Origin of the sequence: Nocardiopsis synnemataformans (assembly GCF_965343085.1) — a bacterium.
In the GTDB taxonomy this organism is placed as follows: Bacteria; Actinomycetota; Actinomycetes; order Streptosporangiales; family Streptosporangiaceae; genus Nocardiopsis; species Nocardiopsis alborubida.
Map to the genome: position 1 here is coordinate 56,137 of NZ_CBDRFA010000010.1, position 57,671 is coordinate 113,807.

Consider the following 57,671-nt stretch of genomic DNA (forward strand, 5'->3'; position numbering starts at 1 on the left):
CGGAGACAAGGGCTGGGTTGGAGGCTGCGGCATCCACTTCGTGGTCACACTCGCATTCATCTCGTGAACGGGCGTAAATAGCGGGGAGTGCCATTGCTCAGTGCGTTGGACGTCCGAGTGTAGGCACGTGTTGTCCACGCTTACGGGTTCTGGCCTGGTTCGGTCATTTCTCGAATCCGAACCCGATACGCCTGGTTGTAGCGGTATGCGGCCTCGGCCCAGGTGCGGTCAGCGCCGACGAGGCTGCGACCTGCACTGCCGTAGGAGATCCGCTTTTCACGACTGTAAGCGAGTTTTGTCAGCACATCGGCTAGAGTCGCCGATTCGCCCGCCGGAATTAACTCTCCGGTCACTCCCGGTTCCACGATCTCTCGCAACGCGGGAAGATCACTGGCCACCACCGGAAGTCCGCCCGCCATGGCCTCCACGGGTTTGAGCGGGGTGACCAGACGGCACACCCGCTCGTCGCGCCGCGGCACCGCGAACACGTCCAGGGCGGCGTGGTGGTCGCGCACCCGCGCGGCCGGGACCCGGCCGGTGAAGTGCGCGGCCCCCTCCAGGCCCAGCGAGTCGGCCACGGAGCGCAGCGCGGGCAGCTCGGGCCCGTCCCCCACCACCAGGGCGTGCGCCGCCTCCCCGCGTTCGCGCATCAGGGCCACCGCCTCCAGCAGCGTGTCCAGGCCCTCGTAGCCGAAACAGCTGGTGGTGGTGCCCACCACGAAGTCCTCGCCGCCGATCCCCAGTTCCGCGCGCACCCCGGCGCCCGAGGGCAGCGGGGCCAGGAAGGAGGTGTCCACCGCGTTGGGCACCACCAGCAGGCGCTCGCGCGGCACGCCGCGCGCCTCGATGTCGGCGCGCATCGCCTCGCCCAGGGTCACCACCAGGTCGGCGGCCAGCATGCACTCGGTCTCGCTCGCGCGCTCGGCCCGGTAGAAGGCGTCGTCCACGCTGCGCGAGGGGTCGCGTGAGAGCCACGACTCCTCCAGGAAGCCCCGCACCTCGTACACCACCGGCAGGCCGAACCTGCGGCCCAGCTCCAGGGCCAGGCGGGCGTTGTGGTGGTTGCTCGCGGCGTGCAGCACGTCGGGCCGCAGCGCCTCCACCAGCTCCGACCCCAGCCGCACCCCCGCGGCCAGCTCCCGCTCGGCGTCGGCGGGCGCCGTCCAGGGGAGCAGCCGGTGGTAGGGGACGCCGTCCACCCGCACCAGCGTGCGGGGGTCGGGCACCCCCTTGACCAGCGGGTACCCCGCCCTGGTGACCACGTGCACGTCCATCCCGGCCTCGCGCTGGGCGACCGCGATCTTGTGGGTGCGCTGGGTGTAGCCCGCGTTGGTGTGCGGCAGCGCGTTGGTCACCAGATGCAGCACCCGCAGACCCGCCCCGGGTGACGCCGGATCCCCGGCCACACGCCACCGTTCACCCTCCGACGCCTCCGGTCGCCGAGCGTTCACCGTGGCGTCGGACGGCGTTCGTGGATCGCGGGTTAACGTGATGGCGTGACGGTCAGGCGACGTGGACGGGGGCGTGGCGACAGCGCGTCCCGTGGCCAGGGCCGTCCGGTACTCCGCGGCCTCCCGGAGAGCGCCTTCCGGAAGCTGTTCGACCAGCTCCCGGGCGGTGGCCGCGTCTCCCGCCGCCAGGCAGGCCGCCACCAGGCGGCCCACCCGGCGGGGGGAGGCACCGCTCGCCGCGGCGAGCACCGCCTCGCGGGCGTCCGCGCGCCGGCCCTGGTCCCACAGGGCGTAGGCGCGGGCCCGGCCGCCCGCCCGGGAGGCCAGGGCGCGCACCGCGCGCCTCGGCGGACCGGGCGTCAGCCGCAGCGCCAGCAGCGGCAGCCGGGCCGGTTCGGCCCGCAGGTGTCGCCAGGCCAACGAGAGGGTGAACGTCGCCGCCCGCGGCCAGCGGGTGCGCGGACGCGGAACCTGGGATTCGGAAGCTTGGGTGTCATGCACGGTCAGTCACACAACCACGCGGACGTGACCGTACGGTGACACCACGGCGACACGGACGGGACGGCTCGGGCAAGGAACGCCGCCGAACCACACCAGCCCCGCCGGTCACGGCGGGAACACCACCCCAACAGAAGGAAACGTGAGAGCCGTGGCAACGAGTGCCCCCCTGGGGAGCCAGGACACCGGGATCGTGCACGTCGTCGGCGCGCGCCCCAACTTCGTCAAGGCAGCGCCCGTCGTCTCCGCCCTGCGCGGACGCGGCGCCCACCAGGCGGTCGTGCACACCGGCCAGCACTACGACGACCGCATGTCCGCCGTGTTCTTCCGCGACCTGGGCCTGCCCACCCCCGACGTCGACCTCGGCGTCGGCTCGGGCTCCCACGCCGCCCAGACCGCCGCGCTCATGGTGGGCCTGGAACAGGAGTTCACCGAGCGCCGGCCCGGCATGGTGGTCGTCTACGGCGACGTCAACTCCACCGTGGCCGCGGCCCTGGTCGCCGCCAAGCTGCACGTCCCCGTCGCCCACGTGGAGGCGGGACTGCGCTCCTTCGACAACACCATGCCCGAGGAGATCAACCGCCGGGTCACCGACCAGCTCAGCGACGTGTGCTTCGCCACCAGCCCGGAGGCCGTCGGCCACCTGGCCGCCGAGGGCGTCCCGCCCTCCCGCGTCCACCTGGTCGGCAACCCCATGATCGACACCCTCCTGGGCAACCTCGGCCGCTTCGACGCCGACGCCCTGCGCGAGCGCCTCGACCTGCCCGAGCGCTACGTCGCCGCCACCCTGCACCGGCCCGCGAACGTGGACGACCCCGACACCGTCGCCCGCCTCGCCGCGCGCCTGCACGAGATCGCCGACCTCGCCGACGTGGTCATGCCCGTGCACCCGCGCGGCAAGGCCGCCTTCGACCGGGCAGGGCTCGGCGACCACCCGCGCGTGCGGCTCCTCGAACCCCTGGGCTACCTCGACTTCGTCGCGCTCACCCGCGGGGCCGCCGCCGTGGTCACCGACTCCGGAGGCGTCCAGGAGGAGACCACGATCCTCGGCGTCCCCTGCCTGACCCTGCGCCCCAACACCGAGCGCCCCGTCACCATCACCCACGGCACCAACCAGCTCGTCACGGAGGCCGACCTCCTCCAGGCCGTCACCAAGGTCCTGCACGGGCAGAACCCGGAGCGGATCGGCGACACCCCGCCCCTGTGGGACGGCCGCGCCGGGGAGCGCATCGCCTCCGTGCTCACCCAGTGGTCGAGGTGAACCCGATGACACACGAACACCGCGCACCCGTTCCCGCACCCAGGAACGCCAGCGCACGGGAACGCGCCGTACGGGGCGCGGTCCCGGTCCAGGCACGCGGGGTCCGCCGGAGAGCGACCCCGATTCCCCCGCAGCGGTCCAGGTGATCCACCATGGCACACGTCCCTCCATCCGTCCCGCACCCCAGAGGCCCCGCCGGGCCCGCGACACGCCTGGCCAAGGGCATCCGCACCCGGCCGGGCGCGCGCAGGGTGCACCGCACGTCGCAGTCGGACCCGACGCACGGCGCGGTGGTTTCGCCGAACCGAACCGAACACAAGGTGGCAGACCGTGAAACGGCGTGAACAGAGCCAGACCGAACAGCTCCGGCAGGCGCTGGCCGAGCGCGAGGCCCAGCTCCAGGAGGCGCGCACCCGGCTCGCCGCGCTGGAGGGCTCCACCTCGCTCCAGGTGGGCAAGGCGCTCACGGCCGCCGCGAAGCGCCCCGGCCGGTCCCTGGTCAAACTTCCCCGTGACCTCTACCGCCTCTGGCGCAGCAGCGGCACCACCCGGCACACCGAGCGCCGCCGCGGCGGCGCCGAGCCGGTCCGCTCCTTCGACGCCGAGCGCCAGGAGTCGCGCCTGCTCACCGGCCTGACCGGCGGCAGGGAGGACCTGCTGGTCGCCGCCACGGTCGTCGGCCCCTCCATCGCGGAGGCGATCGACCCCTACGTGCGCTCGGTGCCCCTGCGCCCGCACGACGCCCAGATCGTCATGGACGGCGTCGACGTGGACCTGGTCCTGGTCTCGGCCTCGGCCGCCGCCCCCGGGTCGCCGTGGGCGCACGTGGGCGACCCCGCGGCCGCCGACCGCACCCGCGCCCTGCACTGGGTGCTGGAGTCCGCCGCCTCCCGAGGCATCCCCACGGTGCTGCTCGACGACGTCCCCTCGCCGCCCGCCCTGCGCGAACTGGGCTTCGACAGGGTCCACCGGGGCGACGCCGGGGTCCCCCTGCACCTGTTCAACCCCGTTGCCGCCGATCTGACGCCCGGTCCCGAGGCGGTGTTCGTGCGCGTCCACCGCGAGGAGCCCGTCCCCGACGTCCTCGCCGAGCTGGGCGCGGGCGTGGTGGAGGCCGACTCCCGTGGCCTGGCCGACGCCCTGCGCGCCGCCAACGTCGCCGTCGTCGCGCCCCTGACCGCCGAGGAGGCCCGGCTGCACCGCCGCGCCTGGGCCTGCGGCACCCGCGCGGTCACCGCGGGGGAGGGCCTGGCCGTCACGGTGCCGCGCATGCGCGCCGAGGAGCCCACCGCGGCCGAGCAGCGGGGCATGCTCCGCCAGGTCTTCCTGCGCGAGGCCACCCCGGTGCGCCTCGCCCAGATCCTGGACGGCCTGGACTTCCCGCCCGGCACCCCCGGCCCGGAACTGCCGCTGCGCGGCCGCTCCGTGGCCGTCCTGGCCGACCCGGGGGGGGAGGCCGACGCCGACCGGCTCGCCGACGACCTGCTGGCCGCCGCGCTCAGGCCGGCCGAGGTGGTCGTGCCCGGCGCGGCCTCCCGCCTGCCCGGGGTCCAGCGGCTGCGCGCCGAGGGCGTCACCGTGCGCACGGTGCGCTTCAGCGCCCCGGACACCCCCGAGGAACTCACCCGCGACGAGCCCGGCGCCCGCGCCGGGGAGCCCTGGGCCGCCCTGGCCGAGCGCGCCACCGCGCCGTGGTCGCACCTGTGGACCGCTCCGGTCGGCCGCAGACGCCTGGCCGACCTGGTGTGCGCCGTGGAGTGCACGGACGCCGACGCGGTCGGTACCGTCGACGCGGCGGTCCCCGAACCGGGCGAGCACGGTTTCTTCGACCGTCCGGACACCGCGGACCGTCAGTACGTCTTCGTCAGCGCGGTCGTGCCGGAACTGGTCCGCACCACGCTGCTGAGGCGCGGCTGGGACCCGGCGGAGTGGAACCGCCGCGGCACCCGGCTCCTGGCCCTGGGCCCCGACCACGGGACGGGCGACGACGCGGAGGACCCCGTGTCCGACGCGGCGGATGCCTCGACCGGCGCCGTCGGATGAGCCGTACGGGCAACGAGAAAGCATCCGAAGGGAAGAACGTGAGCACACCGCCTCCGCGCGCACTCCTGTACGGGGACGTGGACCTCAACATCATCGACGGTTCCGCGGTCTGGGCGCAGTCGATGGCGCAGGCCCTGGCCGCCGCCGGATGCGAGGTGACCCTGCTGCTGAAGGCGCCCGTGCGCACCGACCGGCTCACCGAGCCCCTCACCAGGGTGCCCGGGGTCCGGCTGCTGCGGCCCTACGAGGACAAGGCGCTGCCCGACCTGGGGCCGAGGGGGCTCACCCCGGAGCAGGCCGTCACCCTGATGACCAGGCACCACGAGCGCAAGCCCTTCGACCTCGTGGTCGTGCGCGGGCGCCGCCTGGCCGGGCTGGCCGCGCAGGAGGAGGCGCTGGCGGGCCGCCTGTGGACCTACCTGACCGACTTCCCGCACAGCGTGGGGGAGCTGTCCGCGACCGCCACCGCCGAGCTCACCGAGATCGCGCTGGCCTCGCGGTTCCTGCTCTGCCAGACCGAGGAGCTGCGCGCCTTCCTGGAGTCGACGGTGCCCGCCGCCTGCGGCCGGTCGGTCCTGTTCCCGCCCGTGGTGGTCGTCCCCGAGGACGTGCGCGCCGACGGCGGGACCCAGGCCCGCGCCCGCCTGGCCTACACCGGCAAGTTCGCGCCGCGCTGGAACACCCTGGAGATGACCGAGCTGCCCGCCGAGCTGGCGCGGCGCGGGGTGGACGCCGAACTGGTGATGATCGGCGACAAGATCCACGCCGAACCCGCCGACTGGGCCAAGAACATGCGCAGGGCCCTGGAGGACACCCCGAACGTGGACTGGCGCGGCGGGATGTCGCGCGCCGAGGCGCTCCGCCAGGCCGCCGAGTGCGGCTTCGGGCTGTCCTGGCGCGACCCGTCCATGGACGCCAGCCTGGAGCTGTCCACCAAGGTGCTGGAGCTGGGCGCGCTCGGCCTGCCGGTGGTGCTCAACCGCACGCCCATGCACGAGGCCATGCTGGGCGCCGACTACCCGTTGTTCGCCGGGACCGACGTCGCCTCGGTCGCCGACGCGGTGGCCCGCGCCCACGGCGACCGCGCTGTCTACGCGGACGCCGCCGCGCGCTGCCGCGACGCCGCGGCCGACCACACCCTGGAGCGGGCCGCCGAGCGGCTGCGCGGCTACCTCGCCGACGCCCTGCCCCCCGTCCCCGAGGGCGCCGACCCCGAGCGGCCGCTCAAGGTGGTCATCGCCGGGCACGACATGAAGTTCTTCACGCGTCTGGCCGAGTACCTGGACTCGCTGCCCGGCCTCGACGTGCGCATGGACGAGTGGGAGGGGCTGGGCACCCACGACCAGTACCGTTCCCGGGAGCTGGCCGCCTGGGCCGACGTGGTGATCTGCGAGTGGTGCGGGCCCAACGCGCTGTTCTACTCCAAGTGGAAGCGCCCCGACCAGCGGCTCATCGTGCGGCTGCACCGCTTCGAGCTCTACGCGGAGTGGCCCCGCAAGCTGGACATCGACAAGGTCGACGCGGTGGTGTGCGTGAGCCCCCACTACGCCGACCTGACCCGCGAGCTCACCGGATGGCCCGCCGGGAAGGTGGTCGTGGTCCCCAACTGGGTGGACGACGAGCAGCTGGGCCGCCCCAAGCTCCCCGGGGCCGAGTACTCCCTGGGCATGGTCGGCATCGCGCCCTCGCGCAAGCGGCTGGACCGGGGCCTGGACGTCCTCGCCGAGCTGCGGCGCATGGACCCGCGGTACACGCTGTCGGTCAAGACCAAGCAGCCGTGGGAGTACTGGTGGATCTGGAACCGGCCGGAGGAGCGCGCCTACTTCGAGCGCGTCTACCGGCGGATCCAGCGCGACGAGCGCCTCGCCGCCGGGGTGGTGTTCGACCCCTTCGGGCCGGACGTGGCCACCTGGCTGCGGCGGGTGGGGTTCATGCTCTCCACCAGTGACGACGAGTCCTTCCACCTGGCGCCCGCCGAGTGCGCCGCCTCGGGCGGGGTGCCCGCCCTGCTGCCGTGGCCGGGCGCGGACACCATCTACGACCCGCACTGGATCCACGACGACGCCGTGGTGATGGCCGAGGCCATCCACGCGACCGTCAGCGAGGGGCGGTTCTCCGCCGAGGCCGCGCGCGCCCACGAGGAGGTCACCACCGCCTACGGCCTGTCCCGGGTGCGGTCGCTGTGGAGCGACCTGGTGGTCCGCGGCAGGGCGCCCCAGGCGCAACACTCCGCCGCCGCCGCGGGCGCCTGAGGACGGTCGGGAACCGGGGCGCGGGTCCGGGCCCGGTCCGAGGCGTCGGCCGGAGCCCGGGCCCCTATCCGGGGCCTCGGCGCCTACACGGGTCCGGTCATCTTGGACAGGCCCCCCGCGCCCGCGGGCAGGAACAGCGCGAAGGTCGTCGGCTTGGTCTGCACCAGCTCGATCCGGGCCCCCTCGGACTCGGCGATGTGCCGGGCCAGGGCCAGGCCCAGCCCCGTCCCGCCCCCTCCGCTCACCTCGCGGTCGAAGATCCGGCCCGACAGGTGCTCGGGCACGCCCTCGCCCTCGTCGCTCACCTCGATGCGCACCGACTGCCCGGTGTCCAGCCGCCGGATGGTGACCGTTCCCGCGCCGTGCTTGTAGGCGTTCTCCACCAGCGTCGCCACGATCTGGGCCAGGTCGGTGGAGACGGTCATCGCGGTCAGCCCGGCGTCGCCGGTGACGAGCAGTCTGCGCTGCGCGGACTGGAAGACCGGCTGCCACTCCTCCTGGAGGTGGTGCAGGACGGGATCGAGCTCCACCGCCTCCACCTCGGGGTTCTGGCTCTTGCGGGCCCGTCCCAGCAGGCTCTCCACGGTCTCCACCAGGCGTTCGGTCTGGGCCAGGGCGGCCTCGCCCTCCTCGCGGACCACCTCGGGGTTGTCCGCCTCGGCGAGGATCTCCTCCAGGCGCATCGTCAGCGCGGTCAGCGGCGTGCGCAGCTGGTGCGAGGCGTCGGTCGCGAAGTGGCGTTCGGTGGCGATCAGCCCGGCGATGCGCTCGGCGCTGCGGTCCAGGACCTCCGCCACCCGGTCGGCCTCCGGTATCCCGTAGCGGTGGCCCCACGGCGTGGTCACGCCCGAGCCCAGGCGCTCGGCGGTGGCAGCCAGGTCGAGCAGGGGCAGGGTCAGCCTGCGGGCCTGGAACATCGACAGCCCGACGGCGACGCCGATGGCCAGCAGGGACAGCGACGCGATCCCCATCCAGGCGCGGACCACGCTCTGCTGCACGCTCTCGGCGCTCATCCACACCTCGACGCGCGTGTCCCGGCCGGTGGTCGCGGTCGCCTTGAGCATGCTCGGGGAGTCGGGCGCCTCGGGGTTGAGCGCGGGATCGCCCGCGGTCACCGAGGTGGGCTCCTCCGCCGGGGTGATCCGGATGAAGCGGTGGGGATGGTCGCGGTCGAACTCGCCCAGGTCGAGTTCGCCGTGCAGCTCCAGCATGGTGTCGCTCTCGGCGCCGATCAGCTCCGCCTCGCCCTGGAGCTGGCGGGTGCTCTCGTCGTACACCAGCTTGTACGTGAGCGCGCCCAGGGGCAGCCCGAGCAGCATGACGGCGATGACGGTCACCACCAGGGTGGAGAAAACCATCCGCCTGCGCATGTCACCTCATGTCCGTCCGACCCGGAGGCGACCGACCGGCGCGGTGCGCCTCGAAAGGTCGTGTCAGTCTCGCTCGAACCGGAAGCCCACACCCCGGACGGTCGTGATGTACGACGGCTGGTTGGCGTCGTCCCCCAGCTTGCGGCGCAGCCAGGAGATGTGCATGTCCAGGGTCTTGGTCGAACCCCACCAGTTGGTGTCCCACACCTCGCGCATGATCTGCTCGCGGGTGACCACCTTGCCCGCGTCGCGGACGAGCACGCGCAGCAGGTCGAACTCCTTGGTGGTGAGCTGGAGTTCGCGTTCGCCCAGCCAGGCCCGTCGGGAGTCGTTGTCGATGCGCACGCCGTGCACGACGGGCACCTCGGCGCCGCCCCGGCGCAGCAGGGCGCGCACGCGCGCCAGGAGTTCGGCGAGCCGGAAGGGCTTGGTGACGTAGTCGTCGGCGCCCGCGTCGAGGCCGACGACGGTGTCGACCTCGTCGGCGCGGGCGGTCAGGATGAGGATGGGCGTTCCGTGACCCTCGGCCCGGAGCCGACGTGCCACCTCAAGCCCGTCCATTTCGGGCAGCCCGAGATCCAGGACCATGAGGTCTATGTCTCCCGCACGGGCACGGTCGAGTGTCTCAACGCCGTTGACGGTCACGTCCACCGTGTAGCCCTCGCGCCGGAGCGCGCGCGCGAGAGGCTCGGAGATCGAGACATCGTCTTCGGCCAGCAAAACGCAGGTCATGTTGTCGATCGTAGGTCCGGGGACGCGCATTTCCCTATTATGCGCGCCGGATGTCCCAAGGTTGGTCGAAAATACGCTAATCACATACCGGGCAAAAGGTTCAATTCGCCATCCCAGTACTTTTCTTTACACTTACATGGTGATACTGGGAAACTCGTGTCGGGTTCCGTGCCATCCGGACCGTGCCCCCCGGTGAACAGCGTGGCTGGGAAAATGGGACGATTCATTGCAAAACGTTTGGTAAGTCGGCACCAGGACAACGAAGCGTGGAGCCGACGCACCCGTCACCAGCCCCGACAGCGAGGAGAACGTACGTGAGTCCCGACAGTTCGCCACCGCCCTGGAGACCGCCGGGGGCGTACACGCCCCAGGGAGGGCAGCCTCTCCACGGGGCCCAGAACCCGCAGGGCGCACAGGGCCCTCAGAGCCAACCGATGCCTCCGAACCCGCAGAGGCCCCAGAACCCCCAGGGGCCGCAGGGCCCACCGGGAGCCCCGAGCCCACAGACAGCACAGGGGAGCCAGGGGCCACACACCTCCCAGGCTCCTCAGGGACCTCCACACCCTCAGGGGCTCCAGGCACCTCAGGGTCCTCCTACTCCTCAAGGCTCGCGGGGTCCTTACGGGCCGCAGGTTCCCCAAGGACCTCAGGGACCTCAGGGACCGCAGGGGCCTCAAGGTCCGCAGGGGCCTTACGGGCAGCCGCCCCAGCCGCCCCGCCCGCCCCAACCGGGCCGCTACGGCACCGGTCTGCTCGCCGTGCTCGCCGTGATCGCGGTGCTGGCGGGTGCGTCCTTTCTCGGCGGAGGACTCGCCCTCGGCGGCAGGGTGACCGGCCTCGTCGCCGCGGACAGCGGCTCCGAGCCCTCGGCGGAGCCCAGCGGCGAGCCGACACAGGAGGCGCCGACCGAGGACCCGGCTCCCACCGAGGCCCCCGAGCCCACCCGGGAGCCCCTTCCCACCGACGAGCCCTCCGCGGAGCCGACGGACGAACCGACCTCCGAGGCGGAGAACCTCATCAGCTCGGAGGAGCTGATCGACGAGCTGCGCCGCGACTTCGAGATCGACGCCCGCCAGGACATCACCGACGAGGTCTGCGGTTCTGACCCCGGCGCCGAGGAGACCACCCTCTTCCAGTGCACCTCATCGATGGACACCAACCTGGTGCGGGTGGCCGCCTTCGAGAACTCCGGAATCGCGATGATCGCCGCGATGGCCATGCTGGAGAGCGAGGAGAACTCCGCGGCGGACATCCAGGACGCCTGCCACTTCGTGCTGGTGTGGTTCGAGGAGAACGGCCTGGACCAGCAGGAGCGCGACGACATGGCCGAGGCCACGCGCGAGATCGTGGGCTGCCCCTGACCGGACCCGGCGGGCTCCGGGGTCCGGCCGAGGGACCGGACCGCCGGGAGGACGGCCGGTACGGAGCCCAAGGCCCGCAGACCCGTGAAGCGCGACGGCCGGACGGCCGCCCGACTCCGCACGCGCGGTGTCAGCAGGCCGTCCGGCCGCCCTGGAAACCAGCACTGTGGGGCCAGCACCGTGAAACCAGCACTGTGGGACCGACCCGGTGGGGTCGGCCCCGGTGTCAGGAGTCCGCGCCCGTGGCCTCCCCGCGCCTGCGGCCCAGGTAGAGCGCGGCCCCACCGGCCGTGACGGCGACCGCGGCCGCCGCCAGCAGGCCGAGCAGCGCGCCGCCCGTCCGCGGCAGTGAGCCGTCCGCGTTCCCGCCGGGCTTGCCGGGACCGTCGTCCGGGCCGTCCGTGGCGGGCGGGTCCGTCGGGTCCGGGCCCGGCCCGCCGTCCGGGTCGGTGGGTTCGCCGGTGGGTTCGCCGGTCGGCGGGTCGGTGGGCGTTCCGCCGCCGTCACCGTCGGGGACGGTGGCCCGCTCTCCCACCACGATGCGGCCGGAACCGCCCTCGGGGTAGGCGGCCTCGGTCACCCGGCCCTCCAGCGTTCCGGTGAGCAGCCCCTCCAGCGCGGCCTGGTAGGTCGCGCCCACCACGGTGAAGTCCGCTCCGCGGAACGGGTACATGTCGCCGCTCCGGGCGGAGAAGTCGTTGGTCACGATCGTGATCGGGTCGCCGTCCACGACCTCGCCGTCCTCGACGAGCACCGTTCCGTCGTGCAGGATCGCGCTGCGGACCCGCTCGCCGGGGGTGGTCACGGTGCCCTCCTCGTCCACCACCTGCGCCGCGCGCTCCGGGTTGTAGGCGAAGTTGACCCCGGCGACCTGCATGAACGCGCCGCTGGCCGCGGGAGCCGCGGCCACACCCTGCTCCAGCAGCTCCTTGACCTGCGAGCGCGGGAGGTCGGGGACCACCGCCACCTGGTTGGCGAACGGGGCGATCGAGTAGGTGTCCAGCGCGGTCAGCGGACCGGCCGGGACCACCGAGGCGTTGCGGATGCCGCCGCCGTTCTGGATGCCGATCCGCGGAGCGGGCACGCCGTACTCCTGCGCGTTGCGCACGCCGGTGTCCAGCAGCGCGTCGGCCACCAGGTTGCCCAGGTTGGTCTCCTGGGTGCGCACGCCGGGGTTCTGGACGCCGTTGAGGTCGACCTCGCTGGTGGCCACCTCCGTCTCCGCCAGCCCCGCGACGTACTCGGACACGGGGGCGGTGACCTGCGACTCCACCGCGGGGTGGGGCTCGACCGCGTCCTCGTCGACGCCGGAGACCCGGACCGGCCCCGAACGGTCGGAGACCGACACCAGGTCACCGCCGTCGAAGTTCACGACCAGGCGGCCCACGTACTTGTAGTTGGACCCGGCGGTGACGATGGGCACCTCGACGCCCTCGGGGTTGGTGGCCATGAGCGGGTAGGTCAGGGGCTCGCCGGTCTCCGGGTGCGCCGTGACCTCGTCGCCGGGCACCAGAGCGGCGTCGGCGTCGGCCATCACCTCGTGTCCGCCGCCCGCGACGATGACGTCGACGCCGGTCAGCTCCCGGGCCACGCGCTCCTCGTAGGCGATCCCCTGGAGGTGCGACAGGAGGATGATCTTGTCCACGCCCTCGGCGGTCAGCCGGTCGACCTCGGCCTGCACGGGGGCGACGAGGTCCTCCACCACCACGCCGCGCGGGCTGGTGATGGTGTCCAGCGGCGGGTACAGCGCGCCGACGACGCCGACCTCGTGGCCGGAGGCCTCCACCACGGTGCTGGGCGCGATCCGGCCCCCGTCCGCCAGGGCGGCCAGGCGCGGTTCGGCGGACACGTCCACGTTGGCGGCGACCACCGTGGTGTCCCCGCCCAGCCGTTCGAGGAAGTCCGCGTACACGTCCGGGCCGAAGTCGAACTCGTGGTTGCCCATGGAGACCGCGTCGTAGTCCGCGTGGCCGGCGGCGAGGGCGTCGTGGAAGGGGGCGCCCTCCTCCCGGGAGGCGGCGAACTCCGGCCCCGGCAGGTACATGTCCCCCGCGTTGACCGTGACGACGCCGCGCTCGCCGGCCTCGTCCTCCCCGGCCGCGGCGCCGCCCTCGGCCTCGCGCAGCCGGTCGAGCAGCGTCGTGAAGCGGGCGGCGCCGCCGAAGTCCTCCTGCCCGGAGGCGGACAGCAGTTGGGACTCGGGGTCGTTGGCGTGCAGGATCGTCAGGGTGAAGTCGGCGCCGTCCCCGGGGTTCATGGGGACGGCCGCGCCGGCCGCGGGGGCGGACGGCACCACCAGGGCGCCGGTCAGCACCAGAGCGGCCGAGGCGCGCACGAGTCTGGACATCGTTGCGGGGCTCCTTCGCAGGCGGGGGACGGGGGATCCGTCGGGGCGGACGGGGGCGGGGGACAGGGCCGGAGGGGTTGTGAACTGTTGGTGTGAGAGGTGACTCAAGCGCGCACGAGCACGCAGGAGTGATCCTTCAGCGTTGCCACCTGGGTGGTGCGCCGGGTGTGCCATTGTTCCTTGCATGACCTGCGGAAGAAAACCGAGCAGAGAAGTTTGCCGATTCTTGGGACAGGCGTCCCGGTTCTGGCTACTGTCGTGTCGAACACGGTAACGAAACGCGCACGGTGAGGAGGTGAGGACGGATGTCCCAGGCCAGCACACGGCAGCAGTTACGGTCGATCCAGGACCCTTACCTTGCTCCCACACCGACCGGGGTCGCTACCCGTGACCGACTCAGGGGCCTCAGCGCCCAGGACGAGATGGTGCTACGGGCCCTCGGCGCACACCTGGGATCCCTGGCATCGGCGGATCTGGCCACCCGGTGCGCGGACGGCACCGGCCACGACAAGGACACCTGGGCCACCCGGAAACGGGAGTTGACTCCTGTCTCGTCCTCACGGTGGGCTGGAGCGATCACCAAGGTCTCCAATGAACAGTGGGCGCTGGCCCGACGCAGCCATCTCGCCCACCTGCACCGCCTCCAGGCGGGCATCGACACCCTGCGACACCGGCTGTCTCAGCCGATCGGAGCGAAAGGCACCAAGCTTGCTCCGGGCGGGTACCGCACACGGCAGGAGTGGCACGCCAAGTCCCGGCGCCTGACCGCGCTCCAGGAACAACATGCGAAGGCGGTAACTGACTGGGAGGACGGTCGGGTCCATGTGGTGCGTGGTGGCAAGCGGCTGTTGAACGCCCGGCATCATCTGGACGAGGTTGGACTCACCGAAGCCGCGTGGCGGGACCAGTGGGAGGCTGCGCGTTCCTTCCTCCAGGCCGATGGGGAGTCCGGGAAGCGGTACGGCAACGAAACCGTCCGCATCACCCCTGAGGGCCAGGTGTCGATCAAACTCCCCGTCCTGCTGGTCGAGTACGCCAACGCGCCGCATGGCCGTTATGTGTTCTCCTGCCGGGTGGTCTTCGCTCACCAGGGCGTCGAGTGGGCTGAGCGGGTGGAGGCTGATCGTGCGGTGGCCTACCGCGTCCACCACGACCCCGAGCGGGGCCGGTGGTATGTGACCGCGTCCTGGACCCACAAGGCCGCCCCCGCCCTTCCTTGGGGAACGATGCTGGCCCAGGGGGTGGTCGGTGTGGATGTGAACGCTGATCATCTGGCCGCGTGGCGGTTGGACACGCACGGCAACCCGGTCGGTGACCCGCGCCGTTTCGCCTTCGACCTGTCGGGAACCTCCAGTCATCGTGACGTGCAGGTGCGCCATGCCCTGTCCCGGCTGTTGCGCTGGGCCACCGGGTACGGAGTGCGGGCGATCGCGGTGGAGGATCTGGACTTCGCCGCTGAGAAAACCCGGGAGAAGCACGGGCGCCGCAAGAGGTTCCGCCAGTTGATCTCCGGCATGCCCACCGCCCGGCTGCGGTCCCGGCTGGTGTCGATGGCTGATGCGCTGGGGGTGGCGGTCGTTGTCGTCGATCCGGCATATACGTCGAAGTGGGGTGCCCAGCACTGGCAGCGCCCCATGACCAGTAGTAAGAGGAAGGTCTCCCGGCACGATGCGGCCAGCATCGCGGTCGGGCGGCGCGCCCAGGGGTATCGAGTTCGGCGACGGACGGCACCGCCCCCACACCACCGGAGTGATGGTGTGGGGCATCGGACCGCCCAGGCCGCACCGGGTGGTCCTGGGTGTGAGGAACTCCGCCTCCCCATCACGGAGCGTGCACATGATGTACGTCGCCGGACGGGGACCGTGAGAACGCGGAGAACCAGCGCGTCCAACACCGTTGGGGACGTGTCAGTGACAAGGGTGTGGGTCCAAGACTCGCTCCTGGACACTGCTTAGGAACGGTTCACACTAGAGCCGCCGGGGCCGGGGGCGCATGGTTCCCACGGTTACGATTTGCAGAACCCGCGGTCCCGATACCGGTTTTCGGCCTGCCCGTATCGCGTTGCGTGACCGGACGGCTCCCACGGTCCGCCCGGAGCCGCGCCTCCCGCGCCCCGGACCCCTACCATGGGTGGGACAAGCCGTCTCGACATCCCTCGGAGGACGTCCGTGTTTTCCTCTGGCCAGGACCCGTACGACCCCAACGGGACACAGGGCGCGGGCGGCGTCCCGCCGTACGGGGCGCCCGGCTCCGGGGCCGGTTTCGACGCGCTCCGCCCCGACGCACCCCTCCCCAGGAAGGTGGCGGTCGTCCGCGCCCTGATGTTCGTGGGCGGGGCCTGCGGGCTGGCCCTGTCCGGCCTCTTCCTCATGGGGCTCGGCGTCTCGGCCGACGCGATGGACGAGGCACTGCGCCAGCAGGCCGAGCTCGCCGCCGAGGAGGGCCTGGAACTCGCCGTCAGTGCCGAGGCGATGCGCGCCATGATGGTCGTCATGGCGGCGGTCACGGGCGTGTACGGGCTGCTGTCCACGCTCCTGGCGGGCAGGATCCGGCGCCGTACGGTCGGTGTGTTCTGGGGCGTCGTGCTCTTCCAGGGCGCGGCGGGCGCGCTCCTGCTGTGGACCGTGCTGGCCGGGGACGTCCTCGCGCTCGTCCCGCTGGGCTTCGCGGTCATGATGTTGGCGTACATGCTCTCCCGTGAGGGCCGCGCCCACTACGGGCTCCTCTGACCGGGGGCCGCCAGCGACCCCTCCCTCAGCCCTGCCCGCGGCCGAACAGCCCCGTCCGCGGGGGCTGCGGCGGGCGCACCGCCACCTCCGTCCACCGCCGCTCCAGCAACCCACGCACGGCCGCCGGCCCGGTGACGGCCCCTGCCTCCCCGGAGCCACCGGAGGCGCGCACCCCGCCCTCGGCGTTCTCCAGGGACAGGGCGGCGCGCAGCAGTCCGGCGGAGTCGGGACGCTCCCCGGGGTCCTTGGACATCGCGGCCAGCACCAGCCGCTCCAGACCGGGCGGCAGGTACTCCAGGTCCGGCTCCTCGAACATCACGCGCCGGGCCATCTCCTTGGCCCCGGCCCGGCCGAACGGGTCGTGCCCGGCCGCCGCGAAGGCCACCGTCGCGCCCCACAGGAACACGTCCGCGCTCTGCGCGGTGGGCTGGCGCCGGTACTGCTCGGGGCTGATCCACCCCGGGGTGCCCAGCCGGTCGACCCGCTCGCTGACCCGCCCGTCGGCCAGCCCCTCCGGCGAGGGCAGCCGCAGGTCCCGGTAGGCGCGGCGCATCCGCCGCAGACGCATCCACTTGGTGGGGTCGGGGTCCTCCACCGGGTGCGCGATCCCGAAGTCCAGCAGTTTGGGCCCCTTGTCCGAGAGCACGACGTTGCTGGGCTTGAGGTCGCGGTGGACCACCCCGGCGGCGTGGACGGCCCGCAGCGCCTCGGCGGCGCCCACGGCCAGTCCCAGGAGCATCCCCCCGCGCAGACGGCCGTACCGCTCCACGTGGTGGCGCAGGGTGGGCCCCGGCACGTACTCGGTGATCATCCACGGTCGCGGCGCCTCCACGTCGGCGCGCACGAACCGCGCCACCGAGGGGCTGTTCACCCTCGCCAGGAGGCGGGCCTCGTGCGCGAAGCGCTCCCGGAAGCGCCGGTCCGCCGCCTGTTCGGCGTGGACGACCTTGACCGCCAGGTAGCCGTGCACGCCGGGGGAGTCGGCCGCGTAGACCGTGCCCATCCCCCCGGAGCCGATCCGCCCCCGCACCCGGTGCCCGCCGATCTCGCGGGGGTCGTCCGGCTCCAGGGGGTCGAGTCTGCGCACGCCTCGCGCCTTCATGGGGACTCCCGTTTCACTGGGGATCACGTCTCACTGGGGACACAGGTCACTGGAGACACAGGGGACGCTGCTGCGCCGGATCCTATCCGCGCGGGCGCGGCGGTCGGAGGTTCACGCGGCCGAAAACCCCTACACGGCAGGAGGTTTCGGTATAAAGATGTCGTAAAGCTCATGCGTGGCCACGCGCCCGAACCGGGAAGGACACGATGGAGCTCACCCTCTCCGGCGGGTACAACGTCATCCTCACCTCCGACATGCGCCGGTCGATCCGCCTCGCCGCACCCCTGGGCGACCGGCGGGACGCGTGGTGCCCCGACGTCCGCAAACCGGGGGAGGGCGCGTCCCTCATCGCCCAGGGCCTGGCCGAACGCGACGCCCACGGGGTGCTCGTCCTCACCGAGCGCGGGATCCAGGCCCGGTCCATGCTCCTGCCCCTGGCCGGTCTGGTCGGCGAGCCCGGACGGGAGGGCAGGCCTACGCTCGACCCCTCCCTGCCAGAGGAGCGCGCCCGGAGGCTGCGCCTGGCCCTGGACACGGTGCGCGACGGACGAGCCCGGCGCGGCACCGGCGTGAGCGGACGCGACAAGGCGTTCGCGCGCGTGGCCTACGCGCTCCTCTGGGCCCTCATCACGTGCTGGATGGTCCTGGACCTGTCGTTCGGCGTCGAACTCGCCCTCGTCGCGGCCTCCGCCCTCGCGGTGGCGGGCGCGACCCTGGCCCGCACGCGCCACCAGCGCGCGGAGAGGGAACGCGACCCCGTGCGGATCGTGGTGTCCGCGGAGGGGGAGTTCGTGTCCCCCGGAGCGCTCGACGAGGAGTCCCGCGCCCTCCTGGAACGCGCGCAGAGGGCCGTCGACGTGGTCCTGGGCTCCTCGCTGCACGAACGCGGGCTCCTGCTGGACACCGTCCGCAACCGCGTGGTGCTGGCCGACGTGGAGTGGTCCGTCGCCCGCAGCCTCCTCCACCAGACCCGGGTCAGGGAGCGGATCGCCCGGACGCCCACGCCCGGCCAGCGCAGCCGTGAGGCCGCCGCCCGTGCCGGTGCCGTCCTGGAGGCCGAGACGGCCGAGGTGACGGCGCGGATCGGGGTGCTGGAGGACTACGCCGGACGCGTGCGCGCCGCCGAGCTGGACGAGCAGGACCGCCGGTCGGCCCGGGAACTCGACGCGATCGCCGCCGAGGCGGCCGAGGCCGGTGCCGTGCACGAGCAGAGCGCCGAGATGCTCGACTCCCTCGTCCGGGCCCAGGAACTGGCCCTGCGGGTGGCCGCGCTGGCCGAGGACCAGGACTGAACCGCTCCCGCGCGGGGTTGTCCACAGACCGAAGCCGGGTCTGCCGAACGTCGGCGGTCTCTGGCACTGTCGTAGGGGAGGAAGGGAGCTCCGCCATGACCCCCGGACAGTTCATCGACGCCGCCCTGTGGTTCCCCGAGGCCGAGGAGACCGAGCCCTTCGGGCCCGGCTACCTGGTCTACAAGGTGGCCGGGCAGAAGATGTTCGCTCTGCTCATGGGGGGAGGCGACGGGGGCGCTCCCGCCACGGTCAACCTCAAGTGCGATCCGGGGCTGGCCCTGGAGCTGCGCGACCAGTTCCCCGCGGTCACCCCCGGGTACCACATGAACAAGAAGCACTGGAACTCCGTGCTCCTGGACGGCACGGTGCCCGAGGACGAGATCCTGGAGATGCTCAGACACTCCTACGTCCTGGTGGCGGGGAGCCTGCGCCGGGCCGACCGCGACCGCGTGCTCGCGGTGCTGGGCGACGGCGCGCCGGAGACCGGCGGACCGGCCCCGCGGGCCCCGGAGAGGGTGTGAACGAGGAGAGGACGGCCACGTGCCCGACGCGACCTTCCGACCAGCCGTCGTCCAGGGCGTCCTGGAGCGGGTCACCTACGCCAACGAGGAGAACGGGTACACCGTCGCCAAGGTCGACACGGGCCGGGGCGCGCACGACCTCCTCACCGTCGTGGGTTCCCTCATGGGCGTCCAGCCCGGCGAGGCGCTGCGCATGCGCGGCCGCTGGGGCTCCCACCCGCAGTACGGCCGCCAGTTCCACGTGGACGACTACACGACCGTCCTGCCCGCCACGGTCCAGGGCATCCGCCGCTACCTCGGCTCCGGCCTGATCAAGGGCATCGGCCCCAAGATGGCCGAGCGGATCGTCGGCCACTTCGGCACCGACGCCCTGGAGGTCATCGAGGAGCACCCCGAACGGCTCATCGAGGTCCCGGGCCTGGGACCCAAGCGCACCCGGCTCATCGCCGACGCCTGGGAGGAGCAGAAGGCCATCAAGGAGGTGATGGTCTTCCTCCAGGGCGTGGAGGTCACCACCTCCCTGGCCGTGCGCATCTACAAGAAGTACGGCGACGCCTCCATCCAGATCGTGCAGAAGGAGCCCTACCGCCTGGCCACCGACGTGTGGGGGATCGGCTTCAAGACCGCCGACACCATCGCCCGCGCGGTCGGCATCCCGCACGACAGCCCGCAGCGGGTCATGGCGGGCATCCAGTTCACCCTCTCGGAGTCCACCGGTGACGGGCACGTCTACCTGCCCGAGGAGAAGCTCATCTCGGCGGCCGTGAAGATCCTCCAGGTGGAGGCCGGGCTGGTGATCGAGTGCGTGGCCGAACTCGTGGCCACCGAGGGCGTGGTCCGCGAGACGGTGCCCGGGCCCGAGGGCGAGCCCGTGCGCGCCGTCTACCTGCTGCCCATGCACCGCGCCGAGATCGGCCTCGCCTCCGGCCTGCGCGGCCTGCTCCACGCCCCGGCGGACCGCATGCCCGCGTTCGCCGGGGTGGACTGGGACGTGGCCCTGGACTGGCTGCGCTCGCGCACGCGTGCCGACCTCGCCGAGGCCCAGAGCGAGGCCGTGCGGCTGGCCCTGTCGGAGAAGGTGTGCGTGCTCACCGGCGGGCCCGGCTGCGGCAAGTCCTTCACGGTCGCCTCCATCGTCACCCTGGCCATGGCCAAGCACGCCACGATCGTCCTGGCCGCGCCCACCGGACGCGCCGCCAAGCGCCTCACCGAGATGACCGGCATCGAGGCGCGTACGGTGCACCGGCTCCTCGAACTCCGCCCGGGAGGCGACGCCGCCTACGACCGCGACAACCCCCTCGACTGCGACCTTCTGGTGGTGGACGAGGCCTCCATGCTGGACGTGATCCTGGCCAACAAGCTGGTCAAGGCGGTCCCGCCCGGGGCGCACCTGCTGTTCGTCGGCGACGTGGACCAACTGCCCTCCGTGGGCGCGGGCCAGGTGCTGCGCGACCTGTTGGACGGGGACTCCCCCGTGCCGAGCGTGCGCCTGACCCACGTCTTCCGCCAGGCCCAGCACTCCGGGGTGATCACCAACGCCCACCGGATCAACGGCGGCGAGCCGCCGGAGTTCCAGGGGATGTCCGACTTCTTCCTCTTCCCGTGCGAGGAGTCCGAGGACGCGGCCGAGATGACCGTGGACGTGGTCGCCCGCCGTATCCCGCGCCGGTTCGGCCTCGACCCGCGCCGGGACGTGCAGGTCCTCACCCCCATGAAGGGCGGCCCTGCTGGTGCGGCCAACCTCAACACGGCCCTCCAGGGCGCCGTGACGCCCTCCGGCGAGCACGTCCCCGAACGCCGGTTCGGCGGACGCGTCTTCCGCGTCGGCGACAAGGTCACCCAGGTCCGCAACAACTACGACAAGGGCGAGAACGGGGTGTTCAACGGAACGCTCGGCGTGGTCACGGGGCTCGACGAGGTGGCCCAGGAGGTCCTGGTCCGCACCGACGAGGACGAGGAGATCGCCTACGACTTCGCCGAGCTCGACGAGCTCGCCCACGCCTACGCCATCACCGTGCACCGCTCCCAGGGCAGCGAGTACCCCGCGGTGGTCGTGCCCGTCACCACCAGCGCCTGGATGATGCTCCAACGCAACCTGCTCTACACGGCCGTCACCAGGGCCAAGAAGCTGGTCGTCCTCGTCGGCTCCCGCCGCGCCCTGGCCCAGGCGGTGCGCAACGCCACCTCCGGGCGCAGGCACACGGCCCTGGCGTACCGGCTGCGGTCGGCCGGTCGTCCGCTGGAGGAGCCCCCGGCCGCGGACGCCCCCTGACCGCACACCACGAGAAAAGACGGTGAACGTTTGCCGATATCCATCACGCGCGTCCACCGGGCGAAATAGGATCTGCCCCGAATCTGCCGGCTCCGGGCGCCGCGTCCCGACCCGGTCGGACGACCAGCCACATCGGAGGCCGACGCTCTTTCCACTCCCCCCGGAGAGCGGCGGCACCCCCGGGCGCCGGCCTCCCAGCGCCGGCGCCCGGGGTCCACGCCCGCCGCCCCGAAGGTCACGGGCCCTGGCTAGGGTGGAGCACTGTGGAACAACAAACCCTGATCGTGGTGGGCGCCGTCATCGTCCGTGACGGCCGCGTCCTGGCCGCACAGCGCGCCGAACCCGAGGCCCTGCGCGGCCGGTGGGAGTTCCCCGGCGGCAAGGTCGACCCGGGGGAGACCCCGGAGCTGGCCCTGGTCCGCGAGTGCCGCGAGGAACTCGGCGTCACCGTCCGCCCCCTGCACCAGCTCGGCGCGGACGCGCCCTTCCCCGCGCCCACCAGGAGGCACACGCGCCCCGCGGTGCTGCGGCTCTGGCGCGCGGAACTGGTCGCGGGGGAGCCCCTCCCCCTGGAACACCTGTCCCTGCGCTGGCTCGCCGCCGACGAGCTGCGCGGACCGGACTGGCTGCCCGCCGACGTGCCCTTCCTCGACCTCGTCGAACCCCTGCTCACCCCGGGCGCCGTCCCCCGTTCCTGACCCACGCGGGTGCGCGGGCGCCGCCGTGCGCGCGGGAGCGGACGGACGGTCCCTGGCGCCGCCGCGCACCGGACAGGGACGACCGGGCTCTGCGAGGCCGTGACGGCGGCGGCCTGCACGTTTCCCCACCAGACCACCATGACCGCATAAACTGGCGGTGGGCCGTGGCACTCCGCGGTTCTTCCCAGTACCAGGAGAACGAGACTTTCCCATGTCCAGCGCTACGCCCGTCGAGGGCTCCGCACGCCGCAGCGACCTCCGTAACGTCGCGATCGTGGCCCATGTGGACCACGGCAAGACGACCCTCGTTGACGCCATGCTCTGGCAGTCCGGTGTGTTCCGGGAGAACCAGGACGTCGACGACCGGGTGATGGACTCCAACGACCTGGAGCGCGAGAAGGGCATCACCATTCTCGCCAAGAACACGGCCGTCCACTACACCACGCCCGAGGGGGAGGACGTGGTCATCAACATCATCGACACCCCCGGACACGCCGACTTCGGCGGCGAGGTCGAGCGCGGCCTGTCGATGGTCGACGGCGTGGTCCTGCTCGTGGACGCCAGCGAGGGCCCCCTCCCGCAGACCCGCTTCGTGCTGCGCAAGGCCCTCCAGGCCAAGCTCCCCGTCATCCTCGTGATCAACAAGGTCGACCGGCCCGACAGCCGGATCGCCGAGGTCGTGGACGACACCTACGAGCTGTTCATGGACCTGGACGCCGACGAGTCGCAGATCGAGTTCCCGATCGTCTACGCCTGCGCCCGCGACGGCAAGGCCTCCCTGGAGCGCCCCGCCAACGGCACGGTGCCCGACAACGACAACCTCGTGCCGCTGTTCAGCACCATCCTGGACACCATCCCGGCACCCGAGTACGTCCCCGGGGCCTCGCTCCAGGCGCACGTGACCAACCTGGACGCCTCCCCGTTCCTGGGCCGCCTGGCGCTGTGCCGCGTCCAGCACGGCGAGCTGCGCAAGGGCCAGCAGGTCGCGTGGATCCGCACCGACGGCACCGTTCAGCAGGTCAAGCTCACCGAGCTGCTCATGACCGACGGCCTGGAGCGCAAGCCCGCCGAGAAGGCCGGGCCCGGCGACATCGTCGCCATCGCCGGTATCGAGGAGATCATGATCGGCGAGACCCTCGCCGACCTGGAGAACCCGGTCCCGCTGCCGCTGATCCGGGTGGACGAGCCCGCCATCTCCATGACCATCGGCACCAACACCTCGCCGCTGGTCGGCAAGGTCAAGGGCGCCAAGGTCACCGCGCGCCTGGTCAAGGACCGCCTCGACAAGGAACTCGTCGGCAACGTCTCTCTGAGGGTCCTGCCCACCGAGCGCCCCGACACCTGGGAGGTGCAGGGCCGCGGCGAGCTGGCGCTGGCCATCCTGGTCGAGCAGATGCGCCGCGAGGGCTACGAGCTGACCGTCGGCAAGCCGCAGGTGGTCACCCGGGTCGTGGACGGCAAGGTGCACGAGCCCGTCGAGCGCCTCACCGTGGACGCCCCCGAGGAGTACATGGGCGCCATCACCCAGCTGCTCAGCATCCGCAAGGGCCGCATGGAGAACATGGTCAACCACGGCACCGGCTGGGTGCGCATGGACTGGCTGGTGCCCTCCCGCGGCCTCATCGGCTTCCGCACCGAGTTCCTCACCGAGACCCGCGGCACCGGTATCGCCCACCACGTCTTCGAGAAGTTCGAGCCGTGGTTCGGCGAGCTGCGCACCCGCCCCAACGGGTCCCTGGTGGCCGACCGCGCCGGTGCCGCCGTCGCGTTCGCGATGTTCAACCTCCAGGAGCGCGGCACGCTCTTCGTCGAGCCGGGCACCGAGGTCTACGAGGGCATGATCGTGGGCGAGAACTCGCGCTCCGACGACATGGACGTGAACATCACCAAGGAGAAGAAGCTCACCAACATGCGCTCGGCCACCGGCGACGAGCTGGTGCGCCTGGTGCCGCCGCGCAAGCTGTCCCTGGAGCAGGCCCTGGAGTTCTGCCGCGAGGACGAGTGCGTGGAGGTCACCCCCGAGCACGTGCGTATCCGCAAGGTCGTCCTGGACCAGAAGGAGCGCGGCCGGATGACGGCCAACAAGAAGCGCCAGCAGCAGTAGGACCGCTGCCCCGTCCGTGGGCGGGCCGCTTCGGCGGTCCGCCCACGACGCGTTTTCTGGCCGGTCCCCTCGGGTAGACCCGTGAGCAGCTTGACTTCTCTCCCAGCCGAAGTGGGGAGACTCTTCCCTCGCGGGTTGAGCTTTCTGCTTCGTAGCCGGTTGCCGACCCGAACCAACGGCGGGGGACGGGGGGCCGCCCATCGGTCTTACATCAGCTCCACAGACATCTTCCGCCAGCCCGGCGGTAGGCCGACCCGGACGTGGTTCTCGTCCGAGCCGACGCGGGTCAGGCTAGTACCGGTTCGAGCGTTGGTTCGCGGGTTTGGCGATTCTGGTGGGCGGTTATCCGCCCGGGGCGGATAACCGTCTCCCGTCCCGTTCCGTGGGAGCCGATTCCTCGCTTGCCTGAGAGCCAGAGTTTCCTCGGAAGGACCCAGATGAAGTCCGAGCCCACGTGTCCCCGTTGCGGGCGCGCGGTCCAGCCTCCGGGACTGTGGACCAGCGCCTGGCAGTGCGACGCCCACGGGCCGGTGGCGCCCCTCCAGGAGGTGCGCGCCCCCGGGCCGGCCGCGCTGGAGGCACTCCTGCCCCAGGCGCACGTCCCGGTCTGGATTCCCTGGCCGCTGCCCGCCAACTGGGTGGTCACCGGCTTCGCCGAGGCCGGTGACGACCGCAGCGGCGCCCTCGCCACGGCCGTCGCCCTCTCCGGGCCCGACCTGGTCGGCGGTGTCGGAGAGGTGGTCATCGTCGCCGAGGACCCGGGAGTCGGGCTCGGCGCCCGCCTCGCCGGGCTGGAGGGCCCCGACCCCGGCGACGGCTTCGACACCTCCGCCGCCGACGCCAAGGTGCGCTTCGACGGCCACGAGATCGCCCTGTGGAATCTGGCCCTGGGCCCCGACCGCGCCGTCTACACCGGCGAGGCGCTCGCCCAGTGGCTGTGGCTCGTCTTCGCCTCCGCCGACACCGGCGTGCTCATGTGCGAGATCAGCGCCCTGCGGGACCTGCGCGACATCCGCGACGGCGGGCTCTCCCTGGAGCCGCCCTTCGGCGCCCCCAGTCCCTTCCTCACCCGGGTCCTGGCGCCCCGGCGGGACGCGGGCTGAGCGGGAGGCCCTCGCCCCGGCGGACCGCGCCGGACCACGGCCTACGTACAATCGCCCGGTGACACGTATCGACCTGCACGCACACAGCTCGGTCTCCGACGGAACCGACACCCCCGCCGAAGTCGTCGAGCACGCGGTCGCCGCGGGTCTCGACGTGCTCGCCCTCACCGACCACGACACGGTCGGCGGAATCGGAGAGGCGGCCGAGCACCTGCCCCCCGGATTCACCCTGGTCCCCGGGATGGAGCTCTCCTGCGCCCACGCCGGGTCCAGTGTCCACCTGGTGTGCTACCTGTTCGATCCCGACGACCCCGCGCTCACCGGTGAACTGCGCCGGGTCCGCTCCGACCGGGCCTCCCGCGCCGAGGAGATGGTCCGCAAGCTCCGCGAGCACGAGGTCGACGTCACCTGGGAGCGGGTGCTGGAGATCGCGGGCGCGGGCCACGACGAGTACGCCGACGCCAACACGATCGGCCGCCCGCACCTGGCCCGCGCGATCGTGGAGGCGGGCGCGGCCAGGGACGTGCAGGACGCCTTCGACCGCTGGATCGGCTCCGGCGGCCCGGCCTACGCCTCGCGGTACGCGATCGACCCGGTCCGCGCGGTGGAGCTGGTCCGGGCGGCGGGCGGGGTCTGCTCGCTGGCGCACCCGGGGCGGGCGGAGGGCGCCCTCAACGGCGCGGTCCCCCTCGAACTCGTGGAGCGCATGGCCGGGGCCGGCCTGGGCGCGATCGAGGCCGACCACCCCTCGCACAACCGGCAGCAGGCCCGCCACTGGCGGGGCGTGGCCGGGGAGCTGGGCGTGCTGGTCACCGGCTCCAGCGACGACCACGGAAGCCTCACCGGTCACCGCCTGGGGTGCAGGACCACCGCCCCGGAGGCGTTCGAACGGCTCGTGGCGCCCGCGACGGGGGTGCCCCTTCTGCGCGGGTGAACCGCGTGTCGTTCTTCCGGCGTCCGGTACGGTACCGACCACTGTGCGGGAGCGCGACAATGGTCGCAGCGCAAACACCCATACCCGGACGAAGTCGAGAGGTCTGAGCCGTGTTCTGGAATCGGAAGTCGAAGAAGCAGGAGGGCCAGGAGGCCACCGATTCCGCTGCGGAGGCCGCGGCGGAGCACGAGGAGACCGCCTCCGCCAGCGGGGACGGGGTCGCGGACGACGGGGCGAAGGACTCGGCCGGGACCGCTGAGGCCGCATCGGAGGCCGCCGACGACGGCGCCGCGGAGCCCACCGCCGACGCCGGGGAGACCGCGAAGGCGGAGAAGGCGAAGGACGGGGGCGCCGACGGCACGTCCGACGAGGACACCACCGCGGACAGCGTCGAGGACGAGGCGGACGACGTCGAGGACTCCGCGGTCGGTGACGGGAAGACGGAGGAGGACGGGGCTTCGGACGAGTCCGAGGACTCCGCCGAGTCCGCGGAGGCCGACGAGGCCGAGGAGCCGGTGAACGCCGACGTCTTCGCCGACGAGGGCGAGGAGGTCGGGGTGACCGGCCCCGACGGCGACGGCATCACCCGCGTGCGCACCGCCGGGACCTTCGAGTTCGACGACGAGGAGTACCCGGTCGTCAGCAACACCTGGATCATCGACGCCGACGACGAGGGCGTCGTCGTCATCGACCCCGGCCATGACGCCGAGGCGATCCTGGCCGCCGTCGGTGAGCGCGAGGTCTACCTGGTGGCCTGTACCAACGCCTACAGCCCCCACATCGAGGCGGCCATCAAGGTCGCCGAGGAGTCCGAGGCCCCCATCGCGCTGCACCCCCGCGAGATGCGCGCCTGGCGCCGCCACCACGGCGCCGAGCACCGCCCCGAGATCGAGGTGGAGGGCCAGGGCGCCCTCGACATCGGCAAGCTGCACATCGACGTCCTGGCCCTGCCCGGCACCTCCCCCGGCACCGTCGGCTACTACCTCAGCGAGCGCGGCGTCGTCTTCGGCGGTGACACCCTGCGCAAGGGCGAGCCCGGGATGGTCGGCAACACCTACATCGACTACACCACGCAGCTCGCCTCCATCGGCGAGGCGCTGCTGTCCCTGCCCCCGGACACGCGCATCCTGCCCGACCGCGGCCCCGCCACCACCGCGGCGGCCGAGGGCAAGAACTTCGACTCCTGGGTCTGAGCACGGACTCTCCGGGGCCCCGCCCCCGCTCGGCCGCCGCTGACCCGCCACGCTGACGGGTCAGCGGCGGCCGTCGTCGTGGTGACCGCGATCAGCGGCGGCCCACCGACTCCGCCTCGTTCCAGAACGCGGTCAGCGCGCTCGCGACGGTCTCGGGCGCCTCCACGTTGGGGGAGTGCCCGGCGCCGGGCACCACGAGGCGCTTGGCGCCCAACCGCTCGGCCATCCGGTCCTGCTCCTCCAGCGGCCAGGCGTCGTCGTTCTCGCCGTACAGGACCAGCTTGGGGGCGTCCACCCGGGCCAGTTCGTCCACACGGTCGGGCGCGGACACCAGCTCCTCGGCCATGTGCATCAGGCCCACGGCGCTGCTCCTCAGCAGCCGGTCGCGCAGGAAGTCGCGGATCTCGGACCGGGGGCTGCGGGCCCGCGCCACGGAGTCGAACTGCTCCTCCCACAGTTCGCGGAGCCGCTCGGTGGTGGGGTTGATGGACACGGCGGCGATGAGACCGCTCGCCGTGCCCGCGCCCGGACCGCTCAGGGCGCCGGGGCCCGAGCACAGGAGGGTGAGCGAGGCCAGCGGCGCCATCTCCACCAGCGCGGCCTCGCGTGAGACCAGTCCGCCGAAGGAGTGGCCCAACAGGTGGACGGGGCCGCCGTCACCGACCTGGTCCATGACCTCGGCGACCACCGCGCCCAGGGAGGGCAGGCCGTAGTCCGGCCTGCGCACGCCCGGGGGAGGGGAGAGGGATTCGGGGCCCGGCGACTCGTAGGTGCCGGGAAGGTCGATCGCGACCACCTCCCGCCCGGCCTGGGCCAGGCTCTGGAGGAGGGCGATGAAGTCCTCCTTGCTGCCGGTGAAACCGTGCACCAGGACAGCGGGGGCGAGTTCGGGGCCGCCGGAGGTGGGCAGCGCCCGCAGGGCGGCCACCGGACCGTACGACAGGGTCAGATCGGCGCGTCGCACGCCCGGTGGCAGGTCGATGAACTGAGGTGTACTCACGTCGGGTCACCCTAGACGATCGTCGGCCCGGGCAGACATAACCCGGGCCGTGGCCGACGGCCGGGACCGGTGTGGACGTCGGCCCTGGGGCCCCGCGACCGGGCCGCGGGGCGCACGGCCGCGACGCCCGCCACGGGCGGGCGCCGGGAGGGGTCAGGTGTTCTCGGGGTCCCTGCGGACCGCACCGCGGGTACGGCGGCGGCGCCGTACCTTGCGCGCGCCCTCGTCGGAGGGTGCCGCGCCCTCGCGCGGCGCCTCCTGGGCCACCGGGGCGCTCTCGGCCTTCCTGCCCGCCGCGGCCTCGGTCCCGGCCGCGCTCTGGCCGCCTCGGGTGCGCCGACGCGAACGGCTGCTGCGGCTCCGGCCGCGTCCGCCCTCGTCACGGCCGCTCTCACCGCGTGCGTTCTCACCGCGTCCGCCCTCGGCGCGCGCGCCCTCGCCGCGGCCCCGGCCCCGCCGGCCGCCGCGCTCGCCGCGCGCCACGCCGGTGTCGCCGATGTCCTCGATCTCCTCGGCCTCCAGACCCGCGTGCTCGCCACGCCGGTCCGCGGCCAGCTTGCCCTTGGTCCCGGCCGGGATCCGCAGCGCCTCGAAGAAGTGCGGCGAGTTGGAGTAGGTCTCCTCCGGCTCGTGGAAGGGCAGGTTGAGGGCGCCGTTGATCAGCTTCCAGCGCGGCATCTCCTGCCAGTCCACGAAGGTGACGGCGGTGCCGCTGCGCCCGGCCCGGCCGGTGCGGCCGATGCGGTGCGTGTAGGTCTTCTCGTCCTCGGGGGTCTCGTAGTTGACCACGTGCGTGACGTCGTCCACGTCGAGTCCCCGGGCGGCCACGTCGGTGGCGACCAGGATGTTGATCTTGCCGTTGCGGAAGGCCCGCAGGGCCCGCTCGCGCTGGCTCTGCCCCAGGTCGCCGTGGACGGCCGCGACGGCGAACCCGCGCGTCTCCAGGTCGCCCGCCACCCGGTCGCAGGCGCGCTTGGTCTGGCAGAACACCATGCTCTGGCCGTGGTCCTGCGCCTGGAGCAGGCGGGCGAGCATCTCGATCTTGTCCATCTGGTGGGTGCGGAACGCGTGCTGCGTGATCTGCCCCGTGATGGCCGAGCCGTCGATCTCGTCGTCGTCGCTCGCGCGCACGTGCGTGGGGCGGTGCAGGTACTTGCGCGACAGGGAGACGATCTCGCTCGGCATGGTGGCCGAGAAGAGCATCGTCTGACGCTCGCTCGGGATCCTGGTGAGGATGCGCTCGATGTCGGGCAGGAAGCCCAGGTCGAGCATCTTGTCGGCCTCGTCCAGCACCACCGCGGACACGCCGCCCAGGCTCAGGTGCTTCTGCTTCTCCAGGTCCAGCAGGCGGCCCGGGGTGCCGACGACGACGTCGGTGCCCTCCTTGAGGCCGTTGACCTGGGGCTCGTAGGAGCGGCCGCCGTAGACGGTCAGGATGCGGGTCCCGCTGCGCTTGCTGGCGGTGGTCAGGTCCGCGGCGACCTGGATGGCCAGCTCGCGGGTGGGGACCACGACCAGGGCGCGCGGCCGCTTGGGTGTTCCGGGGTCCTTCTGCGCCCGCTGGAGCAGGGGCAGGCCGAAGGCCAGGGTCTTACCGGTGCCGGTACGGGCCTGGCCGATGATGTCGCTGCCGCCCAGCGCGATCGGCAGGGCGAGCTCCTGGATGAGGAAGGGCTCGACGATCCCCTCGGCCTCCAGGGCGTCCGCGAGTTCGGTGCTCACACCGAGGTCGCGAAAGGTCGTCTTCGGTTTGGTTGTGACTTCTGTGCTGCTCAGGGCTCAAGCCTCCATCTTGGCGGGCCGCAACGTTGGCGTGGCCGCGGCGGGATGCGGTCGCGGACGGCTCCTTGGCCGCCGCGGGGGGCGCGGCTCACCGGTCGTTCCTCTCGCGGAACGGTGCGGTGGCGCTGCCGTGAGGACCCGTGCGGCGCAGGGGTTTGGTCCGGCCGCGGATCGGGACCTTCCCCGCTCGGGACGGGGAGCATCCGTGGTTCGTCGTTTTCCTCGCGCGGTCCGGTCCACCGTCGGTGGGGCCCGCGCCTGTGCGGGCGCCGCCTCCGCGGCGCCGGTACGTGGGAGATCCCGCGTGTGTGAGGGAGATGTTCGCGTCGGACGCACACACCGGTCATCACGCAGAGTCTAGCTGCTGACTCGCCAGGTGGACATACCAGTTCACCGGGCTGTGGACGGCGTGGACCGTACCCGCTCCCGGCGTGTACAACCGTGCCTTCGGTCCGTTTAGTCCCCGGTTCGGTGCCCGGGAGGCCTGGCGATACCCTGGCGGGCATGACCCACGGCCCCTCTGCCGAGCCCGGCGTGATCGACCTGCTCGGCCTGCTCGCCTACGCGGAGCTCGGCTCCTTCTTCCGCCTCGCCGACGACGCGGGCCTGGCCCCGTCGCTGCGCTCCAAGGGTCAGCTGGCCGCCCTGGCCGCCACCGAGCAGGCGCACTACCAGTCGCTCCGCGACCGGCTGGAGGAGCTGGGCGTCGTGCCCGAGGAGGCCATGGGGCCCTTCGTGGAGCCGCTGGACGCCTGGCACGACAGGACCGAGCCGCAGAGCTGGCTGGAGAGCCTGGTCAAGACCTACGTCGGCGAGGGCATCGCGGGGGACTTCTACCGCAAGGTCGCCGAGCTGGCCGACGAGGGGACGCGGACCCTGGTCGAGGGCGTGCTGGCCGAGACCGGCCGGGCCGAGTTCGTCTCCGCGACGGTGCGCGCCGCCGTGGAGGAGGACCCCAAGCTGGTCGGACGCCTGTCCCTGTGGGCCCGCCGCCTGGTCGGCGAGGCGCTCAGCCAGGCGCAGGCTGTGGCGGTCTCGCGCCCCCAGCTCGCCGCGCTCCTGGCCGGGGTCCCCGGACGTGTCCCGGACGGCACGGGGCTCGGCGACCTCGCCGCGGTCAGCCGGATGTTCGCCTCGCTCACCGACCGCCACTCCGACCGCCTCAAGGCCATGGGGCTGACCACCTGACACGCGGTCGCGGCGGACGGTTTCCTTGCCCGTCCTTGACCGGGCCCTGTGGGATCTTGGTCAAGCGCGGGTAATATCCAACACTTTCGTGACGATTGGTTGGGCACTGGCCGTAAAATCGATGAAGTTTCCGTCTCCTGACCACGCGAGTAGGTACTTCCATGCCCAGTGGGACCTCCGTGCGCCATCCGCTGGCCGGACTCACCCGTGACTTCCACCGGATCGGCCCCCTCGGCGCCCCGATCGAACCCTGGATGTGCGCTGAGCTGGACCAGCACGCCGCACAGGTGTGCGAAGGCATCACCTCCTCCGGCGGCGAGCTCAACGCCCGCACCCTGGGCACCTACCTGCACGGATTCCTCGACGGCTGCCTCGAACGGGGCTGGGACTCCGAGGCGGTCGAGTACGACTGGGAGACACTGCGCATCCTCGCGATCTGCCGACTGGCCAAGGAGCGCGGTTTCGTCCGCTAGGTTTGGTGGCGTCCGCAGACCGGTGTGGTCCACAACCCGAGCTCCTCGTGGCCCCCGTCCCTGCCCGTTCTCCGGTGGAAACCCGTCTTCGGGCGTACGCTGAAAAGGACCGGTGACTCCACAGCGGCCGATTCCGGGCCGGCGCACCGTGGCAGAACCAGGGCCCTGCGGAATGCAACCTGGGACTGACGGCGTTATGTCGGTCCGGAAAACGGACCCACAGGCGCCGTAACTGGCGGAGCGGCCCGCAGAGCCGCGAGAAAGGAAGGCGAATGAGGAGCGGTCGGCATGGGGCGGCGCGCCCACCGGTCGGCGTCCTGATCCAACAGGACCGCGTCGACTTCGCGCTTTTCGCACTGATCTTCGTCGTCGCGCTGGTGTCGATGGTCTTCACCGGGCCCGGGAATGTCGCTTTCTGGCTGGCCTTCCTCCCGATCATCGCCTCCGTCGTGCTGACCTTCCGGCGGATCGAGCACCTCTCACGCCTGGAACTGCGCGACTCGGAATTCCTCTAGGAGGCGTCCGACGGCACACGGCGAGGGCGGGGCCGCACGGCCCCGCCCTCGCCCCGTGTCCGCGCCCGTGGCTACGGCGCGGGCGGCTCGCCGCCCGCGCCGCGCCGTGCGCTCTGGGAGGTCGCGCCCTCGCGCGGCTCCGTGCGCTCGGCGGTCGCGGGACGGCCCAGGGCCGCCTCGCGGCCGGCCCGGTAGCTGCTCTCCTCGCTCATGCGGCTGGTCTCGCGCTCGGCCACGTCCAGCCAGCGGGACCAGCGCGAACGCATCGGCTCGATCATGCCGCCGCCCACACCGACGACGAGGATGCCGCCGACCGTGGCCAGGACCGCGATCAGCACCGGCACGGTGACGGTCACCGCCACGCCCATCTGGTTCAGCGCCGCGATGACACCGAGGGCCAGGATGAACACGCCCGCGGCGTTGGCCAGGAAACGGCCGTAGGAGAGGCCGCCCAGCGCGCCGGAGACGATGTCGCGGACCGCCTTGGCGATCATCGCGGCCACCACCACGATCACCAGAGCGACGATGCCGCGCGGGATCCAGGCGATGACGTCGTTGAGCAGCGTGCTGATCGGGTTCGGTCCGAAGACGCTGAACGCGAGCGTGAACACGAACAGCAGCCCGACGTAGTAGATGATCTTTCCGCACAGCTCGCTGGCGCTCCAGCGGCTGCGCTCGAAGTACTCGCCCACACCTCCGCGGTGCAGGGCACGGTCCAGTCCGACGCCGTGCAGACCCTTGGCGACCGCCTTGCCCACCAACCAGGCGATGATCCATCCCAGGACCAGGATCACCAGGAAGCCGATCAGCAGCGGCACGAAACTCGCCACCGCCTGCCAGGCCGTCATCAGGCCCTGACCCATGTCCATAACGTCTTCACCCCCAAATCGCTTGCTCCGCCGGGGCTCCGAAGCGAAGGACCGGGCGGATACGGCGAAGAGAAGTGCGTTACTTCTCATTCCGGCGATACCCGGAGGGCGGCAATTGAATCGCTTGTCCCACACAAGCGGAGGTGATTACCTTTTTTTGGGACATTCCTTGCCCGGCGGTGGGAAGAAATCCCTTTCTCGGCTGTCGGGGCGCTTTCGGGACATCACCGGGAAAGACGAAGGCCCCCGTGCGCGCACGGGGGCCGGTCGTCGTCCGGGTGGCGGGGACCGCCCCGCCGGATCCGTCAGCCCTGTTCCCCGGAGCCGCGTTGCAGGTCCCAGCCGCTGATGCCGCGCCAGGCCAGGCGGGCCACCAGCTGCTCCGCCGCGTCCTTGGGCACGGAGCCGCGGCTGTTGAGCCAGTACCGGGCACTGGTCTCGGCCATGCCGACCAGCCCGATGCTCAGCAGGTGCGCCTCCTCGTCGGAGATGCTGGTGTCCTGGCGGATCACCTCGCCGATGAGCTCGGCGCAGCGCTGGAAGGTCTCCTCGCTCTTCTCCCGTACGGCCGGGAGGTTGCGCAGGTCGGACTCGAAGACCAGGCGGAAGGCCTCACCGTCGCCCGCGACGAAGTCGAAGTAGGCGCGGAAGCTCGCGATGACGCGCTGGCGGTTGTCGTCCGTGCTCTCCAGGGCCTCGCGCTGCTTCTCGACCAGCACCTCGGAGTGTTCCTCCAGCAGGGCCAGGTACAGCTCCAGCTTCCCCGGGAAGTGCTGGTAGAGGACCGGTTTGCTGACTCCGGCGCGGTCGGCGATCTCGTCCATCGCCGCCGCGTGGTACCCGCGCGCGACGAAGATCTCCTGGGCCGCTGCCAGGAGCTGGCGACGGCGCCTGACCCGGGGCAAGCGGGTACCCCGGGCGCGGGAGTCTGAAGGAGCTGTCACACCGACCCTCCGAACTCGGCATGGCAGATGCACGCCATAACCGGACATCTGCGTGGCTAGTGCTGACGGACCGCGGCCAGGGGGCGCGCTCCACAGCGGTCCCCCTCATCCTACTCCGGCGTAAGTTCCCCGTGAGCAGCGGGAAGCCGGTCGGGACCCTGGACGGGCACGGCGCGGCACCGGCCGAACAGGTGGTCAGGGCCGCGATCGGCGGCCGGGAGGAAGCGGAGGAAAAAGGACCCGGGCCCGGGCCCGGGGGACCTCCCCCGTCAGCGCCGGTCCTCGTCGTCCACGCCCGCCTCCCGGGCCTGTTCCACCACGTCCGCCTCGGCGGCGCGCTCGAAGCTCTCCTCGGACGGGTCCTCCCATCCCTCTCCCTCCCCGCCCTCGTCGCCCCCGGCGGACGCGCGCTGCTCGACCGCGTCGGCCTCGGGCACCTCGGATGCGGGGTCCCCGCCGGCGGCCGGGCGTCGTCCCACGGAACGGTTCTCCTGTGCCACAGGGTCCTCCCCCACGTCGTCGCCGTGCGTACGCCCGACCACTACCCGCCGCCCGGGCCGGTACGCGCGGCCCCGGGGACGAACTCGCCCGCGGGTCAGGTCGCCGACCAGGACCGGGGCCCGGCGGGCCGCGCGGGGATGAAGTGGGATGAACTCGCCCGCGGCGTTGGTTGTGAGGGGGTGGGGACGGGCCCGCGAAGGATGTGCTCCACGCCTCCCGGTGACGGGAATGCAATACCCCACCCGTTAGGTTGGGTATAAGTGCAAGCACGCTTCGCGTCCCCGCCCCCTCGCCCGGTGGCCCCTGCGGTACGGGCGGTGCGAAGCAACCCGAACAGACATGAGGAGTCACCGTGTCGCTGCCGCCGCTGGTGGAACCAGCTGACGAGCTGACCGTGGACGAGGTGCGCCGTTACTCGCGTCACCTGATCATCCCCGACGTGGGTATGGACGGGCAGAAGCGCCTGAAGAACGCCAAGGTCCTGGTCGTCGGCGCGGGCGGCCTGGGCTCCCCGGCGCTGCTCTATCTGGCCGCCGCGGGAGTGGGCACGCTCGGCATCATCGACTTCGACGTCGTCGACGAGTCCAACCTCCAGCGCCAGGTCATCCACGGACAGAGCGACGTCGGCCGCCCCAAGGCCGAGTCCGCCCGGGACAGCATCAAGGAGGTGAACCCGGGAGTCCGCGTCATCCTGCACCAGGAGCGCCTGGAGTCGGACAACGCGCTGGAGATCTTCGCCGACTACGACCTGGTCCTGGACGGCACCGACAACTTCGCGACCCGGTACCTGGTCAACGACGCCTGCGTCATCCTCGACAAGCCGTACGTGTGGGGTTCGATCTACCGCTTCGACGGCCAGGTCAGCGTCTTCTGGAACGAGTACGGGCCCCAGTACCGCGACCTGTACCCCGAGCCCCCGCCGCCCGGCATGGTGCCCTCCTGCGCCGAGGGCGGCGTCCTGGGCGTGCTGTGCGCCTCCATCGGCTCGGTCATGGTGAACGAGGCCATCAAGCTGATCACCGGCATCGGTGACCCGCTCGTGGGCCGCCTGCTCATCTTCGACGCCCTGGAGATGACCTGGCGCGAGGTCAAGGTCCGCAAGGACCCCGACACCGAGCCGGTCACCGAGCTCATCGACTACGAGGCGTTCTGCGGCGCCGTGTCGGAGGAGGCCACCGAGGCCGCCGCCGGTTCCACGATCACCGCGGGCGAGCTCAAGGACCTGCTGGACAACAAGCCCGAGGAGATCTTCCTCGTGGACGTCCGGGAGAAGAACGAGTACGAGATCGTCAGCATCCCGGGGGCCACGCTCATCCCCAAGGGCGAGTTCCTCAACGGCAGGGCCCTGGAGCAGCTGCCGCAGGACCGGCGCATCGTCCTGCACTGCAAGTCGGGCGTCCGCTCCGCCGAGGCGCTGGCCGCGGTGCACGCGGCCGGGTTCTCCGACGCCGTCCACGTGGGCGGCGGCGTCCTGGCCTGGATCAACCAGGTCGACCCGAGCCTGCCCGAGTACTGACGGACGGGCCCGACGGGGGACGGGGCGGTGCCGGGAGGCGATCCCGGCACCGCCCCGCCGCGTTCGCGCCCCGGCTCCCGTCTCCGTCCCGCCTCCCGCCGTCGTGCCTGCTCAGCCCGTCGGGTGGGTAGGAGTCCGGGCAGGGGCCGTCGGCCGACGGCGGTCCGCTCCTCGGGAGGTGGCTCCATGGGACGCAAGGGACGCAAGGGACGCTGGGCGGACTGGGTGGCGATCCTCGCCGGTCTGGCCCTGGGACTGAGCTGGATCTGGCACGGGATGTACGGCTTCGGCGGGGGCGCGATGTTCGTCCTCGGGCTGGGCGTCATCATGGCCTCGGTGGTCTCCATCACCCGGCCGGGGGCGCTGTCGAGCGAGGCGGGCGTCCTCGCGATCGGCGTCCTGGTCTTCGTGATGCCGTGGCTGTTGGGCTTCACCGACCTCACCGCCGCCGCCTGGACGGCGTGGATCCTCGGTGCCGTCGTGGCCCTGCTGGGGGCGTTCGGCCTCGTCAAGGCGCGCCAGGCCCGCAGGCGCGACCCCGAACTCGCCTGGGGCGAGCACGGCGACCAGGTCACCGCCTGACCGGGCGCCGCACGCGCCCCGGGGCCGCCTCCGCGCGGCCCCTCGCCGTGTCGGTGGCCCCCGGTAGGCTGCCGCCTGTGTTCGAGGACGCGGAGGGCGGGCCGGACGACTACGCCGAGGAGGTCCTGGCGGTGGTCGAGCGGATCCCGCCGGGACGGGTGATGGCCTACGGCGACATCGCCGAGTACGTCGGCAGGGGAGGACCCCGCCAGGTCGGCTCGGTCATGTCCTCCTGGGGCGGTGCGGTGGCCTGGTGGCGTGTGGTGCGCGCGGACGGCAGACCGCCCTCCTGCAACGAGGTCCGCGCCCTGTCCCACTACGCGGCGGAGGGCACGCCCATGCGCCCCGGAAGCGATCGCGTGGACATGCGCAGGGCTCGCTGGGACGGGGAGGGCGGAGCCTGAGCGGTCCACTGTGGCGGGGATGACGTGCGGGATGGTCGCCACCCTCTGGTGAACTGGTGGGTGTGAACACATCTCCGTACCGTCTCGTGCGGCGCGCCCACAAGGTGCAGCCGCCGCCGGTGCTGGACGAGAACCAGCGGCGCGTGGTCGAGCACGAGGGCGGGCCCCTGCTGGTGCTCGCCGGGCCCGGTACAGGCAAGACCACCACGATCGTCGAGTCGGTCGTGGACCGCATCGACCACCGGGGCGCGGACCCCTCGCGCGTGCTGGTGCTCACCTTCAGCCGCAAGGCCGCCCAGGAGCTGCGCGAGCGCATCACCGCCCGGCTGCGCCGCACCACCCGCGAACCGCTGGCCCTGACCTTCCACAGCTACGCCTACGCCCTGATCCGGCGCGAGTTCCAGCGCATGGGCGACCTGCCGCCGCGCCTGCTCTCGGGCCCCGAACAGCTCATGGAGGTCCGCGAACTCCTGCGGGGCGAGGCCCTGGACGGTGCGCGGGACTGGCCCGAGCGCCTGCGCCCCGCCCTGGAGACCCGCGGGTTCGCCGAGGAGCTGCGCGACTTCCTCATGCGCGCCCAGGAACGCGGCATGGGCCCGGCAGAGCTGGCCGCGCTCGGCCGCGAGCGCGGCCGCGACGACTGGGTGGCCGCGGCCGGGTTCCTGGACCGCTACACCGGCCGGTTCGACATCGCCCCCGTGCCCACGCTCAACTACGCCGAGCTCGTGCGGGTCGCCGCCAACCTGCTCTCCGACCCCGGGGTCCGCGCGCGCGAGCGCGCCGCCCACGAGGCGGTGTTCGTCGACGAGTACCAGGACACCGACCCCGCCCAGGAGGAACTCCTGCGCGCCCTGGCCGGAGACGGCCGCGACCTGGTCGCGGTCGGCGACCCGGACCAGTCCATCTACGCCTTCCGCGGCGCCGAGGTGCGGGGCATCCTCGACTTCCCGCGCCGCTTCCCGACCGCGCGGCGCACCGAGGCGCCCGTGGTCGCGCTGCGCACCTGCCGCCGCAGCGGCCGCGCCCTGCTCTCGGCCTCCCGCGGCCTCACCCGGCGCCTGCCCGCGGTCGCCTCCGCCCGCGGCCACGTCAACGAGCACCGCGACCTGACCCCCGCCGAGGGCGTGCCCGACGGCGAGGTCCGCGTGCTGCTGGCCGACAGCGCGGCACAGGAGGCCGCGGTCGTCGCCGACACCCTGCGCCGCGCCCACCTGGTGGACGGCGTCCCGTGGTCGGACATGGCCGTGCTGGTGCGCTCCTCCACCCGGCAGCTGCCGGTGCTGCGCCGCGCCCTGACCGCCGCCTCGGTCCCGGTCGCGGTCGGCGCCGACGACCTGCCCGTGGCCGCCGAGCCCATCGTGCGCCCCATGCTCGCGCTGATCCGCTACGGCCTGGCCCCGGGCGAGCTGGACGACGACGCCGCGCGCGAACTGCTCACCAGCCCCTTCGGAGAGGCCGACACGGTACGGCTGCGCAGGCTCGTGCGCGCGCTGCGCCGCCTGGACCTGGACCGCGCCCGCGACGGACGGGCGGACGGGAGCGCGGCCGAAGGCGCGGACGGGAGCACCGACGGGACCGGGCACGCGGACGAGGGAGCCGGTGCGCGGACCGCGACCGAGACGGGGCCCGGCGCGACCGGCGCCGGGGAGGGCCCCACGGCACCCTCCGGCGCCTACCGGCCGTCCTCGCAGCTGCTCGTGGACGCCCTGCGCGACCCGGCCGAACTCGTCCTCGTCGACCCCGAGGTCGCCGCGCCCGCCACGCGCGTCGCCCAGGCGCTGCGCACCGTCCGAGAGCTGGCCGCCAGGGGAGCCGACGCCGAACAGGTCCTGTGGGAGCTGTGGCGCGACAGCGGCCTGGCCGACCGCCTGCTGCGCGCCAGCCTGGCCGGGGGCCGCCGTGGCGCCGCCGCCGACCGCGACCTGGACGCCGTGGTCGCCCTGTTCGAGAGCGCCGCCCGCTACTGCGACCGGCTGCCCCCCGGCAGCCCCGCGGGGTTCCTGGAGGACCTCGCCGCCCAGGAGATCCCCGGCGACAGCCTCGCCGAGCGCGCGCCCGAGGGCGAGGCGGTGCGCATCCTCACCGCCCACCGCTCCAAGGGCCTGGAGTGGGGCCTGGTCGTGGTCGCCGGAGCCCAGGAGGGCGACTGGCCCGACCTGCGCCTGCGCGGTTCCCTGCTCGGCGTGGAGGAGCTCGTCGACACCGACGTGCACTCCGCCGACTCCTCCGGCGCCGCCCTGGCCTCCAAACTCCTGGACGAGGAGCGCCGCCTGTTCTACGTGGCCCTCACCCGCGCACGCCGCTCCCTGGTGGTGACCGCGGTGGGCGGGGAGGACACCGACGAGCGGCCCTCGCGCTTTTTGACCGAGATGGGCCTGGGCGACCCCGAGCCCGTCAGCACCGGCCTGCGCTGGCTGTCCCTGCCCGCACTCGTCGCCGACCTGCGCTCGGTGGTCACCGACCCCGGGGCGCCCGGCCCGCTGCGCGAGGCCGCCGCCACCCACCTGGCCCGCCTGGCCGAGGAGGGCGTGCGCGGCGCCGACCCCGCGGAGTGGTACGCGCTCACCCCCTTCACCGACGACCGCCCCCTGGCGGAGGAGGAGGACACCATCCGCGTCTCGCCCTCCCAGGTGGAGAGCTTCACCAACTGCCAGCTGCGCTGGCTCCTCGAACGCGCCGCCGGGGCCTCCTCCGGCGACTCCGCCTCGGCCCTGGGCACCGTCGTGCACGCGGTCGCCGTCCTGGTCGCCCAGGGCAGCACCCCCGACGAGATCAGCGGGCGCATGGACGAGATCTGGGCCGACCTGGACTTCGGCGGCCCCTGGCAGGCCAGGGCGCAGCGCGACCGCGCCGACACGATGGTCCGCAAGCTCGTGGACTGGGAGGCCGCCAACGACCGCGAACTCGTCGTCACAGAGGAGGGCTTTCGGGTGGACGTGGGCGGTATCGAGATCACCGGCCGCGTGGACCGCCTCGAACGCGACGACCAGGGGCGCGCCGTGGTCGTGGACATCAAGACCGGCAGGAACAAGGCCGACGACCTGGCCCGCCACCCCCAGCTCGGCGTCTACCAGATGGCGGTGCTCAAGGGCGCCTTCGCCAAGCTCGGCCTCACCGAGCCGGGCGGCGCCACACTCGTGCAGGTCGGCGAGAAGATCCAGAAGGCCCGCGAGCAACCCCAGCCACCACTGAGCGAGGACCCCGATCCCGGATGGGCCGGGACGCTGGTGCGCGAGGTCGCCACCGGCATGGGCGGGTCCCGCTTCACCGCCACACGCAACAAGGGATGCAGGTCGTGCGCCGTGCGCGCCTGCTGCCCGGTTCAGGACGAGGGCAGACATGTCTGAAACCCACCCCCACCCCCACCAGTCCCCGTCCCGGCCCCACCCAGACCCCGGCCCCACCCCCGCTTCCCGTCCCCGCTTCTCGCCCCCGGAACTCGCCCGCCTCCTCGGCCAGCCCGAGCCCACCGCCGAGCAGTCCGAGGTGATCTCCGCCCCGCTGGAGCCCGGCGTGGTCATCGCGGGCGCCGGGTCCGGCAAGAGCGAGACCATGGCCTCGCGCGTGGTGTGGCTGGTCGCCAACGGCCACGTGCGCCCCGAGCAGGTCCTCGGTCTGACCTTCACCCGCAAGGCCACCGCCGAGCTGGCCGAGCGCGTGCGCAAACGCCTGGAGCAGCTGCGCGCCACCGAACAGCTGCCCGAGGAGCTGCTCGACGGCGAGCCCACCGTGTCCACCTACAACGCCTACGCCGGGCGCATCGTCGCCGACCACGCCCTGCGCGAGGCGGTCGAGCCCACCTCCCGGCTGCTCAGCGAGGGACAGGCCTGGCAGATCGCCGCCCGCATCGTCGGCGAGTACGACGGCCCCATGGACCTGATCACGGTCGGAGCCGACACCGTCACCCGCCGGGTTCTCGAACTGTCCGGACAGATCGCCGACCACCTCACCACCACCGAGCAGGTGCGCGGCATCGGCCGGTGGCTGCGCGCGGCCGTCGACGCCCTCCCGCGCAAACCCGCGGTGCCCACCCGCAACCTGCTCAACGCCCAGCTGCGCCGCGAACAGCTCCTGCCGCTCGTGGAGGGCTACGAGCACGCCAAGCACGTGCGCGAGGCCATGGACTTCGGCGACCAGGTGTCCCTGGCCGCGCGCATCGCCCAGAACCACCCGGAGGTCGGCCTCATCGAGCGGGGCCGGTTCCGCGTGGTTCTGCTGGACGAGTACCAGGACACCAGCCACGCCCAGCTCGTCCTGCTGCGCGCGCTGTTCGGCGAGGGCCACGCGGTGACCGCCGTCGGGGACCCCTGCCAGTCCATCTACGGCTGGCGCGGGGCCATCGCCGCCAACCTCGCCAACTTTCCCAACGACTTCCCGGCCGCCCCCGGTCGGGCCGCGTCCGTGCGCCGTCTGGCCACCAGCTTCCGCAACGGCGAGAGGGTCCTGGAGGTCGCCAAGCACATCTCCGAGCCGCTGCGCGCCGAGAGCGCCGAGGTGCTCGTGCTGTACCCCGGCCCGGCCCGGCGCGGCCGCGGCGCCGTCCGGACCGGTCTGTTCATCGGGCAGCGGGAGGAGGCGCAGTGGATCGCCGAGCAGGTCAGCGGCTACCTGCGCGCCGCCCCCGGCCGGGCGGGCAGCGCCACGACCGCCCCCGACGGGCTGCCCTGGCCGCAGGGGGAGTCGGGCAGCGCCGCGGACGGCGGCGTCAGCCCCGGGGACGTCGCCGTGCTGTGCCGCAAGCGCTCGCAGTTCCCGGCGATCAGGGAGGCCCTGGAGGCGCTGGACATCCCGGTGGAGGTCGTCGGCCTGGGCGGGCTCATGATGGTGCCCGAGGTCCGCGACATCATCGCCACCCTGCGCGTGGTCCACGACGCCTCCGCGGGCAACGAGCTCGCCCGCGTCCTCACCGGGCCGCGCTGGCGGATCGGACCGCGCGACCTGGCCGCCCTCGGGGCCCGCGCGGCCGAGCTGGCCCGCCAGACCCGGCGCGACCTCACCACGCCCGATCCCGGCGAGAGCGCCGAGGACGACATCCTGCGCCGCACGGTCCTGGACCTGACCGCCGAGAGCGGCAGCCTGGTGGACGCGGTGGACGACCCCGGCCCCGCCGAGAGGTACTCCGCGGCCGCCTACGAGCGCCTGGGCCGCCTCGCCGAGGAACTGCGCTCCCTGCGCAAGCTCGTGGGCCAGCCGCTGCCCGACCTGGTCACCGAGACCGAGCGGATGCTCGGCCTGGACATCGAGGTGGGCGCCCGCAGCGGCCGCGACCCCCTGTCCGCCCGCGCCGACCTGGACGCCTTCGTCGACCACGCGGTCCGCTTCGCCGGGAGCAGCGAGGACCCCACCCTCGGCAGCTTCCTCAGCTACCTCAGGGCCGCCTCGGAACGGGAGAGCGGTCTGGCCCCCGGCGAGCGCGTCGGCGGGAGCGACACCGTCAAGCTCATGACCGTGCACGCCTCCAAGGGACTCCAGTGGCCCGTGGTGGTCGTGCCCGGCGTCAGCGGCGGCAAGTACTCTCCGCTGTTCCCCACGAGCCTGTCCGAGGGCGACATGTGGATCAAGGGCGAGCACCTGCTGCCCTACCGGCTGCGCGGCGACCGCCAGAACCTGCCCGAGCTCCTCGCGGTGGACAAGAAGGGCATCGACGCGTTCAAGGAGGCCGAGCGGGAGCGTCACCTGTTGGAGGAGCGGCGGCTGGCCTACGTCGCCGTCACCCGCGCCTCCTTCGCCCTGCTGTGCACCGGCCACTGGTGGGGGACCGACGCCGCGAGCGAGCGCGGGCCCTCCCCGTTCCTGGAGGAGGTCCGCCTGGCCTGCGAGGGCGGCGCCGGGGAGGTCGCGCACTGGGAGCCCAGGCCCGACCCCGACGACAACCCCTACGAGGAGGAGGACGACGGCACGGCCGTGTGGCCGCCGGAGGAGGGCGACGGCGCCGACTCCCAGGCGGAGGAGGGCGCCGACCCGGAACGGCCGCGCGACCGCCGCGCCCAGATCGCCGAGGGCGCGGCCATGGTCGAGCGCGCCCGCGCCCGCCTGCTCGCGGGCGAGGCCGACCCCGCGGAGGAGGCCGCGCCGCCGCCCGGGCTGCGCCGCCGCATCGGGGGCTGGGAGCGCGACACCGAGCTGCTGCTCGCCCACCGCCGCACCGAGGGGCCGGGGTCGGGGGACGGCACGGTCCAGGTCGAGCTGCCAGCACACCTGTCGGTGTCGTCCATGGTGTGGCTGGCCCGCGACCCCTCCGCCCTGGCCCGGCAGATCCGCAGGCCGCTGCCGCGGCCGCCCGCACCGCACACGCGCAGGGGCACCGCGTTCCACGCCTGGCTGGAGCAGCGGTTCGGCCAGCGCGCCGCCCTGCTGGACGAACTGCCCGGCGCCGCCGACGAGACGGCGGGGGAGGACGAGGACCTCGCCGACCTCCAGAACCGCTTCGAGGAGAGCGAGTGGGGCTCGCGGGTGCCCGTCGAGGTGGAGGTGCCCTTCGAGACGGTCATCGGGGACCGGCTCGTGCGGGGGCGCATGGACGCGGTCTTCCACGACCCCGCCTCCGGCCGCTACGACGTGGTGGACTGGAAGACCGGGAGTCCGCCCGGCAACGGCCCCGAGCGCCGCGCCGTGGGCGTGCAGCTGGCCGCCTACCGGCTGGCCTGGGCCGACCTGGCGGGGGTCGGCCTGGAGGAGGTGAGCGCGGCTTTCCACTACGTGCGGTCCGGACTGACCGTGCGCCCCGCGGACCTGCTCGACGCCGAGGGGCTGGCCGCGCTCATCGACGCCGTCCCCGAACCCGGGTGAGAGGTCCGCCACCGCTGCGGGTCGCCGTCCGTTCACCGGTGTGGTGGACAATGACCCGCGTGTCGATCCCAGGAATCCCCCAGGACAGCGGCGCCCCCGTGCGCGAGGGAGTGCCCGAGCACGGGCGCGTCCCCAAGTACTACGCGGTCCGGATACGGCTCACCGAGCTGGTGTCCGGACTGGCGGTGGGCCAGCCGCTGCCCACCGAGCGCGAGCTGGCCGAGCGCTTCGGCGCGGCCCGCGAGACGGTCCGCCAGGCGCTGCGCGACCTCCTGCTGGAGGGCAGGCTCAGCCGCCGGGGGCGCGGCACGGTGGTGGCCGGTCCCAAGCTGGAGCAGCCCCTGTCCCTGGCCAGCTACACCGAGGGCGTGCGCCGCCAGGGGCTCCGGCCGGGCCGCTCCCTCATCGACCTGCGCAGCTGGCCGTGCCCGCCCCGGCTGGCCGAGGAGCTGCACCTGAGCCCCGGCGAGCCGGTCTGGCACCTGGAGCGGGTCCTGCTGGCCGACGACGAGCGGGTGGGGCTGGAGTCCACCTACATCGCGGTGGCGCGCGTGCCCCGCCTGGACGTCGACTTCGATCCGGACTCCACCTTCTACGGCTACCTCGCCGACAGGGTCGGCATCACGTTCGGCGACGCCGACGAGCGCCTGGAGACCGTGCTGGCAGCCCCGCGCGAGGCCCTGCTCATCGGTACCCCTCCGGCACTGCCGATGCTGCTCATCCACCGGGTCTCCCGGGACGAGAAGGGCGGCCCCTTCGAACGGGTGCGCTCGCTCTACCGGGGCGACCGGTTCAGCTTCAGCGTCCACCTGGCCGGGGACGGGCGGGGATGAGGGTCTTCGCCGGTGGCAGCGACCCTGATGGCCGTGACGCTGTTGGCCGCAGGTCAGAACCCTTGTGCCACACCGGCAACGTTTCCGGTCGGCCCGAGGCCAGCGCCTACGGGCGGACGCTTCGAGCCCAGGTTCCGGGACGTGCGAAGCGTCGGGTGCCGCGGGCCGTCCGCCGGGCACTTTTTATATCAGAATGATAACGGGTCTGGTCCAAAGTTTGGCCCCGGTTCACCGGGGCGTCCCCGCCGCGCTCGGTCGCCTCCACCCGCACCGACGAACCTCGAACCATGAGAGTGATCATCGTCGGTGCCGGAGTCCTCGGTACCATGCACGCCTGGCACGCCGTCTCCCGAGGCCACGAGGTCGTCCACCTCGAACGCGAGGCGGCGGCCCGCGGCGCCTCCGTCCGCAACTTCGGCCTCGTCTGGGTCGGCGGACGCGCGCCCGGCCCCGAGCTGGAGGCCGCCCGCCGGGCCCGCGTCCTGTGGCAGGAGATCGCCGAACGCGTCCCCGCCCTGGGCTTCCGCCCGTCCGGCTCCCTGACCGTCGCCACCACCGACCACGAGCTGGCCGTGGCCCGAGCGGCGTCCCGGGGTTCCGACGCGGCCGAGCGCGGCTACGAGCTCCTCGGCCCCGAGCGGATCCGCGAGGTCAACCCGGCCCTGCGCGGCGACCACCTCGGCGCCCTGTGGTGCCGCAGCGACGCCCAGGTCGAACCCCGCACCGCCCAGGCCGCCCTCCAGGCCGAACTCGGCCGCAGCGGCCGCTACACCCTCCTGACCGGGCGCGAGGTCCGCGACCTGGCCGGACCGGGCGCCGTCCGCGACGACCACGGACAGGTCCACCGCGGCGACGCCGTCGTCCTGTGCACCGGCGCCTGGCTCGGCGGCCTGGTCCGCGAACTCGTCCCCGACCTGCCCGTGCGCCGCGTCCGCCTCCAGATGGCCCAGACCGATCCCCTGGGAGAGACCCTCACCACCTCCGTCGCCGACGGCGACAGCTTCCGCTACTACCCGGCCTACCGGGGCCCCGAGCTGGACGCCCTCAACGAGGCCCAGCCCCAGCCGCCCACCGCGCGCGACCACCGCATGCAGCTGCTCATGGTCCAGCGCGCCGACGGCTCCCTGACCATCGGCGACACCCACGAGTACGACGCGCCCTTCTCCTTCGACACCGCCGAGGACCCCTACGAGCACCTCGCCGGAGTCGCCAGCCGCCTCCTGGGCCGACCGCTGCCCCCGATCCGCCAGCGCTGGGCGGGCGTCTACGCCCAGTGCGCCGACCCCTCCCGGGTCGTCCACCGCGCCCCCGTGGGCCCCGACGCCTGGCTGGTCACCGGACCGGGCGGGCGCGGGATGACCTGCTCCCCGGCCATCGCCGAGACCACCGCCAACGAACTGGGCTGGTAACCATGCACTCCACCACCGTCCCCGCCCCGCCCGTCGAACTCGTCGTCCTGGACATGGCGGGTACCACCGTCGCCGACGACGGCCTCGTCGAGGCGGCCTTCGAGGCGGCCCTGCCCGACCACACCACCGAGGCCGCCGCGTACGTGCGCGCCACCATGGGCGAGTCCAAGATCACCGTCTTCCGCCACCTGTGCGGCGACGAGGACCGCGCCCAGGAGGCCAACCGCGCCTTCGAGCGGGCCTACGCCCGCCTGGTGGACGAGGGCCGCTGCGCGCCCCTGCCCGGAGCCGAGGAGGCCCTGCGCGAGCTGCGCTCCCAGGGCCGCACGACCGCCCTGGCCACCGGCTTCTCCCGCGACACCCAGGAACGCGTCCTGCGCGCCCTGGGCTGGCGGGACGCCGCTGACCTCGTCCTGTGCCCCGCCGACGCGGGCGGGCGCGGTCGGCCCCACCCCGACATGGTGCTCACCGCCGCCCTGCGCGCTCGGGTCTCCTCCGTGGCCGCCGTCGCCGTCGTCGGCGACACCGCCTCCGACATCCGCAGCGGACTGGGCGCGGGGGCCTCGGTCGCCGCGGGGGTCCGCACCGGCGCCCACGACGACGCCGCCCTGCGCGCGGCCGGGGCCACCCACGTCCTGGACGGCGTGGCCGACCTGCCCGGACTGCTCGCCGCGCGGGAGGGCTGAACCCGTGGGTATCCGCTTCGACCGCGTCAGCGTCGCCTACGGGGAGACCGTGGTCCTGGACGACCTCGACCTCACCGTCGAACCCGGCGAGTTCATGGCGCTGCTGGGCCCCTCCGGCTCGGGCAAGACCACCGCGCTGCGCGCCGTCGCCGGGTTCGTCCGCCCCGCCTCCGGGCGCGTCCTGCTCGGCGGGCGCGACGTCACCGGCCTGCCGCCGCACCTGCGGGGCGTGGGCATGGTCGTGCAGAGCTACGCCCTCTTCCCCCACATGCGGGTGGACCAGAACGTCGCCTTCGGGCTGAGGGCGCAGGGCGTGCCGCGCCGCGAGATCGCCGGGCGGGCCGCCGAGGCGCTGGAGATGACCGGGATGGGGGACTACGCGCGCCGCCACCCGCGCGAGCTGTCCGGCGGGCAGCAGCAGCGGGTGGCCATCGCCCGCGCCCTGGCCATCCGCCCCGGCGTGCTGCTGCTGGACGAGCCGCTGTCCGCGCTCGACGCCCAGCTGCGCTCGGACATGCTCGCCGAGCTGGCCCGCCTGCACCGCGAACTGCCCGACGTCACGATCCTCTACGTCACCCACGACCAGAGCGAGGCGCTCACCCTGGCCGACCGGGTGGCGGTCCTGGACCGGGCCCGGCTGCGCGACTGCGACACGCCCCAGCGCCTCTACCAGCGCCCCCGGACGCCGTTCACCGCCCGCTTCGTCGGCGGCGCCAACCTGCTGCCCGCGCGCCTGGCCGACGGGCGGGTGCACTGCTGCGGTACCGCCCTGGAGGCCGACCCCGGCGACCTGCCGCCCGGCACCGGTGACGGCGACGGGCTGCGGGTGTGCCTGCGCCCGCACCGGCTCACCCTCGGCGGGGGCGAGCACACCCTGGAGGGGCGGGTCACCGACGTCCAGTGGCGCGGCTCCACCCACCGGGTCACCGCCCTGGTCGGCGGCGTCCCCGTCACCGCCGAACTCCGGGAGATGCGGACCCCGCCCGAGACCGGTGCGGCGGTGACGCTCGGCTTCGCCCGCCGGGACGCCGTCCTGCTGCCGGAGGAGGAGACCTCGTGAGCGTCCGGACCGCACCGACCCCGGCGGGCACCGCGTCCGCGCCCTCCGAGGGCGGGGCCGCCCCGGCCCGGGCGCCCCGCACCCTCCCCGTGTGGGTGTGGGCCGTGCCGCCCGTCGTGCTGCTCGCCCTGGTGTTCCTGTACCCGCTCGCCCTCGTCGCGCTGGAGTCGGTCACCGCGCCCGGAGGCGGACTCACCACCGCCCACCACGCCGACGTCCTGTCCTCGGACTCCTTCCGGTCGGCGCTGGTCACCACCGTGCTCATCGCGGTCACCGCCACGCTGGGCTGCCTGGTCCTGGGCTTCCTCCTCGCCCTGGTCGTGGCGTTCGTGCCCTTCCCCGGCAGCGGGGCCACCGCACGGTTCATCGACACCTACCTGTCCTTCCCGTCCTTCCTCATCACCCTCGCGCTGCTGTTCCTCTACGGCACCGTGGGCGTGGCCAACGGCGTGTGGACGGAGGCCACCGGCGCCGAGACCGGCCCGATCAGCTTCCTCGCCACGCCCTGGGGCGTGGTCCTCGCCGAGATCACCTACTTCACGCCGTTCGTCATGCGACCGCTGCTCGCCGCGTTCGCCCAGCTCGACACCGCGCAGATCGAGGTCGCCTCCTCCCTGGGGGCCCGCCCCCTCAGGATCGTGCGGGCCGTCATCCTGCCCGAGGCCCTGCCCGCGCTCGCCGCCGGAGGCGCGCTCGTGCTGGTGCTGTGCCTCAACGAGTTCGCGATCGTCCTGTTCACCGGGGCCAAGGACGTGGTGACCCTGCCGATGCTCGTCTACAGCTCGGCGATCCTGGAGGCCGACTACACCACCGCCTGCGTCGTGGCCACGGTCAACGCGGCCCTGTCGGTCTCCCTCTACCTCGTCTACCGCGCGGCCACCACCCGGTTGCGCGCACCCTCCGGAGGCCGCCGTGCTCGTGCATAGCCGACCCGCCCGCTGGGTCGTGTGGGCGCTGTTCGCCGCGCTCGTCCTGCCGCTGTTCCTGCTCCCGCTCGGCGTCATCGTCACCGCGTCGGTGTCCACCAACTGGAGCGGTGTCCTGCCCTCGGGGCCCACCCTGGACAACTTCGCCGGGCTGTCCCGGGGCACCACCCTGGAGGCGCTGCGCGTCAGCGTGGTCACCGCCGCCACCGCCAGCGTCCTGGCCCTGGTCGCCGGGACCTGGTCCGCGCTGACCGCGCACGCGCTGCGCCGACGCGGCCGGGCCGTCCTCGACGCCCTCTTCATGCTGCCCGTCGCGGTTCCCACGGTGGTCGTCGGACTGGCCCTGCTGGTGGCCTTCAGCCGCCCGCCCCTGCTGCTCAACGGCACCCAGGCCATCGTGCTCATCGCGCACACCGTGCTGGTGACGGCCTTCGCCCACCAGTCGGTCTCCGCCGCCCTGGACCGGCTCGACCCGGCCTACGCGCAGGTGGCCGCGTCCCTCGGCGCCCGCCCGGCGCGGGTGCTGTTCCAGGTGCGGCTGCCCCTGCTGCTGCCCTCGCTCAGCGCCGCCGCCGGGCTCTGCTTCGCCCTGTCCATGGGCGAGCTGAGCGCCACGATGATGCTCTACCCGCCCAGCTGGATGCCGCTGCCGGTCCAGATCTACGCCGCCACCGACCGGGGCGCCCTCTTCTCCGGGGCGGCCTCGGCCATCGCCTTGATGGCCACCACCCTGGCCGTCCTGCTGCTGCTCTCCCGCGTGCGCACCCGCGCCGCCTACCGCTGACCTCTTCTCCCAGGAAGGCCCGCCATGTCCGCCGTCCGCATGACCGCCGCCCGTGTGTCCGCCGCCGCCACGGCGCTCGCCCTCGCCGGTGCCCTGACCTCCTGCGCCGCCTCCGACCCCGCCGACACCGTCACCGTCTACACCGCCGACGGCCTGCGCAACGAGGAGGGCACCGGCTGGCTCGACCAGGTCTTCGCCGACTTCGAGGCCGAGACCGGCGTCACCGTCCAGTACGTCGAGGGCGGCTCGGGTGAGATCGTCCAGCGCGCCGGACGTGAGAAGGCCAACCCGCAGGCCGACGTCATCGTCACCCTGCCGCCCTTCATCCAGCAGGCCGACGGCATGGGCCTGCTCCAGGAGTACGAGCCGCAGGGCTCCGAGCACGTCGAGGTCAAGGACCCCGAGGGCAGGTGGACCTCGATCGTCGACAACTACTTCTGCCTCACCTACAACACCGAGGAGCTGGAGGAGCCGCCCGCCACCTGGGAGGACCTGCTCGACCCCCGCTTCGAGGGCCGCCTCCAGTACTCCACGCCGGGCGTGGCGGGCGACGGCACGGCCGTGCTCATCCAGACCATGCACGACTTCGGCGGCCTGGAGCCCGCCATGGACTACCTCGGCGAGCTCCAGGCCAACAACGTCGGCCCGTCCTCCTCCACCGGCGCGCTCGGCCCCAAGGTGGACAAGGCCGAGCTGCTGGTCGCCAACGGCGACGTCCAGATGAACTTCGCCCAGGCCCGCACCATGCCCAACCTCGGCATCTGGTTCCCCGCCACCGAGGGAGGCCAGCCGACCACCTTCGCCCTGCCCTACACCGCCGGGCTCGTCGAGGGCGCGCCCCAGGCCGACAACGGCCGTGCCCTCCTCGACTTCCTGCTCTCCGAGGCCGCCCAGGAGCAGGTCGTCCCCGTCGCCGGGGGCTTCCCCGCCCGCACCGACGTCCCGGTGGAGGGCGAGGGCGCCGAGGAGCTGGAGGCGCTCATGGAGGGCGTGGAGGTCTTCGAGCCCGACTGGGACGACATCGACGCCAACCTGCCCGAGTACCTCGACGCCTGGCGCGAGGCCACCGGCGGCTGACCCCGGCCGGTCACGGGCCTCGGGTGGCAGCCCGGGCCACTACTGACCCGTAGGCGGCCGCCGGTCCCGCGCGCCGGAGGAACCGCGCGCGGGACCGGCGGGAGGGCTCAGATCACGCCGAAGACGAACCCGCCCGGGGAGGCGGAGTCCTCGCCGAAGAGGTACTCCCGAGCCGACAGGACGAACTCCGCGCGGCCGATGAACCCGTCGCCGTCGGTGTCCAGGGCCTTGAACCGGTCCAGGGCGTCGGAGGAGGAGGCCCCCAGGACCTCGGCGTACCTGACGTACTCCGCCTCGCTGATCGACCCGCCGTCGTCGGTGTCGAGGAGGTCGAAGACCGCCTCGGCCACGCCCTCGGTCATGTTGAACCGGCTCCTGTCCTCGGAGGCGGCGTGCATCGCCGCGACGAACGCCTCCCGGTCCAGGCGCGCCTCGGCGGGCGACCCGTGGCGGAGCAGCTCCAGCCAGAGCATCTGATAGGAGGCGCGGACGGCCTGGGCCCGGCGGTCGCTCAGGTCCAGCGCGTACCCGTTCGTGTAGCGGTCGACCAGGCGCTGGTAGTCGTCCCAGGTGATGGCCCCGTCGCGGTCGGTGTCCAGCGTGTCGAAGAGGCGGCCGAACCTCTCGGCGACCGCGGTGGCGGGAACGGTGTCCACGTGCATTCCTCTCGTCGGCGGGCGGGCGCGTCCCACCCCTGCACCTTCGAGTGTCCCGCGACCGGAGGGGTTCCCCGCCCCCGCGCGCCCGGTCCGGGCCCGGACGGCGCCCGAGACGGGCGGGGAAGGGCCCCGGCCCGCGTGCCGGGGCGGTTCGCGCAGGTCCTAGGCTCGTTCCCGACAACGACGTCGAGCAAGGACGGGCCCCATGGACGTACGCGCCCACATCGAGGCACACCGGGACGAGTTCGTCTCCTCCCTCAAGGAGTGGCTGGCGATCCCCTCCATCTCCGCCGACCCCGCGCACCATCCCGACGTGGTCCGCTCCGCCCGGTGGCTCGCCGACCACCTCACCGCGACCGGCTTCCCCACCGTCGAGGTGTGGCAGACCCCCGGCCTGCCCGCCGTGTTCGCCGAGTGGCCCGCCGCCGACCCCGACGCCCCCACCGTGCTCGTCTACGGACACCACGACGTCCAGCCCGTCGACCCGGTCCAGGAGTGGGAGACCGATCCGTTCACGCCCACCGAGCGCGGCACCTCCCTGTTCGCGCGCGGGGCCTCCGACGACAAGGGACAGGTGCTCTTCCACGCCCTCGGCGTGAGCGCCGCCCTGGCCGCCTCCGGCGCCGACGCCCCGCCCGTCACGCTCAAGCTGCTCGTGGAGGGCGAGGAGGAGTCGGGCTCGGTCCACTTCGCCGACCTGATGCGCGCCAACCGCGACCGCCTGGCCTGCGACGTCGCCGTCATCTCCGACACCACCATGTGGGCGGCCGACACCCCGTCCATGTGCGTGGGCATGCGCGGCGTCACCGACGTCGAGATCAGTCTGTACGGCCCCGGACGCGACCTGCACAGCGGCTCCTTCGGCGGTGCCGTCCCCAACCCGCTCAAGGCCATGAGCGACCTGCTGTCCGGCCTGCACGACGAGGACGGCCGGGTCGCCGTCCCCGGGTTCCACGACGGGGTGGTCGAGGCCAGCCAGGAGGAGCGCGACCTCATCGCCCTGCTGCCCTTCGACGAGCGCGAGTGGCTGGCCACCGCCGCCTCCACCGCCACCTGGGGTGAGCGGGGCTACAACACGCTGGAGCGGATCTGGCTGCGCCCGACCGCCGAGATCAACGGCATGTGGGGCGGCCACACCGGCTCGGGGGGCAAGACCGTCGTCCCGCGTTCCGCGCACGCCAAGGTCAGCTTCCGGCTGGTTCCCGGCCAGGACCCGCTGCACGTGCAGGACCGCGTCCGCGCCTACGTCGAGGCGGCCACCCCCGAGGGCCTGCGCGCCGAGACGGAGTTCGGCGGACCGGGCGTGCGCGCCTGCGCCTCCGACCTGTCCTCCACCGCGCTGAAGGCGGCCCGCTCGGCCATGGAGCGCGCCTTCGGCACGCAGGTCCTGTTCACCCGCGAGGGCGGCAGCGGCCCCGAGGCCGACATCGCCGACATCCTCGGGGCGCCGCTGGTCTTCCTCGCCGTCGGCCTGGACGAGGACCGCATCCACGCCCCCAACGAGAAGGTGGAGGTCCCCCTGCTGCTCAAGGGCGCCGAGAGCGCCGCGTACCTGTGGGAGGAACTCGGCGGCGTCGGCTGAGCCGTGACCGCGCGGCGGTGGGACCACGCCGCGCACGGGGACCACGCCGCGCAAGGATGCGCGCGGTCCCGACGGGTGTTATGCACGCTGTAGACACGGGCCCCGCCAGGCGGCCCGCCGATCCGGAAGGACCCATGGACGCCGACGCGACTCCCTCCCTCTCCCGCTTCTCCGTCGACCCCGCCGCGCACCGGCGCCTGGACGGGGAGTGGCTGGCCGAGGCGTGGGCCGCCCCGGGCACCCGGGTGCTGGTACTGGAGGGCGGGGACCCCGTCAGCCACGGCTGGCGGGCCGTCATGGCCAAGCAGTCCCGGGCCCTGATCACCACCGGGGACAGCCCCGAACTCGTCATGGTCCCCCCGGCCGAGGCGCCCGAGGGCGAGCGCTACCTGCTCGGCACCGACGGGCGGGACGCCTACTTCGCGGTCCGCTCCGGCCGGGAGCTCGCCGCCACCGAACAGGCCGCCCCGGCCTCCCTGCGCGAGATCGGCTCGCTCCTGGGCGACCGCGACACCGGGCTGATGACCCGCGCCGTCGCCCTCGCGAACTGGAACGCCACTCACGGGTTCTGCCCCCGCTGCGGCTCCCGCACCACCCCGGCCGCGGCCGGGCACGTGCGCGTGTGCGACGAGGAGGGCACCGAGCAGTACCCCCGGATGGACCCGGCGGTGATCATGCTGGTGCACCGCGAGCGCGACGGCCGCGAGGAGATGCTGCTGGGCAACAACCCCCACTGGGACGCCCGCCGCTTCTCGGTGCTGGCCGGGTTCGTCGACGCGGGGGAGTCGCTGGAGCAGGCCGTGGTCCGCGAGGTCGCCGAGGAGGCGGGGATCGTGGTCGAGCGCCCGCGCTACCTGTCCTCGCAGCCCTGGCCCTTCCCGCGCAGCCTGATGGTGGGCTACACCGCGCGGGCCGTGGGCGAGACCGAGCGCACCGACGACGAGATCGGCGTCACCCGGTGGTTCACCCGCGCCGAACTGGCCGAGGCCGTGCACTCGGAGGAGGTCCTGCTGCCCGGGCGGGTCTCGATCGCCCGCACCCTCATCGAGCACTGGTACGGCGCCGATCTCCCCGGCGGCTGGTGACCCCGGACCAGCTCCCGCGAGCGGCGGACGGGAGCCGCTGCCGGCGAGGACGCCTCCGGGGTACGGGGGAAAGCGCCCGGGCGGGGCCGGGGCCCCGCCGTGATCTTGTACTTACAGCGTGTCTCGACGGTCCAACCTCGCTACAAGTACAAGATCACCGCAGGTCGGAACCTCTCGTGCCACACCAGCAACGTTTCTGGCCAGTCCGCTAACGCGAACCGGGGGAGGCGCCCAGTTCGTCGGGCAGCACGGTGAGAGGGCTCGTGCTGCTCTCCACCACGTCCCGCGCCAGGTCGGCCACCTTGCGGCCGCGCGAGCGCGCCGAGGAGCGCAGCCGCTCGAAGGCCTCGCGGGGCGCCATCGTGTGCCGCTCCGCCAGGACCCCGATCGCCTGCTCCACCACCACGCGTGAGTGCAGCGCGTGCTCCAGCTGCGCGATGGTGTGCCGCAGCCGTTCCACCTCCGAAGCGCCCTCCGGGGCCCGGCCGGGCGCCTGGGAACGCGGGGTCCGGGTCCCCGACTCGCCGGTGAGCAGGTCCGCCAGGACCATCGCGCTCACCAGGTCGGGCACCTCCTCGCCGCCGCCCACCCGCCACCCGGCCGGGGTGCGGCGGACCACACCGGTGTCCACCGTGTCGGCGACCGCAATGTCATGAGGCCTCATGTCCTCCCCCAACTCCACACTCCCCGTCGTCATCGTCCGAGCCCTTCGTGACCCGAGCGCCGTCGGAGGTGCACCGCCGAAGGCGGGCCCCGCGGTGCGGGCCCCGGGCCGCACCCTGGGGCGCGGCCCGCGGCCCGCGTACCGTCCTACGACAGCTCGGCCAGTTTCTGCTTCACCTGAGCGAGCGACGGGTTGGTCATCGCCGCGCCGTCACTGAAGACCAGCGTCGGAACCGTCTGGTTGCCGCCGTTGGCCTTCATGACCAGTTCCGCGGCCTCCGGGTGCTCCTCGATGTTCACCTCACGACCGGTGATTCCCTCGCGGGCGAGCTGGCTCTTGAGCCGTTTGCAGTACCCGCACCACGGGGTGGTGTACATCGTGAACTGTTCGGTCGCCGCGCTCGTCATGTCGCTCACGTCCTTCTTTCGTCTACGGTCGATGGGTCGGTCCGGTCATCTCAACACCGAGGGGTCCGGACCGCTTCCCGGGACCGCGCGACACAACGTGGGACGCCTCACAGGACCAACTGGTTCTGGAATGTCTGATGTGCCTCACGCGGCCCGGCGGCGGGCGCGGGGGCCGATCCGCTCCCCGCCACGACCGATACTTGAGAGACTGGGACCCCATCCACCCCGACCCTACGCAGGAGCACCATGGACCCCGACCGCGTCCTGGAGGGACTGGACCCGGAGCAGACCCAGGCCGCACGCGCGCTGCGCGGCCCCGTGTGCATCCTGGCCGGTGCCGGAACGGGCAAGACCCGGGCCATCACCCACCGCATCGCGTACGCGGTCTCCAGCGGGGTGGTCGCCGAGCAGCAGGTCCTCGCGGTCACCTTCACCGCGCGCGCCGCCGGGGAGATGCGCGGCAGGCTGCGCGCCCTGGGCGCCCCCCGCGTGCAGGCCCGCACCTTCCACGCCGCCGCCCTGCGCCAGCTCTCCTTCTTCTGGCCCCAGGTCGTCGGCGGCGAGAAGCCCACCCTCATCGAGAGCAAGCTCTCGGTGGTCTCCCGCGCCGCCCACTCGGTGGGCCTGCAGCCCGACCGCAACGGCCTGCGTGACCTGGCCAGCGAGATCGAGTGGTCCAAGGTCACCCAGGTGCGCCCCACCGACTACGACAAGGCCGTGGTCAAGGCGGGCCGCCAGCCCCCGATGCCCGCGGGCGAGGTGGCCCGGGTCTTCGAGGCCTACGAGGACATACGCCGCGAGCACAACCTCCTCGACTTCGAGTCCATGCTCGAACTCACCGCAGGCATGATCACCGAGTACCCGGCCATCGCCCAGCGCGTGCGCGAGCAGTACCGGTACTTCGTCGTCGACGAGTTCCAGGACGTCAACCCGCTCCAGCGCCTGCTCCTGGACGCCTGGCTGGGCGACCGCGACGACCTGTGCGTGGTCGGCGACCCCAGCCAGACCATCTACTCCTTCGCCGGGGCCACCCCCGGCTACCTGACCGGGTTCGGCGCCCGCTACCCCCACGCCACCGTGGTCCAGCTGGTCCGCGACTACCGCTCCACCCCCCAGGTCGTGCGGGTGGCCAACCACGTCATCGCCCAGGCGCGCGGCACGACCTCCGCCCAGCACCTGACCCTCCAGGCCCAGCGCCCCGACGGCCCCGACCCCATGTACCAGGAGTACGACGACGAGCCCGCCGAGGCCACCGGGGTCGCCCGCAAGATCAGCGTCCTGATGGAGGGCGGCACTCCGGCCAGCGAGATCGCGGTGCTGGTGCGCACCAACGGCCAGTCGGCCTCCTACGAACAGGCCCTGACCGACGAGGGCGTGCCGTTCACGATGCGCGGGACCACCCGGTTCTTCGAGCGCCCCGAGATCAAGCAGGCCGTGCACACCCTGCGCGGCGCCCGGCACGGTGCGGCGGGGGAGGAGGCCGAGCCCCTGGTGCGCACCGTCCGCCAGCTGCTCGGGCAGCTCGGCCTGACCGAGGCCGCGCCCGAGGGGCGCCAGGCCCGCGAGCGCTGGGAGTCGCTGTCCGCGCTGGCCCAGCTGGCCGAGGACATGGCCGCCGCGCCGCGGCCCGACGGCGCGCCGGTGACCATGGCCGACCTCGTGGACGAGCTCGACGTGCGCATGGCCACCGAGCACGCGCCCGGCTTCGAGGGCGTCACCATCGCCTCCCTGCACGCGGCCAAGGGCCTGGAGTGGGACGCCGTCTTCCTGGTCGGCCTCACCGAGGGCATGATGCCGATCATCTACGCCGAGACCGACGAGCAGGTGGAGGAGGAGCGCCGCCTGTTCTACGTGGGCGTCACGCGGGCCCGCGAGCACCTGGCGATGTCGTGGTCCCTGGCCCGCTCGCCCGGCGGCAGGAAGACCCGCAAGCCCTCCCGCTTCCTCGACGGCCTGCGCCCCGCCTCCCCGTCCACCGCCTCCCGGCGCGCCGAGCGCCGCAAGGGCGGCGTGACCCGTTGCCGGGTGTGCTCGGCGACCCTCACCGACGCGGCCGAGCGCAAGCTGGGCCGCTGCCTGGACTGCCCCTCCAGCTACGACGAGGCCCTGCTGGAGCGGTTGCGCGAATGGCGCCGCGCGTGCGCGCAGGAGCAGAAGGTGCCCGCGTACGTGATCTTCACCGACGCCACCCTCCAGGCCGTCGCCGAGCAGGAGCCCGGCAGCCTCACCCAGCTCGCGGCCGTGTCCGGTGTCGGCGCGGTCAAGCTCGATCGCTACGGTGAGGCGGTACTGGCGCTGGTGGAGGGCGCGGACCCGGCGGACGTCGCGGACCGCCGGGCGGAAGACGACGGGGAGGAAGCGGCGGATGAGTGAGAGCGCCGACGCGCAGGTGCGGGGGCAGTCCCTCGCCGACCTGCTGACCGTGCTGGACCTGGAGCGGATCGAGGACGACATCTTCCGGGGCAGCAGCCCCGAGGAGGGTCCGCAGCGGGTGTTCGGCGGCCAGGTCGCGGGCCAGGCGCTGGTCGCGGCGGGGCGCACCGTCCCCACCGAGCGCCACGTGCACTCCCTGCACGCGTACTTCATACGCCCCGGCGACCCCTCGGTGCCCATCGTCTACGAGGTGGACCGCGTCCGGGACGGCCGCTCCTTCACCACCCGCCGGGTGGTGGC

General features: G+C 73.1%; 47 protein-coding genes (2 of these 47 only partly in view). 33 read left to right on the forward strand and 14 right to left on the reverse strand.

All coding sequences use genetic code 11. The annotated features are described in order from the left end of the window. Together ACSIH6_RS07920 and ACSIH6_RS07925 are read right to left on the reverse strand one after the other, a co-directional pair. Window positions 1-37, reverse strand: the 5' end (the start) of a protein-coding gene (locus tag ACSIH6_RS07920) for a nucleotide sugar dehydrogenase (protein WP_435107568.1). 1,328 nt of this gene lie to the left of the window's left edge; only the first 37 of its 1,365 coding nucleotides appear in the window; it begins with the start codon at window positions 35-37; its stop codon lies beyond the left edge, outside the window. A gap of 103 nt (window positions 38-140) precedes the next feature. Next, window positions 141-1,871, reverse strand: a complete 1,731-nt coding sequence (locus tag ACSIH6_RS07925) for a glycosyltransferase family 4 protein (protein WP_435107569.1) — start codon at window positions 1,869-1,871, stop codon at window positions 141-143. A gap of 229 nt (window positions 1,872-2,100) precedes the next feature. On the opposite strand from ACSIH6_RS07925, the gene wecB reads away from it, so the two are divergent. From wecB to ACSIH6_RS07940, 3 genes are all read left to right on the forward strand, one after another. Then, window positions 2,101-3,210, forward strand: coding sequence for a non-hydrolyzing UDP-N-acetylglucosamine 2-epimerase (gene wecB, locus ACSIH6_RS07930; protein ID WP_435107570.1), 1,110 nt, complete (start codon window positions 2,101-2,103; stop codon window positions 3,208-3,210). Between the two features lie 330 nt (window positions 3,211-3,540). Further along, a complete protein-coding gene (locus ACSIH6_RS07935; RefSeq protein ID WP_435107571.1) occupies window positions 3,541-5,253 on the forward strand; it encodes a hypothetical protein in 1,713 nt (570 codons plus the stop codon). Between the two features lie 38 nt (window positions 5,254-5,291). Further along, window positions 5,292-7,505, forward strand: coding sequence for a glycosyltransferase (locus ACSIH6_RS07940; RefSeq protein WP_435107572.1), 2,214 nt, complete (start codon window positions 5,292-5,294; stop codon window positions 7,503-7,505). 83 nt (window positions 7,506-7,588) lie between these two features. On the opposite strand, the gene ACSIH6_RS07945 is transcribed toward ACSIH6_RS07940, so the two are convergent. Both ACSIH6_RS07945 and ACSIH6_RS07950 read right to left on the reverse strand, forming a co-directional pair. Beyond that, window positions 7,589-8,875, reverse strand: coding sequence for a sensor histidine kinase (locus tag ACSIH6_RS07945; RefSeq protein WP_435107573.1), 1,287 nt, complete (start codon window positions 8,873-8,875; stop codon window positions 7,589-7,591). Between the two features lie 63 nt (window positions 8,876-8,938). Then, window positions 8,939-9,607, reverse strand: a complete 669-nt coding sequence (locus ACSIH6_RS07950; RefSeq protein WP_013154850.1) for a response regulator transcription factor — start codon at window positions 9,605-9,607, stop codon at window positions 8,939-8,941. Between the two features lie 758 nt (window positions 9,608-10,365). Here ACSIH6_RS07950 and ACSIH6_RS07955 point away from each other — a divergent pair. After that, on the forward strand, window positions 10,366-10,968 hold the full coding sequence (locus tag ACSIH6_RS07955; RefSeq protein ID WP_435107574.1) for a hypothetical protein: 603 nt from the start codon (window positions 10,366-10,368) through the stop codon (window positions 10,966-10,968). Window positions 10,969-11,194: 226 nt separating this feature from the next. Here the strand turns inward: ACSIH6_RS07955 and ACSIH6_RS07960 are convergent, their stop codons facing one another. Continuing rightward, entirely contained in the window at window positions 11,195-13,315 is a 2,121-nt protein-coding gene (locus ACSIH6_RS07960) for a bifunctional metallophosphatase/5'-nucleotidase (protein ID WP_435107575.1), read from the reverse strand. Between the two features lie 422 nt (window positions 13,316-13,737). Between ACSIH6_RS07960 and ACSIH6_RS07965 the strand changes: the two genes are divergently transcribed. Both ACSIH6_RS07965 and ACSIH6_RS07970 read left to right on the forward strand, forming a co-directional pair. After that, window positions 13,738-15,270, forward strand: a complete 1,533-nt coding sequence (locus ACSIH6_RS07965) for an IS200/IS605 family accessory protein TnpB-related protein (protein WP_435107576.1) — start codon at window positions 13,738-13,740, stop codon at window positions 15,268-15,270. Window positions 15,271-15,483: 213 nt separating this feature from the next. Beyond that, window positions 15,484-16,044: a hypothetical protein gene (locus ACSIH6_RS07970; protein ID WP_435107577.1), complete on the forward strand. Its 561-nt coding sequence runs from the start codon at window positions 15,484-15,486 to the stop codon at window positions 16,042-16,044. A 25-nt stretch (window positions 16,045-16,069) separates the two neighbouring features. Here ACSIH6_RS07970 and ACSIH6_RS07975 read toward each other — a convergent pair whose 3' ends face one another. Then, window positions 16,070-17,146, reverse strand: a complete 1,077-nt coding sequence (locus ACSIH6_RS07975; RefSeq protein WP_435107578.1) for a serine/threonine-protein kinase — start codon at window positions 17,144-17,146, stop codon at window positions 16,070-16,072. 206 nt (window positions 17,147-17,352) lie between these two features. On the opposite strand from ACSIH6_RS07975, the gene ACSIH6_RS07980 reads away from it, so the two are divergent. From ACSIH6_RS07980 to ACSIH6_RS08015, 8 genes are all read left to right on the forward strand, one after another. Continuing rightward, a complete protein-coding gene (locus ACSIH6_RS07980; protein ID WP_435107579.1) occupies window positions 17,353-18,438 on the forward strand; it encodes a hypothetical protein in 1,086 nt (361 codons plus the stop codon). A gap of 95 nt (window positions 18,439-18,533) precedes the next feature. Beyond that, window positions 18,534-18,959 carry an MmcQ/YjbR family DNA-binding protein gene (locus ACSIH6_RS07985; protein WP_435107580.1) on the forward strand — a complete coding sequence of 142 codons (426 nt, stop codon included), beginning with the start codon at window positions 18,534-18,536 and terminating at the stop codon, window positions 18,957-18,959. 19 nt (window positions 18,960-18,978) lie between these two features. Then, window positions 18,979-21,231, forward strand: coding sequence for an SF1B family DNA helicase RecD2 (recD2, locus tag ACSIH6_RS07990; RefSeq protein ID WP_435107581.1), 2,253 nt, complete (start codon window positions 18,979-18,981; stop codon window positions 21,229-21,231). 263 nt (window positions 21,232-21,494) lie between these two features. Next, entirely contained in the window at window positions 21,495-21,929 is a 435-nt protein-coding gene (locus ACSIH6_RS07995) for a (deoxy)nucleoside triphosphate pyrophosphohydrolase (RefSeq protein WP_435107582.1), read from the forward strand. A 211-nt stretch (window positions 21,930-22,140) separates the two neighbouring features. Further along, window positions 22,141-24,033, forward strand: coding sequence for a translational GTPase TypA (typA, locus tag ACSIH6_RS08000; RefSeq protein ID WP_435107583.1), 1,893 nt, complete (start codon window positions 22,141-22,143; stop codon window positions 24,031-24,033). Between the two features lie 437 nt (window positions 24,034-24,470). Next, window positions 24,471-25,136, forward strand: coding sequence for a DUF6758 family protein (locus tag ACSIH6_RS08005; protein ID WP_435107584.1), 666 nt, complete (start codon window positions 24,471-24,473; stop codon window positions 25,134-25,136). Between the two features lie 58 nt (window positions 25,137-25,194). Further along, window positions 25,195-26,070 carry a PHP domain-containing protein gene (locus tag ACSIH6_RS08010; protein WP_435107585.1) on the forward strand — a complete coding sequence of 292 codons (876 nt, stop codon included), beginning with the start codon at window positions 25,195-25,197 and terminating at the stop codon, window positions 26,068-26,070. Between the two features lie 110 nt (window positions 26,071-26,180). Continuing rightward, window positions 26,181-27,263 (forward strand): MBL fold metallo-hydrolase, encoded by a 1,083-nt coding sequence (locus ACSIH6_RS08015; RefSeq protein WP_435107586.1) that lies wholly within the window; start codon window positions 26,181-26,183, stop codon window positions 27,261-27,263. A 91-nt stretch (window positions 27,264-27,354) separates the two neighbouring features. Here the strand turns inward: ACSIH6_RS08015 and ACSIH6_RS08020 are convergent, their stop codons facing one another. Together ACSIH6_RS08020 and ACSIH6_RS08025 are read right to left on the reverse strand one after the other, a co-directional pair. Beyond that, window positions 27,355-28,227: an alpha/beta fold hydrolase gene (locus ACSIH6_RS08020; protein ID WP_435107629.1), complete on the reverse strand. Its 873-nt coding sequence runs from the start codon at window positions 28,225-28,227 to the stop codon at window positions 27,355-27,357. Window positions 28,228-28,416: 189 nt separating this feature from the next. After that, window positions 28,417-29,985, reverse strand: coding sequence for a DEAD/DEAH box helicase (locus ACSIH6_RS08025; RefSeq protein WP_435107587.1), 1,569 nt, complete (start codon window positions 29,983-29,985; stop codon window positions 28,417-28,419). Window positions 29,986-30,549: 564 nt separating this feature from the next. Here ACSIH6_RS08025 and ACSIH6_RS08030 point away from each other — a divergent pair. From ACSIH6_RS08030 to ACSIH6_RS08040, 3 genes are all read left to right on the forward strand, one after another. After that, window positions 30,550-31,233: a ferritin-like fold-containing protein gene (locus ACSIH6_RS08030; RefSeq protein WP_435107588.1), complete on the forward strand. Its 684-nt coding sequence runs from the start codon at window positions 30,550-30,552 to the stop codon at window positions 31,231-31,233. Window positions 31,234-31,394: 161 nt separating this feature from the next. Further along, on the forward strand, window positions 31,395-31,706 hold the full coding sequence (locus tag ACSIH6_RS08035) for a DUF6401 family natural product biosynthesis protein (protein WP_047870279.1): 312 nt from the start codon (window positions 31,395-31,397) through the stop codon (window positions 31,704-31,706). Window positions 31,707-31,978: 272 nt separating this feature from the next. After that, window positions 31,979-32,221, forward strand: a complete 243-nt coding sequence (locus ACSIH6_RS08040) for a hypothetical protein (protein WP_017564197.1) — start codon at window positions 31,979-31,981, stop codon at window positions 32,219-32,221. Window positions 32,222-32,292: 71 nt separating this feature from the next. Here the strand turns inward: ACSIH6_RS08040 and ACSIH6_RS08045 are convergent, their stop codons facing one another. The 3 genes from ACSIH6_RS08045 to ACSIH6_RS08055 form a co-directional block, all read right to left on the reverse strand. Continuing rightward, the gene (locus ACSIH6_RS08045; RefSeq protein ID WP_435107589.1) at window positions 32,293-33,090 is read right to left on the reverse strand and encodes a mechanosensitive ion channel family protein; all 798 of its coding nucleotides are present in this window, start codon (window positions 33,088-33,090) and stop codon (window positions 32,293-32,295) included. Between the two features lie 305 nt (window positions 33,091-33,395). After that, on the reverse strand, window positions 33,396-34,034 hold the full coding sequence (locus ACSIH6_RS08050; protein WP_435107590.1) for a TetR/AcrR family transcriptional regulator: 639 nt from the start codon (window positions 34,032-34,034) through the stop codon (window positions 33,396-33,398). Window positions 34,035-34,303: 269 nt separating this feature from the next. After that, window positions 34,304-34,534 carry an Rv3202a family protein gene (locus ACSIH6_RS08055; protein WP_435107591.1) on the reverse strand — a complete coding sequence of 77 codons (231 nt, stop codon included), beginning with the start codon at window positions 34,532-34,534 and terminating at the stop codon, window positions 34,304-34,306. Window positions 34,535-34,887: 353 nt separating this feature from the next. Here ACSIH6_RS08055 and moeZ point away from each other — a divergent pair, with 353 nt between their 5' ends. The 12 genes from moeZ to ACSIH6_RS08115 all read left to right on the forward strand — a co-directional run bounded on the left by moeZ (window position 34,888) and on the right by ACSIH6_RS08115 (window position 50,601). Next, a complete protein-coding gene (gene moeZ / locus ACSIH6_RS08060; RefSeq protein ID WP_061081984.1) occupies window positions 34,888-36,051 on the forward strand; it encodes an adenylyltransferase/sulfurtransferase MoeZ in 1,164 nt (387 codons plus the stop codon). Between the two features lie 186 nt (window positions 36,052-36,237). Then, window positions 36,238-36,633 (forward strand): SPW repeat protein, encoded by a 396-nt coding sequence (locus tag ACSIH6_RS08065; RefSeq protein WP_435107592.1) that lies wholly within the window; start codon window positions 36,238-36,240, stop codon window positions 36,631-36,633. A gap of 77 nt (window positions 36,634-36,710) precedes the next feature. Continuing rightward, window positions 36,711-37,037 carry an MGMT family protein gene (locus ACSIH6_RS08070; RefSeq protein ID WP_435107593.1) on the forward strand — a complete coding sequence of 109 codons (327 nt, stop codon included), beginning with the start codon at window positions 36,711-36,713 and terminating at the stop codon, window positions 37,035-37,037. 86 nt (window positions 37,038-37,123) lie between these two features. Further along, window positions 37,124-40,384 carry an ATP-dependent helicase gene (locus ACSIH6_RS08075; protein ID WP_435107630.1) on the forward strand — a complete coding sequence of 1,087 codons (3,261 nt, stop codon included), beginning with the start codon at window positions 37,124-37,126 and terminating at the stop codon, window positions 40,382-40,384. Beyond that, window positions 40,377-43,826, forward strand: a complete 3,450-nt coding sequence (locus ACSIH6_RS08080; protein WP_435107594.1) for an ATP-dependent helicase — start codon at window positions 40,377-40,379, stop codon at window positions 43,824-43,826. The genes ACSIH6_RS08075 and ACSIH6_RS08080 overlap by 8 nt, the downstream gene beginning before the upstream one ends. Window positions 43,827-43,876: 50 nt before the next feature. Beyond that, window positions 43,877-44,659, forward strand: a complete 783-nt coding sequence (locus ACSIH6_RS08085) for a GntR family transcriptional regulator (RefSeq protein WP_435107595.1) — start codon at window positions 43,877-43,879, stop codon at window positions 44,657-44,659. A gap of 293 nt (window positions 44,660-44,952) precedes the next feature. Continuing rightward, window positions 44,953-46,068 (forward strand): TIGR03364 family FAD-dependent oxidoreductase, encoded by a 1,116-nt coding sequence (locus ACSIH6_RS08090; protein ID WP_435107631.1) that lies wholly within the window; start codon window positions 44,953-44,955, stop codon window positions 46,066-46,068. A 2-nt stretch (window positions 46,069-46,070) separates the two neighbouring features. Beyond that, window positions 46,071-46,754, forward strand: a complete 684-nt coding sequence (locus tag ACSIH6_RS08095) for a phosphonatase-like hydrolase (RefSeq protein ID WP_435107596.1) — start codon at window positions 46,071-46,073, stop codon at window positions 46,752-46,754. Between the two features lie 4 nt (window positions 46,755-46,758). Continuing rightward, on the forward strand, window positions 46,759-47,814 hold the full coding sequence (locus ACSIH6_RS08100) for an ABC transporter ATP-binding protein (RefSeq protein WP_435107597.1): 1,056 nt from the start codon (window positions 46,759-46,761) through the stop codon (window positions 47,812-47,814). Beyond that, a complete protein-coding gene (locus ACSIH6_RS08105) occupies window positions 47,811-48,740 on the forward strand; it encodes a 2-aminoethylphosphonate ABC transporter permease subunit (RefSeq protein WP_435107598.1) in 930 nt (309 codons plus the stop codon). The genes ACSIH6_RS08100 and ACSIH6_RS08105 overlap by 4 nt, the downstream gene beginning before the upstream one ends. Then, window positions 48,727-49,524 carry an ABC transporter permease gene (locus ACSIH6_RS08110; protein ID WP_435107599.1) on the forward strand — a complete coding sequence of 266 codons (798 nt, stop codon included), beginning with the start codon at window positions 48,727-48,729 and terminating at the stop codon, window positions 49,522-49,524. Before ACSIH6_RS08105 ends, ACSIH6_RS08110 begins: the two co-directional genes overlap by 14 nt. Window positions 49,525-49,548: 24 nt before the next feature. Beyond that, entirely contained in the window at window positions 49,549-50,601 is a 1,053-nt protein-coding gene (locus tag ACSIH6_RS08115; protein ID WP_435107600.1) for a 2-aminoethylphosphonate ABC transporter substrate-binding protein, read from the forward strand. 107 nt (window positions 50,602-50,708) lie between these two features. Here the strand turns inward: ACSIH6_RS08115 and ACSIH6_RS08120 are convergent, their stop codons facing one another. Beyond that, entirely contained in the window at window positions 50,709-51,263 is a 555-nt protein-coding gene (locus ACSIH6_RS08120; protein WP_435107601.1) for an EF-hand domain-containing protein, read from the reverse strand. Window positions 51,264-51,465: 202 nt separating this feature from the next. Here ACSIH6_RS08120 and ACSIH6_RS08125 point away from each other — a divergent pair, with 202 nt between their 5' ends. Together ACSIH6_RS08125 and nudC are read left to right on the forward strand one after the other, a co-directional pair. Then, window positions 51,466-52,842, forward strand: coding sequence for a dipeptidase (locus tag ACSIH6_RS08125; protein WP_435107602.1), 1,377 nt, complete (start codon window positions 51,466-51,468; stop codon window positions 52,840-52,842). A gap of 134 nt (window positions 52,843-52,976) precedes the next feature. Continuing rightward, window positions 52,977-53,927 carry an NAD(+) diphosphatase gene (gene nudC / locus ACSIH6_RS08130; RefSeq protein WP_435107603.1) on the forward strand — a complete coding sequence of 317 codons (951 nt, stop codon included), beginning with the start codon at window positions 52,977-52,979 and terminating at the stop codon, window positions 53,925-53,927. A gap of 208 nt (window positions 53,928-54,135) precedes the next feature. Here nudC and ACSIH6_RS08135 read toward each other — a convergent pair whose 3' ends face one another. Then, on the reverse strand, window positions 54,136-54,591 hold the full coding sequence (locus tag ACSIH6_RS08135) for an ANTAR domain-containing protein (RefSeq protein WP_210751252.1): 456 nt from the start codon (window positions 54,589-54,591) through the stop codon (window positions 54,136-54,138). A gap of 146 nt (window positions 54,592-54,737) precedes the next feature. After that, window positions 54,738-54,998, reverse strand: coding sequence for a mycoredoxin (locus ACSIH6_RS08140; RefSeq protein WP_017564218.1), 261 nt, complete (start codon window positions 54,996-54,998; stop codon window positions 54,738-54,740). Window positions 54,999-55,244: 246 nt separating this feature from the next. Here ACSIH6_RS08140 and ACSIH6_RS08145 point away from each other — a divergent pair, with 246 nt between their 5' ends. Both ACSIH6_RS08145 and tesB read left to right on the forward strand, forming a co-directional pair. Further along, window positions 55,245-57,371: an ATP-dependent DNA helicase UvrD2 gene (locus ACSIH6_RS08145; protein ID WP_435107604.1), complete on the forward strand. Its 2,127-nt coding sequence runs from the start codon at window positions 55,245-55,247 to the stop codon at window positions 57,369-57,371. Further along, window positions 57,364-57,671, forward strand: the start of a protein-coding gene (tesB, locus tag ACSIH6_RS08150; protein ID WP_017564220.1) for an acyl-CoA thioesterase II. It continues 604 nt past the right edge of the window; 308 of the gene's 912 nt are visible here — the first part of the coding sequence; the start codon lies at window positions 57,364-57,366; its stop codon lies off the right edge, out of view. The genes ACSIH6_RS08145 and tesB overlap by 8 nt, the downstream gene beginning before the upstream one ends.

What these genes read in the sequence shown, in the direction of transcription:
- ACSIH6_RS07945 (WP_435107573.1), bottom strand. Translation starts at nt 8,875, where the DNA reads ATGCGCAGGCGGATGGTTTTCTCCACCCTGGTGGTGACCGTCATCGCC.
- ACSIH6_RS08035 (WP_047870279.1), top strand. Translation starts at nt 31,395, where the DNA reads ATGCCCAGTGGGACCTCCGTGCGCCATCCGCTGGCCGGACTCACCCGT.
- ACSIH6_RS08040 (WP_017564197.1), top strand. Translation starts at nt 31,979, where the DNA reads ATGAGGAGCGGTCGGCATGGGGCGGCGCGCCCACCGGTCGGCGTCCTG.
- ACSIH6_RS07965 (WP_435107576.1), top strand. Translation starts at nt 13,738, where the DNA reads ATGGTGCTACGGGCCCTCGGCGCACACCTGGGATCCCTGGCATCGGCG.
- ACSIH6_RS08080 (WP_435107594.1), top strand. Translation starts at nt 40,377, where the DNA reads ATGTCTGAAACCCACCCCCACCCCCACCAGTCCCCGTCCCGGCCCCAC.
- ACSIH6_RS08125 (WP_435107602.1), top strand. Translation starts at nt 51,466, where the DNA reads ATGGACGTACGCGCCCACATCGAGGCACACCGGGACGAGTTCGTCTCC.
- ACSIH6_RS08120 (WP_435107601.1), bottom strand. Translation starts at nt 51,263, where the DNA reads ATGCACGTGGACACCGTTCCCGCCACCGCGGTCGCCGAGAGGTTCGGC.
- nudC (WP_435107603.1), top strand. Translation starts at nt 52,977, where the DNA reads ATGGACGCCGACGCGACTCCCTCCCTCTCCCGCTTCTCCGTCGACCCC.
- ACSIH6_RS07950 (WP_013154850.1), bottom strand. Translation starts at nt 9,607, where the DNA reads ATGACCTGCGTTTTGCTGGCCGAAGACGATGTCTCGATCTCCGAGCCT.
- ACSIH6_RS07960 (WP_435107575.1), bottom strand. Translation starts at nt 13,315, where the DNA reads ATGTCCAGACTCGTGCGCGCCTCGGCCGCTCTGGTGCTGACCGGCGCC.
- ACSIH6_RS08085 (WP_435107595.1), top strand. Translation starts at nt 43,877, where the DNA reads ATGACCCGCGTGTCGATCCCAGGAATCCCCCAGGACAGCGGCGCCCCC.
- ACSIH6_RS08115 (WP_435107600.1), top strand. Translation starts at nt 49,549, where the DNA reads ATGTCCGCCGTCCGCATGACCGCCGCCCGTGTGTCCGCCGCCGCCACG.
- ACSIH6_RS08045 (WP_435107589.1), bottom strand. Translation starts at nt 33,090, where the DNA reads ATGGACATGGGTCAGGGCCTGATGACGGCCTGGCAGGCGGTGGCGAGT.
- ACSIH6_RS07985 (WP_435107580.1), top strand. Translation starts at nt 18,534, where the DNA reads ATGACCCCCGGACAGTTCATCGACGCCGCCCTGTGGTTCCCCGAGGCC.
- ACSIH6_RS08140 (WP_017564218.1), bottom strand. Translation starts at nt 54,998, where the DNA reads ATGACGAGCGCGGCGACCGAACAGTTCACGATGTACACCACCCCGTGG.
- ACSIH6_RS08095 (WP_435107596.1), top strand. Translation starts at nt 46,071, where the DNA reads ATGCACTCCACCACCGTCCCCGCCCCGCCCGTCGAACTCGTCGTCCTG.
- ACSIH6_RS08065 (WP_435107592.1), top strand. Translation starts at nt 36,238, where the DNA reads ATGGGACGCAAGGGACGCAAGGGACGCTGGGCGGACTGGGTGGCGATC.
- ACSIH6_RS08005 (WP_435107584.1), top strand. Translation starts at nt 24,471, where the DNA reads ATGAAGTCCGAGCCCACGTGTCCCCGTTGCGGGCGCGCGGTCCAGCCT.
- ACSIH6_RS07980 (WP_435107579.1), top strand. Translation starts at nt 17,353, where the DNA reads ATGGAGCTCACCCTCTCCGGCGGGTACAACGTCATCCTCACCTCCGAC.
- ACSIH6_RS07975 (WP_435107578.1), bottom strand. Translation starts at nt 17,146, where the DNA reads ATGAAGGCGCGAGGCGTGCGCAGACTCGACCCCCTGGAGCCGGACGAC.
- ACSIH6_RS08030 (WP_435107588.1), top strand. Translation starts at nt 30,550, where the DNA reads ATGACCCACGGCCCCTCTGCCGAGCCCGGCGTGATCGACCTGCTCGGC.
- typA (WP_435107583.1), top strand. Translation starts at nt 22,141, where the DNA reads ATGTCCAGCGCTACGCCCGTCGAGGGCTCCGCACGCCGCAGCGACCTC.
- ACSIH6_RS08135 (WP_210751252.1), bottom strand. Translation starts at nt 54,591, where the DNA reads ATGAGGCCTCATGACATTGCGGTCGCCGACACGGTGGACACCGGTGTG.
- ACSIH6_RS08145 (WP_435107604.1), top strand. Translation starts at nt 55,245, where the DNA reads ATGGACCCCGACCGCGTCCTGGAGGGACTGGACCCGGAGCAGACCCAG.